56 protein-coding genes, 2 tRNA genes and 2 pseudogenes (1 of these 60 cut by a window edge) are annotated in these 55594 nt (G+C 70.7%); 27 read left to right on the forward strand and 33 right to left on the reverse strand.

Annotated features, from left to right (window positions below):
- From VGO10_RS12630 to VGO10_RS12640, 3 genes are all read left to right on the forward strand, one after another.
- On the forward strand, window positions 1-1175 hold a 1175-nt coding region (locus VGO10_RS12630), incomplete at its 5' end, for an MMPL family transporter (protein ID WP_327468812.1).
- Window positions 1176-1415: 240 nt separating this feature from the next.
- Window positions 1416-2564: a hypothetical protein gene (locus VGO10_RS12635; RefSeq protein WP_327468814.1), complete on the forward strand. Its 1149-nt coding sequence runs from the start codon at window positions 1416-1418 to the stop codon at window positions 2562-2564.
- On the forward strand, window positions 2561-3208 hold the full coding sequence (locus tag VGO10_RS12640; protein WP_327468816.1) for a response regulator transcription factor: 648 nt from the start codon (window positions 2561-2563) through the stop codon (window positions 3206-3208). Before VGO10_RS12635 ends, VGO10_RS12640 begins: the two co-directional genes overlap by 4 nt.
- 64 nt (window positions 3209-3272) lie before the next feature.
- Here the strand turns inward: VGO10_RS12640 and VGO10_RS12645 are convergent.
- The 3 genes and pseudogenes from VGO10_RS12645 to VGO10_RS12655 all read right to left on the reverse strand — a co-directional run.
- A pseudogene (locus VGO10_RS12645) lies at window positions 3273-3569 on the reverse strand (HU family DNA-binding protein); the annotation flags it as partial.
- Window positions 3570-3674: 105 nt separating this feature from the next.
- Entirely contained in the window at window positions 3675-3848 is a 174-nt protein-coding gene (locus VGO10_RS12650) for a CsbD family protein (protein ID WP_327468818.1), read from the reverse strand.
- An 18-nt stretch (window positions 3849-3866) separates the two neighbouring features.
- The gene (locus VGO10_RS12655) at window positions 3867-4469 is read right to left on the reverse strand and encodes a J domain-containing protein (RefSeq protein WP_327468821.1); all 603 of its coding nucleotides are present in this window, start codon (window positions 4467-4469) and stop codon (window positions 3867-3869) included.
- 83 nt (window positions 4470-4552) lie between these two features.
- On the opposite strand from VGO10_RS12655, the gene VGO10_RS12660 reads away from it, so the two are divergent.
- Window positions 4553-4852, forward strand: coding sequence for a hypothetical protein (locus tag VGO10_RS12660; RefSeq protein WP_327468952.1), 300 nt, complete (start codon window positions 4553-4555; stop codon window positions 4850-4852).
- 44 nt (window positions 4853-4896) lie between these two features.
- On the opposite strand, the gene VGO10_RS12665 is transcribed toward VGO10_RS12660, so the two are convergent.
- From VGO10_RS12665 to VGO10_RS12685, 5 genes are all read right to left on the reverse strand, one after another.
- Window positions 4897-4985 (reverse strand) — tRNA-Ser (locus tag VGO10_RS12665).
- 44 nt (window positions 4986-5029) lie between these two features.
- A complete protein-coding gene (locus VGO10_RS12670) occupies window positions 5030-6253 on the reverse strand; it encodes an aminopeptidase (RefSeq protein WP_327468823.1) in 1224 nt (407 codons plus the stop codon).
- Window positions 6254-6308: 55 nt separating this feature from the next.
- Window positions 6309-6638, reverse strand: a complete 330-nt coding sequence (locus VGO10_RS12675; protein WP_327468825.1) for an STAS domain-containing protein — start codon at window positions 6636-6638, stop codon at window positions 6309-6311.
- Window positions 6639-6677: 39 nt separating this feature from the next.
- Window positions 6678-7964 carry a hypothetical protein gene (locus tag VGO10_RS12680; RefSeq protein WP_327468827.1) on the reverse strand — a complete coding sequence of 429 codons (1287 nt, stop codon included), beginning with the start codon at window positions 7962-7964 and terminating at the stop codon, window positions 6678-6680.
- Window positions 7961-9109, reverse strand: a complete 1149-nt coding sequence (locus tag VGO10_RS12685) for an SDR family oxidoreductase (protein WP_327468829.1) — start codon at window positions 9107-9109, stop codon at window positions 7961-7963. Before VGO10_RS12685 ends, VGO10_RS12680 begins: the two co-directional genes overlap by 4 nt.
- Before the next feature lie 121 nt (window positions 9110-9230).
- On the opposite strand from VGO10_RS12685, the gene fgd reads away from it, so the two are divergent.
- Window positions 9231-10232, forward strand: coding sequence for a glucose-6-phosphate dehydrogenase (coenzyme-F420) (fgd, locus tag VGO10_RS12690; RefSeq protein WP_327468831.1), 1002 nt, complete (start codon window positions 9231-9233; stop codon window positions 10230-10232).
- Window positions 10233-10241: 9 nt separating this feature from the next.
- Here fgd and VGO10_RS12695 read toward each other — a convergent pair whose 3' ends face one another.
- From VGO10_RS12695 to VGO10_RS12705, 3 genes are all read right to left on the reverse strand, one after another.
- Window positions 10242-10784 (reverse strand): hypothetical protein, encoded by a 543-nt coding sequence (locus VGO10_RS12695; protein ID WP_327468832.1) that lies wholly within the window; start codon window positions 10782-10784, stop codon window positions 10242-10244.
- A gap of 134 nt (window positions 10785-10918) precedes the next feature.
- Window positions 10919-11725, reverse strand: coding sequence for an SDR family NAD(P)-dependent oxidoreductase (locus VGO10_RS12700; protein ID WP_327468834.1), 807 nt, complete (start codon window positions 11723-11725; stop codon window positions 10919-10921).
- 9 nt (window positions 11726-11734) lie between these two features.
- The gene (locus VGO10_RS12705; protein WP_327468836.1) at window positions 11735-12364 is read right to left on the reverse strand and encodes a TetR/AcrR family transcriptional regulator; all 630 of its coding nucleotides are present in this window, start codon (window positions 12362-12364) and stop codon (window positions 11735-11737) included.
- Between the two features lie 45 nt (window positions 12365-12409).
- Between VGO10_RS12705 and VGO10_RS12710 the strand changes: the two genes are divergently transcribed.
- The gene (locus tag VGO10_RS12710; RefSeq protein WP_327468838.1) at window positions 12410-12853 is read left to right on the forward strand and encodes a hypothetical protein; all 444 of its coding nucleotides are present in this window, start codon (window positions 12410-12412) and stop codon (window positions 12851-12853) included.
- Window positions 12854-12859: 6 nt separating this feature from the next.
- On the opposite strand, the gene VGO10_RS12715 is transcribed toward VGO10_RS12710, so the two are convergent.
- The gene (locus VGO10_RS12715) at window positions 12860-13498 is read right to left on the reverse strand and encodes a helix-turn-helix domain-containing protein (RefSeq protein WP_327468840.1); all 639 of its coding nucleotides are present in this window, start codon (window positions 13496-13498) and stop codon (window positions 12860-12862) included.
- Window positions 13499-13582: 84 nt separating this feature from the next.
- Between VGO10_RS12715 and VGO10_RS12720 the strand changes: the two genes are divergently transcribed.
- The 3 genes from VGO10_RS12720 (at window position 13583) to VGO10_RS12730 (ending at window position 17593) form a co-directional block, all read left to right on the forward strand.
- Window positions 13583-14800 (forward strand): acetyl-CoA C-acetyltransferase, encoded by a 1218-nt coding sequence (locus tag VGO10_RS12720; protein ID WP_327468842.1) that lies wholly within the window; start codon window positions 13583-13585, stop codon window positions 14798-14800.
- Between the two features lie 3 nt (window positions 14801-14803).
- Entirely contained in the window at window positions 14804-17008 is a 2205-nt protein-coding gene (locus VGO10_RS12725; RefSeq protein WP_327468844.1) for a 3-hydroxyacyl-CoA dehydrogenase NAD-binding domain-containing protein, read from the forward strand.
- 78 nt (window positions 17009-17086) lie between these two features.
- Entirely contained in the window at window positions 17087-17593 is a 507-nt protein-coding gene (locus tag VGO10_RS12730) for a carbonic anhydrase (RefSeq protein ID WP_327468846.1), read from the forward strand.
- 30 nt (window positions 17594-17623) lie between these two features.
- Here VGO10_RS12730 and VGO10_RS12735 read toward each other — a convergent pair whose 3' ends face one another.
- Together VGO10_RS12735 and VGO10_RS12740 are read right to left on the reverse strand one after the other, a co-directional pair.
- Window positions 17624-19219 carry a GMC family oxidoreductase gene (locus VGO10_RS12735; protein WP_327468848.1) on the reverse strand — a complete coding sequence of 532 codons (1596 nt, stop codon included), beginning with the start codon at window positions 19217-19219 and terminating at the stop codon, window positions 17624-17626.
- Window positions 19220-19341: 122 nt separating this feature from the next.
- A complete protein-coding gene (locus VGO10_RS12740; RefSeq protein WP_327468850.1) occupies window positions 19342-21444 on the reverse strand; it encodes a glycosyltransferase family 39 protein in 2103 nt (700 codons plus the stop codon).
- A 129-nt stretch (window positions 21445-21573) separates the two neighbouring features.
- Here VGO10_RS12740 and VGO10_RS12745 point away from each other — a divergent pair, with 129 nt between their 5' ends.
- Complete coding sequence (locus VGO10_RS12745) at window positions 21574-22773, forward strand: glycosyltransferase (RefSeq protein WP_327468852.1); 1200 nt, start codon at window positions 21574-21576, stop codon at window positions 22771-22773.
- Window positions 22737-24374: a hypothetical protein gene (locus VGO10_RS12750; RefSeq protein ID WP_327468854.1), complete on the forward strand. Its 1638-nt coding sequence runs from the start codon at window positions 22737-22739 to the stop codon at window positions 24372-24374. Before VGO10_RS12745 ends, VGO10_RS12750 begins: the two co-directional genes overlap by 37 nt.
- Here VGO10_RS12750 and VGO10_RS12755 read toward each other — a convergent pair.
- The 4 genes from VGO10_RS12755 to tadA all read right to left on the reverse strand — a co-directional run bounded on the left by VGO10_RS12755 (window position 24371) and on the right by tadA (window position 25703).
- Entirely contained in the window at window positions 24371-24814 is a 444-nt protein-coding gene (locus VGO10_RS12755; protein ID WP_327468856.1) for a PIN domain-containing protein, read from the reverse strand. The genes VGO10_RS12750 and VGO10_RS12755 overlap by 4 nt on opposite strands.
- A complete protein-coding gene (locus VGO10_RS12760) occupies window positions 24805-25062 on the reverse strand; it encodes a hypothetical protein (protein WP_327468857.1) in 258 nt (85 codons plus the stop codon). The genes VGO10_RS12755 and VGO10_RS12760 overlap by 10 nt, the downstream gene beginning before the upstream one ends.
- Window positions 25063-25137: 75 nt before the next feature.
- Window positions 25138-25225: transfer RNA gene (locus tag VGO10_RS12765), tRNA-Ser, on the reverse strand.
- Window positions 25226-25241: 16 nt separating this feature from the next.
- A complete protein-coding gene (gene tadA, locus VGO10_RS12770; RefSeq protein ID WP_327468858.1) occupies window positions 25242-25703 on the reverse strand; it encodes a tRNA adenosine(34) deaminase TadA in 462 nt (153 codons plus the stop codon).
- A 55-nt stretch (window positions 25704-25758) separates the two neighbouring features.
- On the opposite strand from tadA, the gene VGO10_RS12775 reads away from it, so the two are divergent.
- Both VGO10_RS12775 and VGO10_RS12780 read left to right on the forward strand, forming a co-directional pair.
- A complete protein-coding gene (locus VGO10_RS12775) occupies window positions 25759-27087 on the forward strand; it encodes a S8 family serine peptidase (RefSeq protein ID WP_327468860.1) in 1329 nt (442 codons plus the stop codon).
- A gap of 915 nt (window positions 27088-28002) precedes the next feature.
- A complete protein-coding gene (locus VGO10_RS12780) occupies window positions 28003-28446 on the forward strand; it encodes a hypothetical protein (RefSeq protein ID WP_327468862.1) in 444 nt (147 codons plus the stop codon).
- A 51-nt stretch (window positions 28447-28497) separates the two neighbouring features.
- Here the strand turns inward: VGO10_RS12780 and VGO10_RS12785 are convergent, their stop codons facing one another.
- The 5 genes from VGO10_RS12785 to VGO10_RS12805 form a co-directional block, all read right to left on the reverse strand.
- Entirely contained in the window at window positions 28498-28941 is a 444-nt protein-coding gene (locus VGO10_RS12785) for a universal stress protein (RefSeq protein WP_327468864.1), read from the reverse strand.
- A 120-nt stretch (window positions 28942-29061) separates the two neighbouring features.
- Complete coding sequence (locus VGO10_RS12790) at window positions 29062-30564, reverse strand: exopolysaccharide biosynthesis polyprenyl glycosylphosphotransferase (RefSeq protein WP_327468866.1); 1503 nt, start codon at window positions 30562-30564, stop codon at window positions 29062-29064.
- 31 nt (window positions 30565-30595) lie between these two features.
- Window positions 30596-31099, reverse strand: a complete 504-nt coding sequence (locus VGO10_RS12795) for a hypothetical protein (RefSeq protein WP_327468868.1) — start codon at window positions 31097-31099, stop codon at window positions 30596-30598.
- Window positions 31100-31226: 127 nt separating this feature from the next.
- Window positions 31227-33218 (reverse strand): O-antigen ligase family protein, encoded by a 1992-nt coding sequence (locus VGO10_RS12800; protein ID WP_327468870.1) that lies wholly within the window; start codon window positions 33216-33218, stop codon window positions 31227-31229.
- Between the two features lie 32 nt (window positions 33219-33250).
- Complete coding sequence (locus VGO10_RS12805; protein ID WP_327468872.1) at window positions 33251-33706, reverse strand: hypothetical protein; 456 nt, start codon at window positions 33704-33706, stop codon at window positions 33251-33253.
- A 134-nt stretch (window positions 33707-33840) separates the two neighbouring features.
- On the opposite strand from VGO10_RS12805, the gene hemW reads away from it, so the two are divergent.
- Window positions 33841-35052, forward strand: a complete 1212-nt coding sequence (hemW, locus tag VGO10_RS12810) for a radical SAM family heme chaperone HemW (RefSeq protein WP_327468874.1) — start codon at window positions 33841-33843, stop codon at window positions 35050-35052.
- Here hemW and VGO10_RS12815 read toward each other — a convergent pair.
- On the reverse strand, window positions 35049-35633 hold the full coding sequence (locus VGO10_RS12815) for an arsinothricin resistance N-acetyltransferase ArsN1 family A (RefSeq protein WP_327468876.1): 585 nt from the start codon (window positions 35631-35633) through the stop codon (window positions 35049-35051). The genes hemW and VGO10_RS12815 overlap by 4 nt on opposite strands.
- Before the next feature lie 67 nt (window positions 35634-35700).
- Here VGO10_RS12815 and VGO10_RS12820 point away from each other — a divergent pair, with 67 nt between their 5' ends.
- Complete coding sequence (locus tag VGO10_RS12820) at window positions 35701-35994, forward strand: hypothetical protein (protein ID WP_327468878.1); 294 nt, start codon at window positions 35701-35703, stop codon at window positions 35992-35994.
- On the opposite strand, the gene VGO10_RS12825 is transcribed toward VGO10_RS12820, so the two are convergent.
- The 4 genes from VGO10_RS12825 to VGO10_RS12840 are packed head-to-tail and all read right to left on the reverse strand — an operon-like array spanning window position 35995 to window position 38133.
- Entirely contained in the window at window positions 35995-36738 is a 744-nt protein-coding gene (locus VGO10_RS12825; RefSeq protein WP_327468880.1) for a hypothetical protein, read from the reverse strand. It lies immediately after the preceding gene.
- A gap of 52 nt (window positions 36739-36790) precedes the next feature.
- The gene (locus VGO10_RS12830) at window positions 36791-37237 is read right to left on the reverse strand and encodes a type II toxin-antitoxin system RatA family toxin (RefSeq protein ID WP_327468882.1); all 447 of its coding nucleotides are present in this window, start codon (window positions 37235-37237) and stop codon (window positions 36791-36793) included.
- Window positions 37238-37260: 23 nt separating this feature from the next.
- The gene (locus VGO10_RS12835; protein ID WP_327468884.1) at window positions 37261-37737 is read right to left on the reverse strand and encodes a low molecular weight protein-tyrosine-phosphatase; all 477 of its coding nucleotides are present in this window, start codon (window positions 37735-37737) and stop codon (window positions 37261-37263) included.
- Between the two features lie 3 nt (window positions 37738-37740).
- The gene (locus VGO10_RS12840) at window positions 37741-38133 is read right to left on the reverse strand and encodes a cupin domain-containing protein (protein ID WP_327468886.1); all 393 of its coding nucleotides are present in this window, start codon (window positions 38131-38133) and stop codon (window positions 37741-37743) included.
- Between the two features lie 16 nt (window positions 38134-38149).
- Here VGO10_RS12840 and mgrA point away from each other — a divergent pair, with 16 nt between their 5' ends.
- Window positions 38150-39178, forward strand: a complete 1029-nt coding sequence (gene mgrA / locus VGO10_RS12845; RefSeq protein ID WP_327468888.1) for an L-glyceraldehyde 3-phosphate reductase — start codon at window positions 38150-38152, stop codon at window positions 39176-39178.
- Window positions 39179-39255: 77 nt separating this feature from the next.
- Window positions 39256-39408: a hypothetical protein gene (locus VGO10_RS12850; RefSeq protein ID WP_327468890.1), complete on the forward strand. Its 153-nt coding sequence runs from the start codon at window positions 39256-39258 to the stop codon at window positions 39406-39408.
- On the opposite strand, the gene VGO10_RS12855 is transcribed toward VGO10_RS12850, so the two are convergent.
- The gene (locus VGO10_RS12855; RefSeq protein WP_327468892.1) at window positions 39409-39723 is read right to left on the reverse strand and encodes a hypothetical protein; all 315 of its coding nucleotides are present in this window, start codon (window positions 39721-39723) and stop codon (window positions 39409-39411) included.
- A gap of 78 nt (window positions 39724-39801) precedes the next feature.
- Here VGO10_RS12855 and VGO10_RS12860 point away from each other — a divergent pair, with 78 nt between their 5' ends.
- Together VGO10_RS12860 and VGO10_RS12865 are read left to right on the forward strand one after the other, a co-directional pair.
- On the forward strand, window positions 39802-41310 hold the full coding sequence (locus VGO10_RS12860) for a gluconokinase (protein ID WP_327468894.1): 1509 nt from the start codon (window positions 39802-39804) through the stop codon (window positions 41308-41310).
- Between the two features lie 90 nt (window positions 41311-41400).
- Complete coding sequence (locus VGO10_RS12865; RefSeq protein ID WP_327468897.1) at window positions 41401-42435, forward strand: transglycosylase family protein; 1035 nt, start codon at window positions 41401-41403, stop codon at window positions 42433-42435.
- 418 nt (window positions 42436-42853) lie between these two features.
- Here VGO10_RS12865 and VGO10_RS12870 read toward each other — a convergent pair whose 3' ends face one another.
- Together VGO10_RS12870 and VGO10_RS12875 are read right to left on the reverse strand one after the other, a co-directional pair.
- Window positions 42854-45877 (reverse strand): hypothetical protein, encoded by a 3024-nt coding sequence (locus tag VGO10_RS12870; RefSeq protein ID WP_327468899.1) that lies wholly within the window; start codon window positions 45875-45877, stop codon window positions 42854-42856.
- Window positions 45878-46008: 131 nt separating this feature from the next.
- A complete protein-coding gene (locus tag VGO10_RS12875; RefSeq protein ID WP_414642236.1) occupies window positions 46009-46842 on the reverse strand; it encodes an SDR family oxidoreductase in 834 nt (277 codons plus the stop codon).
- Window positions 46843-47037: 195 nt separating this feature from the next.
- On the opposite strand from VGO10_RS12875, the gene VGO10_RS12880 reads away from it, so the two are divergent.
- The 7 genes from VGO10_RS12880 (at window position 47038) to VGO10_RS12910 (ending at window position 52304) form a co-directional block, all read left to right on the forward strand.
- Complete coding sequence (locus tag VGO10_RS12880; RefSeq protein WP_327468903.1) at window positions 47038-47673, forward strand: winged helix-turn-helix domain-containing protein; 636 nt, start codon at window positions 47038-47040, stop codon at window positions 47671-47673.
- A gap of 118 nt (window positions 47674-47791) precedes the next feature.
- Window positions 47792-47995, forward strand: coding sequence for a hypothetical protein (locus tag VGO10_RS12885; RefSeq protein ID WP_327468905.1), 204 nt, complete (start codon window positions 47792-47794; stop codon window positions 47993-47995).
- Window positions 47996-48055: 60 nt separating this feature from the next.
- On the forward strand, window positions 48056-48922 hold the full coding sequence (locus tag VGO10_RS12890) for an alpha/beta hydrolase (protein WP_327468907.1): 867 nt from the start codon (window positions 48056-48058) through the stop codon (window positions 48920-48922).
- A 50-nt stretch (window positions 48923-48972) separates the two neighbouring features.
- The gene (locus VGO10_RS12895; RefSeq protein ID WP_327468910.1) at window positions 48973-49869 is read left to right on the forward strand and encodes an SDR family oxidoreductase; all 897 of its coding nucleotides are present in this window, start codon (window positions 48973-48975) and stop codon (window positions 49867-49869) included.
- A gap of 110 nt (window positions 49870-49979) precedes the next feature.
- Entirely contained in the window at window positions 49980-50915 is a 936-nt protein-coding gene (locus VGO10_RS12900; RefSeq protein WP_327468912.1) for an ABC transporter ATP-binding protein, read from the forward strand.
- Between the two features lie 5 nt (window positions 50916-50920).
- Window positions 50921-51649 (forward strand): ABC transporter permease, encoded by a 729-nt coding sequence (locus VGO10_RS12905; RefSeq protein WP_327468914.1) that lies wholly within the window; start codon window positions 50921-50923, stop codon window positions 51647-51649.
- 67 nt (window positions 51650-51716) lie between these two features.
- Window positions 51717-52304 (forward strand): TetR/AcrR family transcriptional regulator, encoded by a 588-nt coding sequence (locus tag VGO10_RS12910; RefSeq protein WP_327468916.1) that lies wholly within the window; start codon window positions 51717-51719, stop codon window positions 52302-52304.
- A gap of 61 nt (window positions 52305-52365) precedes the next feature.
- On the opposite strand, the pseudogene VGO10_RS12915 reads toward VGO10_RS12910, so the two are convergent.
- Together VGO10_RS12915 and VGO10_RS12920 are read right to left on the reverse strand one after the other, a co-directional pair.
- Window positions 52366-53145, reverse strand: a pseudogene (locus tag VGO10_RS12915) (glutathione S-transferase family protein); the annotation flags it as partial.
- Window positions 53063-54478 carry a cobyric acid synthase gene (locus tag VGO10_RS12920; RefSeq protein ID WP_327468918.1) on the reverse strand — a complete coding sequence of 472 codons (1416 nt, stop codon included), beginning with the start codon at window positions 54476-54478 and terminating at the stop codon, window positions 53063-53065. The gene VGO10_RS12920 and the pseudogene VGO10_RS12915, both read right to left, overlap by 83 nt.
- A 50-nt stretch (window positions 54479-54528) precedes the next feature.
- Between VGO10_RS12920 and VGO10_RS12925 the strand changes: the two genes are divergently transcribed.
- On the forward strand, window positions 54529-55594 hold the 5' portion of the coding sequence (locus VGO10_RS12925) for an ATP-binding protein (protein WP_327468920.1). Its footprint extends 428 nt past the window's final position; the window shows 1066 of its 1494 coding nt (coding positions 1-1066); its start codon is at window positions 54529-54531; its stop codon lies beyond the right edge, outside the window.

Below are 55594 nucleotides of genomic sequence, written 5' to 3' on the forward strand. Positions count from 1 at the left end.
TGACGACGACCGACGAATCGGCCCGGTGGGCGCGGTGGGCCGACATCCTGCAGAAGCGGCCGGTCGTCCTCGCCCTGTCGGCGACCGTCGTCATGCTGCTGCTCGCCGCGCCCGCGCTGTCGATGCGCCTGGGCTCGTCAGACGCCGGCAACGACCCGGCGGGCTCGACGACGTTCAAGGCCTATGACCTGCTCGCCCAGGGCTTCGGGGCCGGCTTCAACGGGCCGCTGCAGCTCGTCGCCGAGGTCAAGGGCGACGAGGGCAAGGCGGCGTTCACGCGGGTGGTCGACGCCGTGCGCAAGACCGACGGCGTCGTCGCCGCGAGCGCGCCGGTCATCGTCGGCAAGAACATCGCCTTGGCGCAGGTCTACCCCAAGCACTCGCCGCAGGACGCGGCGACCAGCGACCTCGTCAAGCATCTGCGCACCAGCGTGGTGCCGCCGGCCGAACAGGGACAGGTCAACGTGCTGGTCGGCGGCTCGACCGCGATCGGGATCGACTTCTCCAAGGTCCTGGGCGACAAACTGCCGTTGTTCATCGGCATCGTCGTCTTGTTGTCGTTCCTGTTGTTGATGGCCGTCTTCCGCAGCCTGGTGATCCCGGCGATGGCCGCGGTCATGAACCTGCTGTCGGTCGTCGCGGCCTTCGGCGTCGTGGTCGCGGTCTTCCAGCACGGCTGGGGCGCCGAGCTGATCGGCGTCGACCGCACCGGGCCGATCGAGGCGTTCTTGCCCGTGATGGTCTTCGCGATCCTCTTCGGGTTGTCGATGGACTACGAGGTCTTCCTCGTCAGCCGCATCTACGAGGAGTGGCACAAGCGCGGTGACAACCGCGAGGCCATCGCCCACGGCCTGGCCGCGACGGGCAGGACGATCACCGCGGCGGCCGCGATCATGGTGCTGGTCTTCGGCGCCTTCATCCTCGGTGGGGAGCGCGTGATCAAGCTGTTCGGCATCGGCCTGGCCGGCGCGGTCTTCCTCGACGCGCTGATCGTGCGGTCGGTCCTCGTCCCGGGCCTGATGCTCACCGTGGGCAAGGCGAACTGGTGGCTGCCGTCGTGGCTGGACCGGATCGTGCCGCGCCTCAACGTCGAAGGTCAGGCGTCGTCGACGTCAGAGCCCGCAGCACCGGGGGCGGCCGGGTCGGCCGGCCGGCCGGCGACCGAGAGCGCCTAGCCCAGGACGCGCCGAAAGGCCGACGAAGCCTGGCCACCAATTCGGGTGGTCAGGAGTGTGTTTGGACTGTACGTTGACGTTCCCATGGGGCATGCTGTCCGTCGACCAGTCGTCTCACTCCCTCGGGACAGGGGGCGAGCGACCGCTGACGCAGAGCTAGAGACCGAGCGTACGCGAGCTGGTCCTTCTCCCAGCGGGTCGGGCGCTTCCCCTGGCGCCCGACCCGTTGACCCTTCTCAGATGACCGACGACACGTCGCCCGGCAGCCGCACCACCGCCGCCGCGGCTGCGGGCTCGTCGACGCTTCCGGCGCTGCACCTGTTGGTCTCGATGCTCGGCGACCGGGAGATGATGACCCCGGGCTCGTCGTTCTACGACCGGCTGGCCGAGACCGTCTGCCGCCTGGGCTCGATGCGCCGCGCCGCGGTCTATATGTCGGACGACATGCGCCGGCGCGTGTGGGCCGCCGGCAGCCATGGCATCGACCTCGCGCTGCTGGCCGACGGGCCGGTCCAAGCGATCCCGTTCGCGATGCGCGCGCTGGAGCGCGACGAGGTCCTCGAGGTGACCGCTGACGTCGTCAGCGTGCTGCCGGCCAACGACGTGGCGCGGCTCGCGCTCTCTGACGTCACCTGCATCCCGATGTCGGCCGGCGGCCGCCACTACGGCGTCGTGCTGGCCGAGCGCGGCGACGGCGGGACGCTCAGCGCGGCCGAGCGCCAGGGGCTGTGGACGATCGGCAAGGTCTGCGCGTTGGCGGCGTCGGCGCGCGCAGCGACGCGCCAGCAGGAGCGCGCGCGCCATCTCGGGGATCGCCTCGATCTCGCGCGCGACGTGCACGAGCGCGTGATCCAGCGGCTCTTCGGCGTGACGCTCGCGCTCGGCGCGCCCGCCGACCTGACCGGTCCCCAGCGCGCCCGCTGCGCCGAGGAGCTGCAGGCCGCGACCGAGGAGCTGCGGCTGGCGATCCAACGCCCGCCGGCGCGGCCGGGACGCGACCATCCCGTCGAGACCACGCTGCGCGACGAGCTCTCGCAACTGGCGGCCGAGCACGCCGACGTCGACGTGCGCGTCTTCTGGGAGCCGGAGGTCGAGCTCCCGCTCGCGATGGAGCCGCTGGCCCAGAACGTCGTCGCCGAGGCGGTGCGCAACGCGCGCAAGCACGCGCAGCCGACCTGGATCGACGTCCGGGTCGAGCATGCCGAGGACACCGTCGCGATCGCGATCGTCAACGACGGGGTCGGCGCCGGCGCGCCTGCCGGGGCGGGCGTCGGCCTGCGCCTGGCCGCCTTCGAGGCGCTGGAGTTCGGCGCCGCCGTCGACTTCGGGCTCACGCCACCCGACCGCTGGCACGTCCGTCTCGTCCTCCCACTGCCGAGCCCTTCATGAGCACCTCCATCGCGTCGCGCCGCCTCAGCGTGCTGGTCGTCGACGACCACGACATCGTCCACTGGGGCATGCGGCTCGTGCTCGTCCAACAGGACTGGGTCGAGCGCTGCGTGCCGGCGACCACCGGCGACGAAGCCGAGGACCGCGCCCGCCGCTACCGGCCCAACGTGGCGCTCGTCGACCTCTTCGTCGGTGACGAGTCCGGGACCGACATCGCCCGGCGCGTGCGCGCCGCGCATCCGTCGACGCGCGTGCTGCTCGTCTCGGGCGCCGGACGGATCTCGGCGACTGCCGCGCGCGCCGCGGGCGCGGCAGGCTTCGTCACCAAGGACCGCAGCGCGGCGGAGATCGTCGAGGCGATCCGGCGCATCGGCGCCGGCGAGGATGTCTTCGACGCGCCGCCGAGCCCGGCCGACGGAGGCGCCGGGGCCGCCGGCCGCCCCGCCCATCAACGCCTCACGGGCCGTGAGCACGAGGTGCTCCAACTCGTCGCCGCGGGCCTGACCAATGCTGAGATCGCCGCCGAGCTGCGGCTCTCTCCCAACACGGTCAAGGAGCACGCGAGCTCGATGTTCCGCAAGCTGGGCGCGCGCAACCGCGCCGATGCCGTCGTGCGCGCGCAGCGCCTCGGCGTCCTGAACTGAAGGCAGACACGCCGAGGGCCCCGCTCGCGCGAGGCCCTCGGGTCAAGCCGGTTGCTGCGGGGTGCTACTTCTTCTTCGGGCCGTTGACGGCCGTCTTGAGGCCGGCCCCCGCCGTGAACTTCGGCGCCTTGCTCGCCTTGATCTTCACGCTCTCGCCCGTCTGCGGGTTGCGACCGGTACGAGCGCTGCGCTTGACGACGGAGAACTTGCCGAAGCCGGTCAGCGCGATCTCGTCGCCCTTCTTGAGGGACTTCTCAACGGTGGTGATGAACGCCTCGACGGCCTTGCGCGCGTCGGCGTTGGTGAGACCGCTGTCCTTGGCGATAGCCTCGACGAGCTCGGTCTTGTTCATGCGGTTGCTCCTGAATCGACGGCAAACAGAGGCCGCAGCCTAGACCAGCGGCCCCACGGCATGCCGGCCGGCCCAAGGCCTACGACCGTTCGGGCCCGACCCGATTCGCCCGGTTCAATCCTTGCGCAGGGTGTCCTTGACCTTGTCGGCGGCATCGCCGACCTTGTCCTTTACCGCGCCAGAGGCCCGGTCGACCTTGCCTTCGTTCTTGAGGCTGTCGTCGTCGGTGAGGTCGCCCGCAGCTTCTTTCGCGCGGCCCTTGAGGTCATCGGTGGTTCCATCGCTCATGGTTTCGACGTACCCGGATCAGCCAGCGGTACGCATGGCAATGCTCGCGGCCACGCGCGAGAGGACGTCCGGGCGCAGTTCGAAGAACCGCAGCGCGCGGCCGCCGGATGCGGGCTGGACGCGCAGCTGGCCGTGGCGGCGCAGACGGCCCGCAGGGCGCTCCTCGACGCCGGCGACGTCGCGGTGACGCAAGTAGCGCACGCGGCCCATGATCGCGTCGTCGCGCAGCCACAGCAGGCGCCGGTCGGTCACGGCGAGCTGGACGTCGTGGCTGTCGCCGGTGGCGGTGAGGACGACCTCGTCGACCTGCTCGCCGGGCTCGAGCGCGGCCAGCAGCTCACGCGCGAGCACGCGCCGGACGGCGGGCGGAAGCCAGTCGCCGGCGATCTCGACGGCCGGCGCTTCGGGCTCGGGCGCCGCGGTGGCGCCGTTGGCGTCGCCGTGGCCCTCCTCCAGGCGACCGAGCAGGAGGTCGTGAGCGGCGTTGATGGAAATCATCAGCTCGCCGGCCGCCTCACCCGCCTTGTCGGGGTGAAACCGCTTGGCCAGCGCGCGATAGGCGCGCTGGACCTCCTCCGGCGAGGCGCCGGGGTCCAGGCCGAGGACGGCATGCGGATCCACGCCTGCATTCTGGCGAACGGCGGTCAGACGTCCGGCCAGCAGCTCACCAAACGCGCCAGGATCGCCCATACTCCAACGTCGTGATGCAGACCCGGCAGGAGCGCGTGTACCTGGAGACCCCGCGACATCGGATCGCGGGGACCCTGACGCTGGCCCGCGACGGCTACCGCAGCCGCGTCTCCGACGTCCTCAACGCCTCCGAGCGCGACTTCATCCCGCTCACCGACGTGACCGTCGAGCTCGTCGGCCACGAAGGCCCCGGCACCCACCACGACTTCCTTGCGGTCTCTCGCCACCACGTCGTCATCGCCATACCCGAGCTGCCCGAAGACGGAGCACTCGACGCGGCGACAGCGGCGATGCCGCCCGCCGGCGCGGGCTAGCAGCCCTCTTGCGCTGGTCGCCTTCTTAATGGCCTTGACCGGCACGGAGAGAGAGGGATTCGAACCCTCGGTGGACCGTAAAGCCCACACACGATTTCCAGTCGTGCCCGTTCAGCCGCTCCGGCACCTCTCCCAGAAGGGGGCGAGGATAGCGATTCGGTCCCGCCCGCCCTCGGCTCAGACCTGCCAGGCGCCGTCGACGAGGACCGGTGTCTCGGTGCCGGCAGCGTCGAGGCCGAGAACGCGGACCTCGGAGGAGCCGATCATGAAGTCCACGTGGATCGTCGAGTCGTTGACCTTGCCGACCTCGGACTCGTCGACGCACATCTGGTAAGCGTGCCCGAGCGCGATGTGGCTCGCCGCGTTCTCGTCGAGCAGCGTGTCGAAGAAGACGGTGTCGAGCGCGCCGATGCGCCCGTCGCCGTCGACCAGCGCCGTCTCCCCCAGCCGGTTGGCGTTCTCGTCGCGCGCCGCGTAGGAGCGCAGGACCTCGGCGTTCTCCTGCGCGTCAATGCGCACGACGCGGCCCTCGCGGAACTCGACCTCCAGCCCGCGGATGATCGAGCCGCCGAGCACCAGCGGCTTGGTCGCGCGTACGACGCCGTCGGCGCGCGTCGGATCCGGCGAGGTGAAGATCTCCTCCGAGGGGAGGTTCGGCAGGTGCGTGATCCCGTCGACGGTCTCAAAGCGGGCGGCCAGGAACTTCGACGTCGGCAGCAGCCCGACGGTCAGGTCGGTTCCGGGGCCGACGAAGCGCAGCGCGTCGAAGCGGCGCTCGGTCACGCGACCGGCGGCGCTGACGAGCACCTCCGCGCGCTCACTCCACGCCGCGATCGGATCCTCGGTGTCCAGACGGCACACATGCAGGATCTGGTCACAGAGCTTCACCCACGCGTCCTCGGGATCCAGGTCCGGATGGACGAGCTCCGCCCACGGCCGCGTCGGGCAGGGCACCGCCGTCCAGTTGGTCGTGCGCTCGTTGACCACCTTGCCGGTCTCGCGGACCGCGGGCAGCTGGTCGCGCCCGACACGCGAAGGATCGAGATCGCTGAGCAGTCCGGGATGCGCAGGGCCACTCAGTCCGACGCGGGCCGCTCGGGCGCGCCCGAGCTCCAGGATCCGCTCGCCGTACCATGGCGGCACGTAGTCGAGCGTGTCGTCGGCCGCGTACTGCAGGCGGGCGCGCTTGACGTGCAGGTCGAAGTAGGCGACGTCGACGAACTTCGCACCGTGGCGGTAACCCGCCGCGGCGAGCGCGCGCGTGACGGTCTCCTTGCCGATCTCCGAGCCGATCGCCAGCAGTTGGCCGGGCTGGAGGTTCGCCGCGGTCTTGATGACGAGGTCGGCGAACCGCTCGACGATTTCGGGATCGTCAAAGGCCGCACGCTTGCCGGAGCTCATCACCCCACAATATCCGCCCACCCCCGCGGTCGGTGAGCGTGGGATCTGGACGAGATCAGACGTCGTCGACGAGATTCAGGACCGCGTCGAGCCCGGAGATCTCGAGCACCCGCGCGACCGGCCCGTCGGCCTCGGTGCGGACGAGCGCCAGGCTCCCGCCGTGCTCCTGGGCAGCGTGGTGGGCCGCCACAATCACCCGGACACCGGTGGAGTCCATGAACTCCAGGCCACGGAGGTCGAGCACCGCTGAGCCGCCGTCGCGCAGACCCGGCAGCAGCGCCGACTCCAGCTGGGGGGCCGTCGCGAGATCGAGCTCGCCGCGCACGGTCACAACGGCTTGTGCACCGTCCTGGGCGACCGCCACGGAGAAGGGTTCTGGCCTCATGCCACTCACGGCGCGAAGCCTAACCGTCTTGCGCGCCGGTCACCTACCTGACACGCAGCGTGCAAGCGGCCGAGGTGCGAGCCAGTCTCGCAGGAAGCCGTCTAACGCAGGGCTGTTGAGCAGGTCGAAGTGGTCGTGGCCGCCGACATGGCGACAGCGCTCCTCCTCGAACGCGACGACGCGGCGCCGGCCTTGGAGGCCGTGGGCGCTCGGCGTGAGCACCAGCAAATCGCCAATGACCCGCGCGAAGGGATGGTCAGGACTGGAGGCCAGCGTCGCGGCCACGACGTGATGGCGGGCGCCCTCCAGCAGCGGGACGTCGGCGCGCTCGAAGCCGCGCAGCGCGTCAGGATCGAGCCTCTCCCACTCATCGTCGACCAGCCGGCCGTGACGCAGGTCCTTGATGCCGGCGCTGCGCGCGCGCAGGACGGCGGCGATCGGCCGGCTCTCGGGGAGCGCGCCCAGCGCCCAGCTCGCCAGGTGCACGGCCTGCTCCAGCGGCGCGCCGAGGTGCGGCGTGCCGAGCGAGATGGTGGTGTCGACCAGCGCCGGCCAACGGTCCTCGCGCTCGGTCGCGGCGTGCCCGGCGCTGCGGATCACGAGCCCGCCCATCGAGTGACCGACGAGCGCAAGCTGCTCGATCGGGACCGGCCACGCGTCGACCAACACCTCCAACAACGCGGCCAGGCGACGGCCGTTCTCGGAGACGTGCAGGCCCGTGTTGTAGCGGATGGTCACGGCGGTGGCACCGAGCTCGGGAAGCACGCGCGTGAGGTAGGTGCCGTCGCGCTCGGCCGCGCGGACCGACCACGCGGCATCGCTTTCGCCGAGGCCGTGGACGAAGACGACCGGGCGCGCGGTCGCGGCCGGGAACGCCGCGGCGAGGGCATCGTGCTCGAGCGGGACATCGCGACCGCGGACGCGAACGGCCATCGGAACGGCGAGCGGACTGGCAGCAGCGTCCAGCCGATCACCCCAGAGGCCATTGAGGGCGCTCTGGGCAAGCCGGCCGCGCGGGTGGTCGGAGATGCTCGGGCCGCCGCCGGCCGCACGGACCGTCCGCGCCAGCCCGGTGCCGAGCAGCGTGCCGGCCCCGCGGACCACGGTGTAGACCGAGCCCGCGATCGTGTCGTGGACGGCGCGCGGCGCGCTGGAGGCCACCGATGCCCGCCCGGCGGCCGGGCCAAAGGACCGATCGGCGACCGCCTCGTGCAGCTCCTGGACGCGCGTCACCGCGCCGCCAAAGCCCTCGGCAGCCAACTCAACGAGGGCGCCGAGCTCACTGGGATCCTGCGGGCGCCGAACGGCGAGCGCGGTCTGCGTCATGCAGCCACCGTGACACCAGATGGTGTCACGGTCAAGGGCGAACGTCCGCCCCAGGCCGCGTGCTCGGCGTAGTCCATCAAGTTACTGAAGTACCCGTCCAGCGGCTCGGCGGCGATCCCGGCCGGCTCGAGGATGGAGCGGGCCCAACGGTCGTCGAAGCGCACGCCGAGCGCGAAGTAGGGGAAGAAGATCCGAGCGCGATCGAGGGCCGTGCGCTGGGCGGCGGCCATCGGCCGTCCGAGCGCCTCGTGGAGCACGCTCGGATCGACGACGGCCGGCGCCGGCACACCGAACCGTGCCGCCGCGAGCTCGATGACCTCCGCGACCGTGCTCGCGTGCTGGCCGGCCACCGCGTGGTAGGTCCCAGTCGGCGCGCCAGCAAGGCCCAGGATCGTGTCGGCGACGTAGTCGACCGGCACGACATCGACCGGCGAGTCGGCCAGCGCCGGGATGACTGGGAGGCGGCCGCGGGCGAACGTCTTCAACGGCCAGTACAGGACGTTGAATGATCGGGTCCATCCCGTGGTCCGGTCGCCGACGACGATGCTCGGGCGCACGATCTGCAGCGGCAGCCGCGGCGACCAGCCGCGCAGCAGCTGCTCGGCCTCGTGCTTGGTCTGCTCGTAGGTATTGCGGAACGGCAGGCCGATCGTCATCTCGTCCTCGCCGAAGGTGCCGGTGCGATGACCGGCGACATAGGCGGTGGAGACGTGCACGATCCGCCGCAGGCCGTCGCCGCGCACCGCTGCGCACGTGGCGAGCTCGGCGATCCTTGCTGCGCCGGCGGTGTTGACGGCCCGCGCCTCGTCGAGCGGCAGGTCGAAGCTCACCGAGGCGGCGCAGTGGATGATTTCGTCACACGCGCGCGCGAGCCGCTCACGATCGGCGTGGCCGAGACCGAGACCGTCGACCAGCAGATCGGCGGGCACGGCGCTGCAACGCGACATGTAGGCGTCGACACGGTCGGGCGGAGCGACCTCGGCCAGCGCGGTCCGCAGGCGCGCGGTGGCCTCCGCCGTGTTGGCCGCGCGCACGAGCGCGACGACCGGACGTGCTGACCGCTCCAAGATCCGGACCATGACGGCCGTTCCGACGAAACCGGTGACGCCGGTCAGCAGCACTGCATCGGTACGCGTGGGGAGCATCATCCGATGGTCCTGCCCGCAGGCGGGCACCACCACGGACCACTGGTCGGAACTCCGACACGATGACGTCGACCGTCGGCACGAGGCGGCGGCGTTCCGGGCCCCCGCTAGGGTGCGAGGCATGGGCGTACGCATCGGGTACAAGGCCTCGGCAGAGCAATTCGACCCGCCGACATTGCTGGAGTACGCGCGGCAGGCGGAGGCCGCCGGGCTGGAGATCGTGGCGACCTCCGACCACTTCCAGCCGTGGCGCCACCGCGGTGGCCACTCCCCCGCGGCGCTGCCCTGGCTCGGTGCGGCGTCGGTCGCGACCACGAAGGCGGTGCTCGGCACGAGCGTGCTGACGCCGACGCTGCGCTACGAGCCGGCGATCGTCGCCCAGTCGTTCGCGACGCTGGGCTGCCTGGCCCCCGGCCGGGTGTTCCTCGGCGTCGGGACCGGCGAGGCGATGAACGAGACGCCGGCGACCGGCGCGGAGTTCCCGGGCCGCAAGGAGCGACGGCTGCGGATGGCCGAGGCGATCGAGCTGATCCGGCGGCTGTGGCGCGAGGAGCGTGTCGACTTCGACGGCGAGTACTACAAGACGTCGCAGGCCACGATCTACGACCGTCCGGATGCGGAGGTGCCGATCTTCGTGGCGGCCTCGGGGCCGCTTGCGGCCAAGCTCGCCGGTCGCGTCGGCGACGGCTTCATCTGCACGAGCGGCAAGGACCCGCAGCTCTACCTCGACCTGCTCGAGAAGGTGCGCGAAGGCGCCGAGGCAGCAGAGCGTGACCACGCCCAGATCCGGCGGATGATCGAGATCAAGGTCTCCTATGACCGCGACAAGCAGAAGGCCTATGACAACTGTCACTTCTGGGCGCCGCTGGCGCTGACGCCGGAGCAGAAGGAGGGCATCGAGGATCCGATCGAGATGGAGCGCGTCGCCGACGAGCACCTCGACCAGGCCCACACCCGCTTCATCGTCTCCGACGACCCTGACGAGGTCATCGAGAAGATCGCCGTCTACCTCGATCTCGGCTTCGACGACCTCCTGCTCCACGCCCCCGGACCCGACCAGTCGCGGTTCATCGAGCAGTTCTCCGAGGACGTCCTCCCGAAGCTGCGCGCCCGCGCGGGCTGACCGCGGCGGCTAGCGCCAGCGCCAGTGGTCGTGGATGCGCCCGAGGATCGGAAGGCCCTGGTACTCGAGGGCGAGGTCGAGGTCGAACTCGACGATGTAGACCCGACTGCGGCGCACGGCGACCGTGGTGCTCTGCAGGATCGTGGCCCCGTTGAAGAAGAACTGCACGGCGCCCGATGCCGCGGGACGACCGTCCAGGGTCGAGGCGCGAATGGGGGCCGTGAGCTGCACGCCCTGCGCCTGCTGCGGCGTGGAGATCACCAGGCTCAGGAGCTCCTCGAGCGAGGACGGCAGGCTGCGACCCAGCTTCCGCTCCATGTCCACCACAGGAATCACGGTGATGCCCAGCTGCATCGAGTTCACCGCGACGTTGCGCTTGGTCCTCGCAGACGCGGCGCCGTAGACCCGCGTGCTGCCGTTCTTTCCCTTCCCGGTCTTCCAGTCGCTCGGGACGCTCGTGGAGAAGCCGACGCCGCGGATCTTGCGATTGGCCTCTGAGACGCCCGGCAGAGCCGCGCAGGCGAGCACCGCCAGCAGGATCGAACAGGCCAAGATCCTGCGTCTTTTCAGGCTGCTGCTCAGTGCCCACCGCATCATGGGGTGGAACATCGCAGCTTCGAATAGCGGCCGCTGGAGTAGCTAGTGCCAGTCCGGCAAGGCCGTCAGGACGTGCACCGCACCGAGCTTCAGGCGTCCGTCGCGGGGCCCGGCCGGTTGTCGACCGTCGTGGTCGCCAGCGCCGTCGCGCCGTCTCCGCCGAGAACCTTGCGGGTGAGACCGGGCAGCAGGATCCGCGCGATCGCGGCAAGCGCGTAGGGGCGTGGCACGTAGCGCTCGGCCTTGCCGCCGGGGCCGGTCTGCACGATCGCCGCCGCGACCTTCTCGGGCGTCGAGACCATCCAGCGGGTCGTCGCCTTGGCGACGAGCTCGGCCTGCGGGAAGCCCTCGGTCGCCACGAAGCCGGGGTTGACGATTCCGACGTGGACGCCGTGGGGGCCTTCCTCGAGGTGCAACGCGTCGCTCCAGCCGATCAATCCGAACTTCGAGGCGCTGTAGGCGCCCGCGCCGGCGCGGGCGACCCGCCCGGAGGTGCTCGCGACGTTGACGATCGCGCTCGGCGCGCTCTCGCGCAGCAACGGCAGCAGCGCCTCGGTCAGCGCGGCCTGGGCGAAGAGGTTGAGCTCCAGCGTCTGGCGCAGGTTGGTGGTCCCGCCGTCGGCGAACCTGCCACGCCAGCCCGCACCGGCGTTGTTGACCAGAAGGTCGAGGCGGCCGTGGCGTGCGCGCACGGCGTCGGCGATGCGCGCCCCGGCGCCCTCGTCGGTCAGGTCCTCGGCGAGCACGAGCACGTCGCCGCCGAGCTGCGCGGCAAGCGCCTGGAGGCGATCTTCGCGGCGCGCGACGAGGACCAGCTGCGCGCCCGGTTCCTGGGCCAGGCGCCGCGCGGTCGCTTCGCCGATGCCGCTGGACGCGCCGGTGATGAGGGCGATCATGGCGCCATCCTACGGCCGCGCTGTGAGGTAGCCCACCAGCAGCGCCACGGTCTCCGAGATGTAGGTGTCGGTGGACACCCCGTCGTCGGGCCGAATGACGAGGTCGTGGGTCACCGTCTCGATGACTTGCACGATCATGCGCGCGGCGAGATCCGGGGCGCGTGCCGGCGCCAGTTGATCACCGCAGGCACGCAGGTAGCCGGCGACGCCGGCCGTCGATGCCGCTTGCAGGGTCGTCAACCTCTGCCGCAGTGCGGACGGGCGCGGCGCCTCCTCGAACAGCACGCGGTGCAGTGCTGGGCGCTCTCGATGCAGCGCGACCATCCCTTCGACGAGCCGCCGAATGCCCTCAGCGAGCGGTGGCAGGTCGTCCTGCAGCTCCTCCAGCACCGGCCACAACGCCGCCACGCCCTCGTCGAGATGGCGGTCGACCAGCGCAACCAGCACCGCATCCTTGTTGGGGTAGTACTGGTACAGCGAGCCGATCGAGATGCCGGCGCGCTGCGCGATGCGGTTGGTCGTGCCCGCCGCATAGCCGTGACGTTCGAAGACGTGAGCAGCCGCGTCGAGGATCGCCTCGACGGTGAGGCGCGATCGCTCTTGGCGCGGGCGCTTGCGGGGCTGTGTCCGAGGAGTCACAAATGCGAGTTGCAGGAAGGCGAGCAATTGCTCACACTACCGGTGATGGTCACCGTCCGCCGCACCACCGCGCTGCCGATCTCCGCCGAGGTCGCCTTCGACCTCGCCCAGCGACCCGCGACCTTCGCCTACGTCGTCCGTGGGGTCCTGCGCGTGCCCGCCCTGGCCGCCGTGCCCGACGGCTTCGCCGCACCGGGCGTTGAGGCCTCTGGCCGGATGTGGTGGCTCGGCGTGCTGCCGTCCTGGACCCACCACCTGCGCGTCGTCGCACTCGCCCCCGGCGAGATCCTGACCGCCGAGCACGGCGGCCCGATCCGCACGTGGAACCATCGGCTGACGTTCGTCGCGACCTCGCCGACGACGTGCGACTACACCGACGAGATCGAGCTCGACGCCGGCCTCCTCACCCCTGCGGTGCGGCTCTTCACCACTGGGCTCTTCGCGCTGCGCCAGGCACGCTGGCGGCAACTCGCCGCCGTCCTGGCCTAGCCGCGCTCAGCTCGGGGCCGCGCCCGCATCCTCGAAGAGCGCGACGAGCTGACCGCGGCACGAGGCCCATTGCTTGGCCGCGCGTGTCCCGCCCGCGTGGAGCGTGTCCAGGACCACCAGCCCGCGGATGGTCGCGAGCGCCAGCTCAATGACGTGCTCGAAGTCCGAACGCGCTGCGGCATCGGGAAAGAGCCGGCGTGAGAGCTCCATCGTCTGGCGATCCAGCTGGCGCTCGATCGGGATCAGGTGCCGGCGCAGCTCCTCGTCGGTGCGCCCGTGGGTCCAGAGGTCGAGCGTCGCCTGGTAGAGCGGGTTGGCGTAGCTCTCCCACAACAGGTCGAGCCCGCGCGCGACCCGATCCGGACCGGCCGGCAGCGCGTCGGCGGCCTCCAGCAGCTTCTCGCCGCGGCGCAGCGTGAGGTGCTCGGCGGCCGCAGCCAGCAGCGCGTCGCGCGTCTGGAAGTGATGGAGGTGCGCTCCCCGTGAGACGCCGGCGCGCTCGGCCACGCGCGCGGTCGTCGTGTTGGCGTAGCCGTCCTGCACGAGGCACTCGAGCGTCGCGTCGAGCAGGGCCTGGCGGGTGGCGGCGGAGCGCTCGGCCTGGTTGCGCCGTGGCGCGCTCTGCGTCGACTTCGTGACGGCCATGTGACGACCATGCTACTTGCGTTCACGACTGAATGTTTCTGTGCTAGCTTCCCGACCCCGATTTCGACTTGAGGAGCAAGGGAAATGGCAGCGACCGAGGCGTTGGTGTTCGACGCCATCCGCACCCCCCGCGGCAAGGGCAAGAGCAATGGCTCTCTGCACGCGACCAAGCCGGTCGACCTGGTCGTCGGCCTGATGCACGAGATGCTCGTGCGCAACGAGCGGCTCGATCCCAACCGGGTCGACGACGTCGTCCTCGGGTGCGTCTCCCCCGTCGGCGACCAGGGCGCCGACATCGCCAAGACCGCGGCGATCAAGGCCGGCCTGCCGGACACGGTCGCCGGCGTCCAGCTCAACCGCTTCTGCGCCTCCGGCCTGGAGGCCGTGAACATCGCCGCGCAGAAGGTCGCCTCCGGCTGGGAGGACCTCGTCTTCGCCGGCGGCGTGGAGTCGATGTCCCGCGTCCCGATGGGCTCCGACGGCGGCGCCTGGGCGATGGACCCCGAGACCAACTACGACACGTCCTTCATCCCGCAGGGCGTCGGCGCCGACCTCATCGCCACGGTCGAGTCCTTCACCCGCGACGACGTCGACGCCTACGCCGCACGCTCGCAGGAGCGCGCCGCGGCCGCCCAGGCGGCGGGCAAGTTCGACAACTCGGTCATCGCGGTCAAGGACATCAACGAGAACCTCATCCTCGACAAGGACGAGTTCATCCGCGCGGGCACGACGGTCGAGACGCTGGGCAAGCTCAAGCCCTCGTTCGCCGCCATGGGCGAGATGGGCGGCTTTGACGCCGTCGCGCTGCAGAAGTACCACTGGATCGAGAAGATCGACCACGTCCACACCCCGGGCAACTCCAGCGGCATCGTGGACGGCGCCTCGCTGGTCGCGATCGGCAACGAGGAGACCGGCAACGCCCTGGGCCTCACGCCGCGCGCGCGCATCATGGCCACGGCCGTCTCGGGCGCCGACCCGACGATCATGCTGACCGGGCCCGCGCCCGCCTCCAAGAAGGCGCTGGCCAAGGCCGGCATCACCGCCGACCAGCTCGACCTCGTCGAGATCAACGAGGCCTTCGCGGCCGTCGTGCTCCGCTTCGTGCGGGACATGGGCCTGGACCTCGAGAAGGTCAACGTCAACGGCGGCGCCATCGCCATGGGCCATCCGCTCGGCGCCACCGGCGGCATGATCCTCGGCACGATCGTCGACGAGCTGCACCGCACCGGTGGCAAGTACGGGCTCTGCACGCTCTGCGTCGGCGGCGGCATGGGCATCGCGACCGTCGTGGAGGCCCTCTAAGCCATGGCCGAATCCACGACCATCAAGTACGACAAGGGCGACGACGGCATCGTCATCCTGACGTTGGACGACCCCAACCAGTCGGCCAACACGATGAACCGCGCCTACATCGCGTCGATGGGCGCGACCGTCGACCGGCTCGAGGCCGAGAAGGACGACATCAAGGGCGTCGTCCTGACGTCGGCCAAGAAGACGTTCTTCGCGGGCGGCGACCTCAACGACCTCAAGACGGTCACGCGCGAGCAGTCCGAGGAGTTCGCCGTCGGCATCCGCGAGGTCAAGAGCCAGCTGCGCCGCCTGGAGACGCTGGGCAAGCCCGTCGTCGCCGCGATCAACGGCGCCGCTCTGGGCGGTGGCCTAGAGATCGCGCTGGCCGCCCATCACCGCGTCATCGTCGACGACCCGAAGGCCAAGCTCGGCTTCCCCGAGGTCAAGTTGGGGCTGTTGCCCGGCGGCGGCGGCGTCGTGCGCACGGTGCGCATGTTCGGCATCGTCGACGCGATGATGCAGCTGTTGCTGCAGGGCCAGGAGAAGCGCCCGGCCCAGGCCAAGGAGATGGGCCTGGTCGACGAGGTCGTCGCCACGCGCGAGGACCTGCTGCCGGCCGCCAAGGCGTGGATTGCCGCCAACCCGGAGGCCGTTCAGCCGTGGGACGTCAAGGGCTACAAGATCCCGGGCGGCACGCCGTCCAATCCGAAGCTCGCGGCGAACCTGCCGGCCTTCCCCTCCAACCTGCGCAAGCAGCTCAAGGGGGCCAACTACCCGGCACCGCACCACATCATGGCCGCGGCCGTCGAGGGCGCGCAGGTCGACTTCGACACCGCGATCGAGATCGAGGGTCGCTACTTCACCGACCTGGCCACCGGCCAGGTGGCCAAGAACATGATCCAGGCGTTCTTCTTCGACCTCCAGCAGGTCAACGGCCCCCGTGGCCGCGCCGCTGACGCGGAGCGCTTCGCGCCGACCAAGATGGTGGTGTTGGGCGCCGGCATGATGGGCGCGGCCATCGCCTACGTCTGCGCGAAGGCCGGCATCGAGGTCGTGCTCAAGGACGTCGACCAGGCCAGCGCCGACCGTGGCAAGGGCTACAGCAAGGCGCTCGTCGACAAGGCCGTCGCGCGCGGCCGCTCCACGCAGGAGGCCGCCGACGAGCTCATGGGCCGGATCACGGCCAGCGCCGATGCGGCCGACGCCGCCGGTGCCGAGCTCGTCATCGAGGCGGTCTTCGAGGACCCGGCCGTCAAGGCGCAGGTCTTCGCCGAGATCGAGCCGCATCTCGCCGAGGGCGCGCTGCTGGGCTCCAACACGTCGACCCTGCCGATCACCCAGCTGGCCGAGGGCGTCTCGCGCCCGGCCGACTTCATCGGACTGCACTTCTTCAGCCCGGTGGACAAGATGCCGCTGCTGGAGATCATCAAGGGCGAGCAGACCAGCGACGAGACGCTCTACCGCGCGCTGGACCTGGCCAAGGCCATCAAGAAGACGCCGATCGTCGTCAACGACTCACGCGGGTTCTTTACCTCGCGCGTCATCGGCACGTTCATCAACGAGGGCATCGCGATGCTGACCGAGGGCGTGCCGGCGCCCACGATCGAGCAGGCCTCCTCGCAAGCCGGCTACCCGGCACCGGTCCTCCAGCTCACCGACGAGCTCAACATGGAGCTGGCGGTCAAGATCCGCAAGGCCACCAAGGAGGCGGTCGAGGCCGAGGGCGGCGAGTGGGTCGAGCGCCCGGCGTTCGCCGTCGTTGACCGGATGCTCGAAGAGGGCCGCGCGGGCAAGCTGCGCGGCGCCGGCTTCTACGACTACGAGGACGGCAAGCGCGCCGGCCTCTGGGCAGGCCTGAAGGACGCGTTCCCGCCGGTCGCCGACCCGTCGACGATCTCGCTGAAGGATCTCGAGGAGCGGATGCTCTTCGCCGAGGCGCTGGAGACGGTCCGCTGCCTGGACGAGGGCGTGATCGAGTCGGTCGCCGACGCGAACATCGGCTCGATCTTCGGCATCGGGTTCCCGGCCTGGTCCGGCGGCGTCCTGCAGTACATCAACGGCTATGTCGGGCCCACCCACACCGGTCCCACCGGCTTCGTCGCGCGTGCCCGCGAGCTGGCCGAGCAGTACGGCGCGCGCTTCGAGCCGCCGGCCTCGCTGGTCGAGAAGGCCGAGCGCGGCGAGACGTACTCCGACGCTGCGGCGCCGGTCGCGGCCTAGCCGCAGCACGCTCTGCGTGGGCCGTCCGGGTTTCCCCGGACGGCCCACCGCTCGCCTCAGCCCATACGATCCGGCGCGATGTCGAAGAACGCCGATGAGATGCTCGAGTTCGCCGCCGCCCGCTCAGCCGCGCTGGCCGCCCCGGGGCTCAGCCCCCGCCCGCAGCGCAAGGTCGCCGTGCTGTCGTGCATGGACACGCGCATCGACCTCTTCCCGATGCTCGGCCTCGAGCGCGGTGACGCCCACATCATCCGCAACGCGGGCGGTCTGGTTACCGACGACGCCATGCGCTCGCTGAGCGCATCGCAACGACTGCTCGGCACCGAGGACATCGTCGTGGTCATGCACGAGGGCTGCGGCCTTTGCAACGCCTCCGAGGACGACTTCCGCCAGCAGCTCGCCGACGACGGCGTCCTGCCCAACTGGCGCCTCGGCGCCTTCAGCAACCTCGAGTCGACCCTCCACCACTCGCTCGACCGACTCCGCACCGCCCGCGAGCTCCCTCATCGCGACCACATCCGCGGGTTCATCTTCGACCCCGAAGACGGGTCGCTGCGCGAGATCGACGCGCCCGGCACCGCCTGACCGGCCCTTCCTTGCGGACCGGCGTCGTGTTCAGGCGCGCGCTGCGGGCACCGCCACGCGCCCTTTGACGAGGTCGGCGGCCCGCTCAGCGACCATGATCGTCGGCGCGTTGGTGTTGCCGCCGGGGATGATCGGGAAGACGGAGGCGTCGACGACCCGCAGGCCGTCGATACCACGCACGCGCAGCTCGGGGTCGAGCACCGCGTCAGAGCCGCCCATGCGGCAGGTGCCGGACGGGTGGTAGAGCAACTCGAGGTTGCGGCGGACGAAGTCCTCCACGTCGCCGTCGTCGCGCACGTCGGCGCCCGGGTAGATCTCGCGCCCCGCGGCTGACCGCAGCGGCTCGGCGGCGATGATCTCGCGCGCCAGCTCGACGCCGGTGACCAGCGCCGCGAGATCCTCGGGCTCAGACAGCGAGTTGGTCAGGATCCTCGGCTTGGCGACCGGATCGGCGGCGGCGAGCCGGATCTGACCACGGCTCTTAGGGCTGATCAGGGCCGGGCCGAGCGTGAACGCGTGGCCGTCGAACTCCTCTGCGCCGTTGTCCACGAAGTAGGCGGGCGCGAAGTGGTACTGGAGATCGGCGGCCGGCAGCCCCGGGCGGCTGCGCACGAACGCGAGCGCCTCGGCGACCGACGAGGTCAGCGGCCCTGAGCGGCGCAGCAGCCACTCCAGCAGCGGCTTGGGCTTGTCGGCGCCGTAGAGCGACTCCCCTACTGTCGACTCCCACACGCACACCACATACGGGTGGTCCATCAGGTTGGCGCCGACGTTCGGGCTGTCAAGCACGACGTTGACACCGACCTCGCGCAGGTGATCGGCCGGACCGATGCCCGACAGCATCAGGAGCTGCGGCGAGCCGATCGCGCCCGCGCTGAGCAGCACCTCGCGCTCGGCGCGCACCGTCTCCTCGCGGCCGCGCCCGTCGCGCAGCACGACGCCGACGGCGCGGTCGCCGTCCAGCGCGATGCGGGCGACATGGGCGCCCGTGCGGATCTCGAGGTTCGGGCGATCCTGGGCGGGCCGCAGGTAAGCGTCGGCCGTCGACCAGCGGCGGCCGTTGCGCTGGGTGACCTGCGCCAGGGCCGCGCCGTCCTGCTCAGGTCCGTTGTAGTCAGAGATCTTGGGGATGCCGACGCGCTCGGCGGCATCGAGGAAGCGCTTGGTCAGCGGGCGCGGCGAGCGCTCGTCGGCGACGTTGAGCGGGCCGCCGACCGCGTGGTGCTCGGACGCGCCGCGCTCGTTGTGCTCGGCCTTGAGGAAGTAGGGGCGCACGTCCTCCCAGCCCCAGCCCGCGGCGCCTTCGCCCTCCCACAAGTCATAGTCCAACGGCCGGCCGCGAACGTAGAGCATGGCGTTCATCGAACTCGAGCCGCCCAACGTTTTGCCGCGTGGGATGTAGAGCGAGCGACCGTTGCAGTGCGGTTCGGGCTCGGTCGCGAAGTCCCAGTCCAACTTGGTGTGGAACTGTTTGGCGAAGCCCGCCGGGATCTTGATATTGGGGCTGCGGTCCTTGCCCCCTGCCTCGACGAGCAGGACGCGCACGCTCGGGTCCTCCGTGAGGCGGTTGGCGAGCACGCAGCCGGCTGAGCCGGCGCCGACGACGACGTAATCCACGGGGGCCATGGACCCGATCGTCGCCGACGGCGGCGGGAAGGGCAAGTCGAGCACGACCTCCACACGCTGGGGTGGGCCTGTTTCGCGACGCATACCGGCCGCAAACAGGCCCACCCCTGTCCAAGCGGTGGCTACGCCGCAGCAGCGATTGCGGCGGCCGTGCCGTGGAGGTCGTAGAGGCCGCTGACGGAGGTCTCCTTGCCGACCTTCTGGACGACGGCCATCAGGGCGCTGGAGCCGACGCGGCCGTCGTTGCCCATGGCGCTGGTGCCGTCGGCCAGGACGTAGCGGATGCGGCCGTCCTTGACGGCTTGGGCGAGCCAGGTGGCCGACACCTCGCTCTCGCGGCCCGAGAAGCCGCCGAGCGCGGCGACGTCACTGCCGGAGCGGATGATCGCGTCCGACGCGCCCTGCTGGGAGGAGACGCCGACGGTCCCGCCGCCGTGGCTCTTGGCGTAGGCAAGTGCTTGGGTGAGGTTGGCGTTGCCGCCGAACATGCCGCCGCCTACGCCCTGGGCGTTGTTGGTGGTGTTGCCTGCGCCGCCGCCGAGCGAGAAGCCCGCGGGCGGCGCAATCTGGCCCGAAGACGAGGTGCCGGTCCCGGTGCCTGTGCCGCCCGGCAGCCGCGGAGGCGCGCCGCCGTTGGCGCCACCGAATCCACCGCCGCCCGGACCACCCCGCATCCCAGCGCGGCCGCCCGGTCCGCCGCCCATGCCCTGCGACGCCGGCCCACCCGCCGGGAACGTGCCGCTCGTGGCGTGCCCGAGCGTCTGCGTCGCCCACGACGCCGGCGCGATCAGCAGCGCGCCGAGCGCGACCGCTAGCGCGATCCCGCGCATCTTCGCCGGGACCCGCGCCGCCAGCACGGCGGCACCGCCGATGCTCAGGGCAACCGCCATCGGGATCAGGTACTCCGTGTCGGTCGCCGCTCGGTGCATGACCATCACCTCGGTGACGAGCCCGCCGACGATCGCGATCGGCGCGACGACCCGGGCCGCGACGCCGCCCTTGAGGATCGTGCCCGCCGTCGCCCCGATCAGCACCGCGGTGAACGGCGCGAGCATCGAGACGTAGTAGGGGTGGAAGATGCCCTTGGCGTAGGAGAACGCGACCGCGGTGGTCAAGAACGCGCCGCCGGCGGCGACGATCCACCCGGTCCGCGCGTCGGTGCGCCGCAGGCGCGTGAGCACCGCGACCGCCAGGCCGCCGGCCAGCGCCATGCCGATCAGCCAGCCGGCCTGGCCGCCGAGCGAGGCGTCGACGAGCCGCGTGATGCCGGTGTCGCCGCCGAAGACGGAGCCCATGCCACCGCCTCCGCCTCCGCCGCCAGGGACACCGCCCCCACCCATCCCGCCGGCTGTGCCACCCGGCCCGCCGGCCTGTCCGTCCAGCCGCCCGACGCCGTTGTAGTTGAGGATCAACGACCAGATCGAGTTGTCCGACGTCCCGGAGATCCACGGACGCGAGGAGGCCGGCGTCAACCACATCAACATCGGCCACGCCAGCCCGACGACCGCCAGCGCCGCGCCGCCGGTCAGCAGCTGGCGCACGGCGACCAGCCGCCCGCGCGGCGCCACCCACAGGTAGGCGGCTGCGATCGCCGGTAGGACGAGCAGGGCCGCGCCCATCTTGGTCTCGAAGCCGAGGCCGACCATGACGCCTGCCCACACCAGCCAGCGCGTCCGGCCGTCGAGCAGCGCGCGCACGGTGAACCAGAGCGCGGCGGTCGAGCACAGCACGACGAGCGCATCGGGGTTGTTGTGGCGCGAGATCGCGACCGTGATCGGCGTCAGCGCGAGCACGAGGCCCGCGACGAAGCCTGCCGGTCGCCCGAAGACGCGCCGCGTCAGGTCATAGGCCAACGCGACCGTGCCGATGCCCATCAGCGCCTGAGGCACGAGCATGCTCCACGAGCTGAAGCCGAACACCCGGACCGACAGCGCCTGGACCCACAGCGCCAGCGGCGGCTTGTCCACCGTCATCACGCCGGCCGAGTCAAACGAGTTGTAGAAGAAGTTGTGCCAGCTGCCCGACATCGACCGCACGGCGGCCGAGTAATAGGTGTTGGCCCAGCCGTTGCGGTCCAGCGCCCACAGGTCGAGCACGGCGGCAACGACCAGGAGCGCCAGCAGCTCAGGCGCAGGAACGGAGATCCGAACGGCGCGCACGCGGTCGCGCAGCGAGGTCGTGGGGGTGCGCGCAGCGCGCACATCGGCGGAGGTGGCGGTCGACATGCCAGCAGCATCGGCGGCGGCCCTGAGCACCTCCCACAGGCTTGCTGGGAGCTCCCTGAGCCCACGCTCTCAGACGGCTCTCAGGCAGATCCCACCGGGCTCACGGCGGCGGCGTCGATCTTCTGACCCATGCCCCGCTACGACAGCCCCAGCGTCGATGTCGACATCGTCGTCCCGGTCTACAACGAGCAGGCCGCGCTGGAGCACAGCATCCGCCGTCTCCACAGCTTCTTGACCGAGAGCTTCCCCTTCACCTGGCGGATCGTCATCGCCGACAACGCGAGCACCGACGGCACGCCGTCCATCGCCGCCGCGCTGGCCGATGACCTGCCCGGCGTGACCTACCTGCGGCTAGACCGCAAGGGCCGCGGCCTGGCGCTGCGGGAGGCGTGGTCGCGCAGCGACGCGCGCGCCGTCTCCTACATGGACGTCGATCTGTCGACCGACCTGCGCGGGCTGCTGCCGCTCGTCGCGCCGCTGCTGTCGGGCCACAGCGACGTGGCGATCGGCTCACGGCTCGCGCGCGGCGCCGAGGTCGTGCGCGGCCCCAAGCGCGAGCTGATCTCGCGTGCGTACAACACCATCTTGCATGCGACGCTGCGCGTGCGCTTCACCGACGCGCAGTGCGGCTTCAAGGCGATCACGCGCGGCGCGGCGGCGCAGTTGCTCCCGCAGATCCGCGACGACGGCTGGTTCTTCGACACCGAGTTGCTCGTCCTCGCCGGCCGCGACGGCCTGCGGATCCACGAGGTGCCGGTCGACTGGGTGGACGATCCCGACTCGCGCGTAGACATCGTCGGCACCGCGATCGAGGATCTCAAAGGTGTGGCCCGGCTCGCGTTCGCCACGCCAATCGCGCGCTTCGCCGCCGTCGGACTGGTCTCGACCATCGCCTATGCCTTGCTCTTCCTCGGCTTCCGCGACGGGGGCCTGGGGGCAGGCCTCGCCAACGCGGTGGCGCTGGCGGTCACCGCTGTGGCCAACACGGCGGCCAACCGGCGCCTCACCTTCGGGATCATGAGCCGGCGCGGCCTGCTGAGCCAGCACGCGGCGGGTGCCGCGGTGTACGCGATCACGCTGGGACTGACGGCGGGCGCGCTCGGCGTGCTGCACGCGCTGGATCAGACCCCCTCACTGGCGCTGGAGCTCACCGTGCTCGTCACCGCGAGCCTTGTCGCGACCGTCACGCGCTACATGGCGCTGAAGACCTGGGTCTTCGGTACCCTCGGCTCGCACTTGCCGACCCGCCGGACCCCAGATCCGGCCGCCATCCAAGGACCTGTCTCCGTCCCATGCCGTCCCGTTCGTCGTCCTCGATCCGCGCCCTGACCGCGCTGGTCTCCCTGCTGGCGCTGGCCGCGCTGGGCGGCACCGCATCGGCCGCGACGCCGCTGCCCGGCGCCCACATCTCGGCGGTCCAGACGGTCCCCGAGGCCACGTATCCGGGCATGCAGCACATGACCTACCTCTACGGGCCGGTCAAGATCGCCCCGGGGCAGAACACGATCGAGGCGCAGCCCAACTCCGAGAAGCCGCAGGTCCCGGGCTACATCACGCGCTTCCAGCCCGACCTCGTCTACGCCAAGGTCAACAAGCAGGGCGGCCACGACACGCCGCGGGTCGACGTCATCCACCTGCACCACGGCGTCTGGCTCGTCGCACGCAACAACACCATCTACCCCACCTTCGCCGCCGGCGAGGAGAAGACGATCTTCTCCATGCCCCAGGGCTTCGGGTACCACTACAACCCGAGCGACGGCTGGATCATGAACTACATGATCCACAACCTCACGCCGAACGCCGACTCGGTGTACATCAAGTACACGCTCGACTTCGTCCCCGACAGTGAGCCGGCGGCAGCGGGCATCACCGAGGTCAAGCCGCTGTGGATGGACGTCGCGGGCATCAAGCCCTACCCCGTCTTCGACGCGCTCAAGGGCAAGGGGACCAAGGGGAAGTTCACCTTCCCGACGCAGGCGTCGGCCGCGCAGAAGAAGGACATCGGCGTCGCCCACCAGTGGACGGTGCCCAAGGACATGACCTTGATCTCCACCGCCGGCCACCTCCATCCGGGCGGGCTCTACAACGACCTGACCGCGACGAGATCCGGTACGACCAAGGAGCTCTTCCGCTCCCAGGCCAAGTACTACGAGCCGGCGGGCGCCGTGTCCTGGGATGTCTCGATGACCGGCACCAAGCCGGACTGGCGCGTCGCGCTGCATCCCGGTGACCAGATCAACACGACCGTCACCTACGACACCCGCCAGGCCTCCTGGTATGAGTCGATGGGCATCATGGTGGTGTTCTACGCCGACGGCATCGTCAACGGCGCGAAGGATCCGTTCACGCAGCCGATCGACACGCGCGGGCTGGTGACGCACGGCCACCTCAAGGAGAACGACAACCACGGCGGCGCGCCCGACTCCGGCCTCCCCGACGCTCGCGACATGATCGACGGCTCGATGCCGACCAACATCGACATCAAGGGCTACATCTACGGTCAGGGCGACCTCAGCCTGACCGGCGTCAACGGCCGCCCACCGACCGTCCAGGCCGGCCACTCGCTGACCTTCACCAACCTGGACGCTACGAAGCTGATGACGGCCCAGGCGTCGGCCTACCACACGATCACCGCCTGCAAGCAGCCCTGTGATCGCACGACGGGCATCGCTTACCCGATCGCCAACGGCAACGTGCAGTTCGACTCCGGCGAGCTGGGCTACGGCCCCGACCTCCCGGCCGTCGGCGGCAAGTTCACCCCCGCCGCCCAGCGCAATACCTGGAAGACGCCGAAGAACCTCGCAGCGGGCACCTACACCTACTTCTGCCGCATCCACCCGTTCATGCGCGGCGCCTTCCGGGTCGTCGGCGCACACGGCAAGGGCAGCGTGAAGAAGAAGTCGGCCAAGAAGGCCGCGGCGTCGGCTTAGCCGGCAGCGAGCAGGGTCACGTCGACCGACAGCTTCACGGCCGGCCACTGAGCGTCGGCCACGAGGATGCTGTCGATGCCCGCAGTGACCTCGGCTGTCGCGAGGATGAGGGCGTCGGGCATCCTGACCGTCGGGCGCCGGCCACCGCCTCTGATCTTCTGGGTGTGGGTGCAGCGGATCCGCGCGGCCTCGGCGGCGATCGCGTGGTCCACCGGCACGATGGCTACCGAGAAGTCGTCCAGAAATCCTTCGACGATCGCCCTGTCGTGATGCCCCAACCCGACACCGGTCAGGAGCTCTGCGTAGGAGACCGTGGCCATACAGAAGAACGCGTCGTCGGCCATCAGGCCGACGATCGCCTCGTGGCTCGCCCTATGGAAGGCATCGCCGGCGTCAAGGAGGCCGATGACGACGCCCGTGTCCAGCAGCGTCAGTCCCACTCGTCGCGCAGCTCGTCGACCTGCTTGCGCAATGCGCCGCCAGAGCTCAGTGCGCCGGAGTAGCGCGCGACCAGCTCGTCGGTGCGATCGAGCAGCACCTTCCCGACACCGACCGCTCGGACCTGCACGACGTCGCCGGTCTTCAGCCCGGCCCGGGCAAACGCCCTGCGCCCGATCGTGATCTGGTGCTTGCTGGAGATCCTCGTGGTCTCCGTCGGGGCGGCCGCCTTCTTTACGGTCTGCAACATCCGTAAAGAATAACTGGCGAGGACGACGGTGTCCAGAACGCCGAAGGCCGCCAATTGGCGGCCTTCGGACCGAGACGGAGGGGGAGGGATTCGAACCCTCGGTACGACGAAGCCGTACAACGGTTTTCGAGACCGCCCCGTTCAACCACTCCGGCACCCCTCCACTGCGAAGACCAAGCCTAGCGACGAGCGCGGAAGAAGGACCGCAGGAGCCCGGCCGCCTCGTCGGCGAGGACGCCGGCGACGACCTCGGGGCGGTGGTTGAGGCGGGTGTCGGCAAGGACGTCGAGAACGCTGCCGGCCGCACCGGCCTTCGGGTCGGCGGTCGCGTAGACCACGCGCGGGATCCTCGAGAGGACGATCGCGCCCGCGCACATCGTGCAGGGCTCCAACGTCACGTACAACGTGCTCTCCAGCACCCTCCAGGTGCCCAGCGCGGCGGCCGCCTCGCGCAGCGCCAGCACCTCGGCGTGCGCGGTCGGGTCCTCGCGGAGCTCGCGCTCGTTGCGCCCGCGGCCGATCACGCGCCCGTCATCGTGAACGACGACCGCCCCGATCGGGACGTCGTCGTGGACCATCGCGGCGCGCGCCTCCTGCAATGCGGCGCCCATCCACCGCTCGTGATGCTCCGATGTGGCCATCGACGCGTCATCATGGAGGAACTTCCCCTCCTCGCGAGGGTTCCTTCTCCAGCCCGTGCCCTCTCTGCCTGTCCGCACCTTCTCCCGCTGCCTTGCCGGGGCCGCGCTCGTCGTAGTCTGCGCATGCGCGTCGGCGCCCGCTTCCGCGCACGCCGGCACCGTGCCCGGCGAGGTCGTCGTCGCCTACCGCGCGCCGGCGCACGCGTCGTCGGCGGGTGCCGCGCGACTTGGCACGCCGCGGGTGCTCCATGTGCGCGACGTCCCGGCGGCGTTGCGCCGCCTGCGGGCACGCGAGGACGTCCGCTACGCGGTCCGCAACGTTGTCGCCCGCGCCGCCGGCGCCTATCTCCCCAACGACCCGGGCCGCGGCAGCACCGCCGGCCGCTGGGCGGCGGTGCAGTGGAACTTCGCCGGCCCGGCCGGCGTCAACGCGCCCGATGCCTGGGGCCACCTGATCGCGGCGGGCCGGCCTGGCGCCAAGGGCGTCAAGGTCGCCGTGCTCGACACCGGCATCGCCTATCGGCAGTTCGGCAAGACGCCGGCCGACCCCGACCTCGCGGGCACGCACTTCGTCGCCGGCTATGACTTCGTCGGCGACGACCCGTTCGCCAACGACCGCAACGGCCACGGCACCCACGTCGCCTCAACGATCGCCGAGACCACCAACAACGGCACCGGGCTCACCGGCCTGGCCTACGGCGCGAGCATCATGCCGGTCAAGGTTCTCGACGACAGCGGCGAGGGCGACGCGGCCGTCATCGCCCGCGGCGTGCGCTTCGCCGCCGACCACGGCGCCAAGGTCATCAACTTGAGCCTCGAGTTCTCCTCCGACGTCGGCTTCCGACAGATCCCGCAGCTGATCGACGCGATCGCCGAGGCGCGCCACAAGGGCGCGATCGTCGTCGCCGCCTCGGGCAACGAAGCCGACACCGCCATCGCCTACCCGGCGCGCAACGGCAAGGTCCTGTCGGTCGGCTCGACGACCGAGCACGGCTGCCTGTCGGACTTCTCCAACCAGGGCAGCGGTCTAGACCTGGTCGCGCCCGGCGGCGGCCCCGACGCGCCGCTGGACGACGTCGGCTGCACGCCCAACGGCAAGGCCGGGCGCAACATCTCGCAGATGACGCTGATCGGGATCCACCGCACGCACTTCGGCATCCCGCGGGGCTACCAGGGCACGTCGATGGCAGTCCCCCACGTCTCGGCGACCGCCGCACTGGTGATCGCCAGCGGCATCCTCGGCGCCGACCCGACACCCGAGGCCGTCGAGCGGCGGTTGGAGACGACGGCCCGCGACCTCGGTCCGGTGGGCTACGACACGCGCTACGGCTACGGCCTGATCAACGCCGCGGCGGCGACGGACCCGGCGGTGCCGGTGTCCTGAGGCGTCCTCGTCTCCTCTCGGAGGCGTGGCAGAGCTGCGTTGCGGTGGGTCGTTATTCGGTGGGTGGTTGGCTGGGCGGCGCTCCGGGACGATCGCCACCACGCTCGTGTGGTCTGGGGCGTTGGGTGAAAGTGTTGGGGCGTGGTTCGGCGTTCGGTTTGTGTGGGCACCGAACGGGGCGTCGCGCGGATGGCGACATCCCGGATCACCTCCTTGTTCAACGCCCTCGCGCCGCCGACGCGCCGCCGCGCGGTTTGTGTCGGAATTGCGCCAGGGCGCCCCGGACCGTTGCGACTTCGCCACGTTGTCGCGGGGTCTGACCCCGTACGAGTCGGCGTTCGCTCACGCTCGAGATCCGGGTCGCCTCGTGGTGAATAGTTCACCATCAGACGCCCCGGATCGATCCGGGGCGTCTGGCCCTCGCATATGAGGGGACAGACGACCCGGATCCCGGCGCAGGCGTCGTCCGGGTCGTTTCGGGTCGAGGGCCAAGGTGGGCCTGTCTGACGCGAGCACATCGCGCCACCCAGGCCCACCCTCCCGAGCCAAAGCGGACGACGAGCCAACGCCCAGAGCAGCCAACCCCGCTCACTCCCCTCGATGAGCACAAACCCCGCCTGCACCCCGACCAACGTCTGCGCGGAACACCAAGAGAGACGCGCCACCAAGGCGCTCGCAACACACCACGCCAGTCCCGCGACCAACGCCCCACGACGACAGTCTCAGGCGGTCCGCTACCCCACCCTGGAGTTGTTGGGGCTGTTGGTAGACGGCAAACCTCGCGACCTTGCAGGAACTCTCCGCGATCAACCGATTCCGTCCGACCCACCGGCTAGGCTCCGCTCCTCATCCAAATACATCACCCCCGCGCCGCTACCAACGGCCGGGGGCATGACCCAAGGAGCATCAACTCCCATGAGTACCCCGCAGCGTACCCACGCCCGCATGCTCGTCGTCGATCGCGAGACCGCCGACGTCCTTCGGCGTGAGACCAAGAAGATGATGGACCTCGGCCACGAGCTCTTCGAGGACTTCCTCCTCTACGGCCCCGACGCCCAATACGCGCTCGCGATGCGCTTCAGCGCCGCAACAGCACTCATCACCGCCATCGGTTGGGACCCCAACAAGGTCAACCCCGACACCGAGTCCTTCGAGGTCCCGCTCACCGACGACCTCATCGAACAGCTGCGCCACCGCCGCTACGACCTCGCCCTCTGCAACAACGACCGTCTCGACGGCCTACCTGTCGACAAGCCGATCGATCCCGACCTCCTCGCAGAGATCACCGTCGACCGCCTGGCGGCCCAAGCCCTGGACCACCTGTTCGTCAAGTACGAAGCCGCTCGCGCGGCGGCCTAGCCGAAACGACCGGCCAGCCGCGGGCCAACCCTGCGGCTGGCCGGCCGCTCCCTACGTCGTCCGGACGATCAGCACACTGCACGGCGCGTGATGGCTCACCTTGTTCGGCACCGAGCCCAACAAAAAGCGCTTAGCGCCCGTCATGCCCTTGTTACCGACGACGATCAGATCAGCGCCCTGCTCCTCGGCCACATCGAGGATCGCATCAGCCGGATCGCCCTGACGCGCGAAGAGCGCGACCTCGACGCCCTTCTCCTGCGCGACCTCGGCCGCGCCGCTCAGCGTCGCGTCGACGTCCTCGCGGGGGTTGACCATCCAGCGCACGTCCTCCGGCGCCTGAGACGACTCCTCGCGCAGCCGGGTCGGGCCGACGGGCGCGAAGGCCGACACGATCAGCAAGGTCGAGCCGACGTTGGCTGCCAGCTCGGCGGCCTGTCCCACGGCCTTGCTCGCCGTCTCAGAGCCGTCGGTGCCCACCACGATCGTCCGGAACATGGGGGCGGAGTCTAAGCGCTACACCAACTTGATCGTCGCGATGATCATGCTCGCGACGATGCAGACGAAGATGATGGCCTGCATCCAGATCCAGAACGGGGACACGCCCCCATCCTAGGGCTACTCGGCGGGGCGCAGCACGACGAGCATGGTCATGGCCAGGATCTTGAAATCGAGGCCGAGCGTCCAATGCTCGATGTAGTAGTTGTCCCACTCGACCCGGTCGCTCAGCGAGGTCTGGCCGCGCAGCCCGTGCACCTGCGCCCAGCCGGTCACGCCGGACTTCACGCGGTGGCGGTCGCCGTAGCGGCGGATGTCGGTCTCGAAGAGCTCGACGAACTCCGGGCGCTCGGGCCGCGGGCCGACGAGGCTCATGTCCCCGAGCAGGACGTTGAAGAACTGGGGCAGCTCGTCGAGCGACGTGCGGCGCAGGAAGCGCCCGATGAGCGTGCGGCGGTCGGCGCCCTCGACGCCGCCGGGGGCGCTGTCGAGGCCGGGCCGGAAGCCCTCGGTCGCCGGGTCGGGCATCCGCATCGAGCGGAACTTGAAGAGGTCGAAGACCGTGCCGTCACGGCCGACGCGGCGCTGACGGAAGACGACCGGGCCGGGCGAGCTGATGCGGACCGCCAGGGCGATCGCCGCCATCAGCGGCCCGAAGAGCAGGACCAGCAGCGCGGCGCCGAGGCGGTCAAACGCATGCTTGAGGGCGAACTGCCAGCCCTTGGGGTGCACGCTGCGCAGGCCCATGAGCGGCGTCCCACCCAGCGGCTCGTAGGTCGCACGGTGGTTGAGCGACTCGAACAGACGCGGCACGAGCGAGACCTCGAGGCCGAGCGCCTCACAGCGCCGGACGAGGTCGACGAGCCGCTCGTCGGGTTCTGAGGAGAAGGCGATGACGACGTGCTCGGCGCCAGTCAGTTGCGCGACCCAGTCGAGCTCGTCGGGTGAGCCGAGGACCGGGATGCCGGGAATCTCGTCGCCCTGCAACGGGTTGGCATCGAGGAAGCCGACCGGCAGGAGGCCGTACTCCGGGCTTGCCACCAGCCGGCGCGCGAGGCGCATGCCGACGTTGCCGGCGCCGACGATCAGCGTCGGGGCGCCGTCGAGGCCGCGGGTGCGGGCCAGGCGCTGCACGCCGAGCAGCCCGATGCGCGCGCCGCCGACGCCGAGCATCGCGGTCGCCCAGAGATGGGCCGCGACGGAGGAGACGGTCGCGGTCCCGCCGGCGTAGACCTGCAAGACGACGACGAACATCGCCGCGATCGACACCGAACCGGCGATCGGCACGACGCCGTCGAGGATCGTGGGCCGCAGGCGCCGCTCGTACATGCCGCGGATGAGCAGCAAGAGCATGACCAGCGGTGGGAAGAGCAGCAGCGGCCAGCCTTCGCGCAGCGGCACCGGCTCGTGCGGCCAGCGCAGGGCCAGGACGAGCGCGCCGACGAGGCCGACGGCATCGATGATCGGGCGTAGGAAGCGCCACTGGACGGTCCGCCGCAGGCCCGAGATCTCGTGGCGCGGCAGGAGGATCGGGACATCGGGAGCGCTCGCGGGCAGCCCAGAGACCGGCGCGTGCAGGGGCACGGCCTCGGCGGTCTGGCGGCTGAACTCGATGCGATTCACGTCTCTTCCCGACTATCCCCAGATGTCGGCGTCACGATGACGACACTTGAGGGCGCCGGGGGGCGTCTTCTGACCCCACCGACAGGCGTCGGAGGCCGACGGCCGCCAGGAAGAAGAGCGCGATTGCCGCAACGAGCGCGAGGATTCCCCCGGCCGAGATCGGCAGCCCGCCGACCGCGCCGGCGCGGGTCGGGTAGGCAACGGTCTGCGGCGCACCGGTGAGGCTGTTGGTGGTAGTCGACCCGCTGGACATCGTCTTGGGATGAGACGCAGGAGAGGACGAGCTCTTGCGCCTTTGGGGCGTGTCCGTGAGCGTGCCCGACGTATTTGGCGCAGCCGCGCTAGCCGCATCCCGCCCACCCGTTGCACGCAGGCTCTCGTCGCCCGTCGCCGCCGCGCCATCACCAGATGTCCCACCGCCACCGCCGACCATGCCGCCGCCGAGCACGACCTGCTCGCCGCCACCGGGCCCGGCGTAGCCGCTGAGCAGCGGGTCCGACGCGCGGCCCGCAGCCGGGAACAGCAGCAGGATCACGAGAGCGAGGAGCGAGGAGCGGGGAGTCATAACGCGTGGGGAGAACCGGGCTGTGAACGTACCACCGCAACCTGGTGTTCCGATAAGCATCCGCCGTCCGTCGAAGGACCGCCGTGGGTGAGAAATCTCACCCTTGCGTGAGGCGTTGCCCGGCGCTCAGGATGCGCCGATTGAGGGCCGCGATGTCGATCGTCCCGCCGTCGCGGACAACCGCAAGCGCCTCCTGGGCGGTGCCGTCGCGGGGTGCGAGCGCGACCGCCCGTCCCAGCAGCGTCCGTGCCCGGGCGCGGTCACCCTGCACCGACGCGATCGCCCCGAGCTCGAGCGTGGCGTATTGCCCACGCCGGTTGCGATCAAGCGCGTTCTCGAACGCCGCGCGGGCACGCGGCAGGTCGCCGTAGCGCAGCGCGATCGAGCCCTTGATCAGCGCCGGGCGGTCGCTCAAGGGATCGAGGTCGGCCGCGCGGTCCAGGCGCGAGTAGGCCTCGAAGGGCCGCTGGACGAAGACCGCACCGGCCCGCTCGACGTCCCGCTCGGCCTGCCACGGGCCGGCAATGGCCAGCGCGCCGAGGACGAGCGCGGCGGCGGCCAGAACAAGGACGGCCGGCCGTCGCCGCGCCGGCACCGGAGCACCAGCGCCCTCGGTCTCCCCCACCCGCCGTGGCGCCAGCGCGCAGGCCAGGCCCAGCAGGGCGAACGCGGGCGCGCCGAGGCCCGCCCACTCCCAGAACCAGTCGGTCATGCCGTGCACGACCCAGTACAGGAAGGCGAGCACGGCGCCGCCGGCAACCGTGGCCGCCAACGGGTCGGCGCCGCGCATCGCCCGCCACGCGGCAGCCAGCGCCGCCGCGAAGGCGGTCAGCAGCAGCAGCGTCCCGACGATCCCGGTCTGCGCCAGCGTCCGCAGCGCCAGGTTGTGCGGGTTGCGCGGCGTCTCGTTGCTGTGGCCGCGCTGCAGGTAATCCTGGAAGAAGTTGTCAGCCCCGACGCCCGTGATCGGGTGGTCGGCGAAGAGGTCGAGCGCGACCCGGTAGAAGTCATAGCGGTTGGATCCGAGCCCGGCCGTCAGCCGGCTGCCGCCGCTCGCGTTGTCGTCGTAGCCGCCCTTGAACGAGTGCCAGGCGTGGTCGAGGCGGTGGACGGGGTTGCCGACCGCCACGAGCCCGCCGGCCGCGCCGAAAATCGCCCCCGCGACGACGACCGCCGTCCACGTCTTGCGGATCCGCGCGCTCGTCGCAGCCGCCGGCGGGCGCAGCGTCTCCCACGCGGCGACCAGCGCCACCACCACGCCCGCGGCCATCGCCAGCAGCAGGACGGTCGCGGTGACCGAGCTCGCTGCGTCCTGCACGGCGCCGGCGTCGGTCCCGTCCAGCGCGTCGCCCACGTCGAGCACCTTGGGCAGCGCGGCGGCGGCCGCCCCGAGCACCGGCACGAGGACCGCGATCGTGCGCAGCCGTCCGGGCACGATCGCCACCAGGAGCGCCGCGCAGACCGGCAGCGCTAGGATCGACCCACGGCTCTGGCTCAACAGCGCGACGTCGAGCAGGACGACCGCCAGCGCGGCCGCGACCCCGCGCACCGGCCACGGCATGCGGCCGCTGGCCGCCAACGTCACCGCCGGCCAGAACGCCATCAGCCACATCGCCGCCTCGGCGTTGGCGTAGCCGACCGGCTCGGTCAAGCGGTCGCCGTCAAAGAGCGTCGCCGGGTCAGCGACCGCGCCGACGCGCACGAGCGTGATCACCGCGATCGCGCCGATGCCGAACGTCCACAGTCCGAGCACCCACGCCGCCGTGGCCGGCCGCTGCGGCCACAGCGCGAAGAGCAGGAAGGCCACCAAGTAGAGCAGCGTGCGGTCGGCGCCCTCGAGCGCGACGCCGCCGTCGTCGGCCCAGGCGATCGACAAGAAGGACCAGACGGTGAAGGCGCCCAGCGCGAGCGCGGCGACGCGCACGGTGTCCGGCAGCTCGACCCAGCGCAGCGGTGGCAGGGCGATGAGCGCAAGCCCGAGCAAGGCGAGCAGGAAGATCGCGCCCGGCCCCCAGCGCGTGATCGGCTGGCCGCCGTCGAGCGGCGTCCACGCCAGGAACACGCCCACGGCGAGCAGGGTCGGCACCATGATGGGCGCCGCGCGCAACCGGCTCAGCACCGTTACCCCTGGAGCTTCTGGTTGATCGCCTGGATGGTGGCGTCGAGCTGGCGCCCTGTGGCGGTCACCGCACTGCGCAGCCGGCCCTGTGCCGCCAGGATCGCCCGCGGGTCCTCGCCCGTGAGCTCTGCGCGCGCCTTGTGCAGCGCGCTGCCGTATGCCGCGACCTCGTCGATGAAGCGGCGGTGCAGCGCCGCCAGTCCATCCGGCGGATCGACCGCTCGAAGGTCGGTGACCGTTGTCCCCACCGCGGCCTCATAAGCGCGCAGCGTCTTGCTGTCCTGCGCGGCGCTGCTGGTCGGCGTGACCTGCGACTGCAGCTTGGCGAACCGGTGCGCCAGCCCCGTCTGGGCCTTGTTAAGGGCCTTGACGTAGGTGTCGTGGTCCTTGTTGGCGCCACAACCGGCGGCGGCGATAGCCAATATGAGGGCGAGCAGGACTCCCGCGCGAGCGCGCATACGGCAGCGACCTTAGCTGGCGATGCGGCTGCAAGAGCCTCCCGCCGCTCCGCGAACCTGGGTCGCTGAGCGCTGCCCCTGGCAGCTCTGAGCGACCCGGATCCGCGCCGAGTCCTAATAAGCTCGACGCCGCTATGGCCCGGCTCCCCGACGGCGAACGCCCGCCCGCTGACGGCGCTCTGCCGGCGGCGGCCCTGCGCAGCCTCGGCGCGCCCGAGCGGCCCTTCGGCGTCTATGTCCACGTGCCCTACTGCGCCTCGGTCTGCGGCTACTGCGACTACAACACCTACATCCCGGGCGAGGCCGCGCCGGCCGGGTTCGCGCCGGCCGTCGAGGCCGAGCTCGACCTCGCGCGCGCCGTGCTCGGCGACGCGGCGCCGCCCGCCCAGACCGTCTTCCTCGGCGGCGGCACGCCGACGCTGCTGGCCCCCGCCGAGCTCGCGCAGATCCTGGAGGCGATCCGCGCGCGCTTCGGCCTGGCGCCCGGCGCCGAGGTGACGACCGAGGCCAACCCCGAGTCCGTCGATCCCGTCGCGCTTGCCGCGCTGCGCGAGGCCGGCTTCACGCGGATCTCGCTCGGCATGCAGAGCGCGGCGCCGCATGTCCTGGAGACGCTCGATCGCCACCACACGCCGGGCCGCGCGGTCGCCGCGGCACGCGAGGCGCGCGCGGCGGGCTTCGAGCACGTCAGCCTCGACCTGATCTACGGCACGCCGGGCGAGAGCGCGGCCGACTGGCGGCTGTCGCTGGAGACCGCGTTGCAGGCCGAGCCCGACCACGTCTCGGCCTACTCGCTGATCGTCGAGCCCGGCACGCGCCTGGCCGCGCGTGTGCGCCGCGGGGAGCTGCCGGCACCGGACGACGACGTGCTCGCCGATCGCTACGAGACGACCGAGGCCGTCCTCGCCGCCGCCGGCCTGCATTGGTACGAGGTCGCCAACTGGACCCGGACCGACGCCGACCGTTGCCACCACAACATGGGCTACTGGGCGGGCGGCGACTGGTGGGGCGTCGGGCCGGGCGCGCACTCCCACGTCGGCGGGGTGCGCTGGTGGAACGTCCTGCATCCGACCCGCTGGACGGCGATGCTGGAGGAAGGGCGCTCGCCGGCCGCGGGTCGCGAGCAGCCCGATGACGACGGCGCCCGGCTGGAGCACGTGATGCTCGCGGTACGCCTTAAGGAGGGGTTGGTGCTCGACGACCTCGACCACGACGCCCGCGCCACCGCGGCCCAGTTCGCGCAGGACGGCCTCGTCGAGCCCGAGCCGCTGAGCCACGGACGCGTCGTCCTGACGGTGCGCGGCCGCCTGCTGGCCGACCGCGTGACGCTCGCGCTCGCGGGTTAGGACGCGTCGGCGTCCGCCGCCTCGCCGAGCAGCCGCTCAACGAGCACGCAGTCGCGCCAGACGCTTTCGAGCTGACCGTGGTGACGTTGGACGCCGACGATCGTGAAGCTCGCCGCCTCGTGCAGGGCGATCGACGCCGTGTTGGTCGCGAAGATCCGCGAGGTCAGCTTGTAGAGCCCCGCCTCCAGCGCGGCCACCGCCAAGGCCTCCAACAACGCCTTCCCGACGCCGAGGCGCCGCGCGTCGCCCGCGACGTAGACGCCGTGCTCGCCGATCCCGGCATAGACGTCACGCTCGGAATAGGGGCCGATCTTCGCGAAGCCGACGATCCGGCCGTCGGCCTCGGCGACGATCACCGGCAGCGAGCGAACCGTCCACCCTGCCACCTCGGCGGTCCCGCGCGGGCGTGTCTCGAACGTCGCCTGGCGTTCGGCGATGCCCTCGTTGTAGATCGTCGCGATGCGCTCGGCGTCGCCGGGGTCGGCACGGCGGATCGTGATGGCGCTGGACGGCAGGCGCCGGATTCTACGACGCGTACAACTCGAGGTACGGCTACCCGCACCCGACGGTACGGGCACCATGCCAAGTGGCTGCGGTGAGACCAGGGTGATACTGGAAACGAGAGCGCTCATGCCTAGGTTTCGGCCAATGCCGACGGCCACCGCCACCTACGACCACGCGACGGCGGTTGCCGACATCGTGGCTGGGTACTACCGCACGGAAATGGCTCTCCGCCGTGACGACACCAGAAGCCTGGAGCTCAAGCACCTCCAGGAGGGCCGCGTCCGCGAAGAGGACCGCTTCGCGCGCCAGGCCGACCAGCCCGCCGAGGAGCGCGCGCACCGGCGCCGCGCCGACAAGGCGGCCTACCTGCGCGACAAGCTCGCCGAGGCCGAGAAGGCCGACCGCGCCGTCATCGTGGACCCCAAGCGCCCGAGCTGATCAGGGCGCGGTCGTCGATGGCGGCGTGGCCGCCGACGGCCCGGTGGCCGGCGCTGCGGTGCTGGGTGTCGCTGAGGACGGCGCCGGAGCAGGCGTCGTGACCGTCTGCGTCTGGGTGACGGTCTTGGTCTCGTCGGTCGTGGTCGGCGTCGTCTCGGTGCTCGTCGACGTCGTCGGGGTGGTCTGCGTCGTTGTGGACTTCTTGGTGTGGTGGCGGTGCCCGCCCCAGAGCGTGGTCGCATTGCCGCCGCGCCCGATCGACTTGCCCGAGATCAACTCGGGCACCGTGTAGAGCACGACGCAAATGGCGAAGCCGAGCAGGCCGGTGATCACCGCCAGGCGCCAGCGCAGACGCCGTGTGCGCGTGGAGTAGACGCGGACCGGGCCGGTCTCGGCGGCGACGACCGCCGGCAGGACGACGTGTGGGGCGTCGGGGTCGACATGAGGCTCAGGCTCAGGTGTCCCATCGACGACAAGCCCGGGCTCGCTGGCGCCCGACCGCGACCAGCGCGTCGATGCCGGGACGACCTTCGGCGCGACGCTGGCCACGGCCTCGGTCGGCTTGCGCAGCCCCTCCTTGACCAGCGCGACGATCACCGGCGACATCGCGGCGCTGAAGAGCGTGCCCGCCGCCCAGATCTTGGACGTGATGTACGCCGCGGACGCCGACGCGACCGCGCTGAGAAACAGCGTTGTGAGATCGATCCCGCGGTCAGCGGGCGGTGCGGGTGGCGGTGAGGCCATCGACCAGCGACGCTAGCGAACGCCGGCGCGCCGACCGCGGCGCGCCGCGCGCTCAGCTCTCGGCCGTGCGCTTCAGGCCGTCGGCGGCATTCCCGAGCAGGAAGTCGCGCACCTGACCCTCGACCGGCCCGCGGATCAGCATGCCGAGCATGCGCCCCGGGTCGACCTCCAGCGCATAGGTCGCGCGGGTGCGGTCGCCGCCAAGATCCTCGAGCTTCCACCAGCCGACCAAGGACTTCACGTCGCCCTTCTCCTGGCGCCAGCGAATCGCTGTCGGCGAGTCATAGGTGAAGCTCAGCTTGTTCTTCACCGTCTTGACCTTCGCGTCGTTGACGGTGTCGACGAGCGCCGCGCGCCCGTCGGCGTCGCGCTCGAGCACCTCGACGTCCTTGAGTGATCCCTGCCACGCAGGGGCGTTCTCGATGTCGGATGCGATGTCGAAGACGCGCTGGATCGGCGCGTCGATCTCGACCGACCGCTCTCCCGTGATGTTGCCCATGGCGTGACCGTACCCGAGTGCGGTCAGACGAAGCGCTCGGCGCGCAGCGTGGCCAGCAGGCCGCGGCATGCCGCGTCGACGAGGTCGATGACGTGCTCGAAGCCGTCGGGCCCGCCGTAGTAGGGGTCCGGGACCGCGAGATCGCCGTCGACCGCCGGGTCGTACTCGCGCAGCAGGTGGATCTTCGCCGCCGCGCCGTCGTCAGGAGCGATCGCCCGGAGCGCGGCGACGTTGTCTGCGTCGGCCGCCAAGAGCAAGTCATAGTCCTCGAAGTCGGCAACCGTCACCTGCCGCGCCGCGCCCTCCATCACGATCCCGCGCGCCTTGGCTGCGGCCGTCGAGCGCCGGTCGGGCGGATGGCCGACGTGCCACGAGCCGGTCCCCGCGCTGTCGATCTCGATCTGGTCCTCCAGGCCCTCCTGCGCCACGAGCGCGCGCATCACCGCCTCGGCGGTCGGGGAGCGGCAGATGTTCCCCATGCAGACGAAGAGCAGGCGCACGCCCTACGCGGTGCCATCGGCGGCAAACGACGCCTGGACGCCGTCGCGGCCCACGTAGCCGTCGGCGCCGCCGACGCAGACGTAGACCGACTCGCCGTCGTCGAGGTTCTTGAGCGCGCGCGGGGTCGCGGCGGCGACGCGGGCAAAGCCACCGGGCTCGAGGACGTGGCTGGTGCCGTCGCCGAAGCGGATCTCGATCCGCCCGGTGTGCACGAAGTACAACTCCTCCTGGCGCTCGTGGGCGTGCACGCCGGTCTCGTAGCCGCCGGGCAGCACGATCGCGTTGACCCCGAACGCCGTGACGCCAAGCGGAACACGGATCTTGCGCATCCCCGGGCCATCGCCGAGGTCAGAGAGATGTGCGACGGAGTAGTCGTCGCTGGTGGTAATGGGCATACGGCATCGTATGCGCATGGACTACCTGCCTGCTGAGGACCGTTACGCATCGATGCCCTATCGCCGCAGCGGTCGCTCCGGGCTCAAGCTGCCGGCGATCTCGCTCGGCCTCTGGCACAACTTCGGCCACGACCGGCCCGCTGACACCCAGCGGGCCATCGTGCGCCGCGCCTTTGACCGCGGCGTCACGCACTTCGACCTGGCCAACAACTACGGGCCGCCGGCCGGCAGCGCCGAGGAGAACTTCGGCCGCCTGCTGGCCACCGACCTCAAGCCCTACCGCGACGAGCTGGTCATCTCGACCAAGGCCGGCTACGACATGTGGCCCGGCCCCTACGGCGAGTGGAGCTCGCGCAAGTACCTCTTGTCGTCATTGGACCAGTCGCTGCAGCGGATGGGCCTCGACTACGTCGACATCTTCTACAGCCATCGCTTCGATCCCGACACGCCGTTGCAGGAGACGATGGGGGCGCTGGACTCCGCGGTGCGCCAGGGCAAGGCCCTGTACGTCGGCATCTCCTCTTACTCGGGCCACCGCACCGAGGAGGCCGCGCAGATCCTTCGCGACCTCGGCACGCCGGTCCTGATCCACCAGCCCTCCTACTCGCTGCTCAACCGCTGGGTCGAAGAAGACCTCCTCGACGTGCTCGAGCGCGAGGGCATCGGCGCCATCGCCTTCTCTCCGCTGGCCCAGGGCATGCTCACCGACAAGTACCTCGGCGGCAACGTCCCGGCCGACTCCCGCGCCGCCCAGGATCACTTCCTCAAGCGCGACATGTTGACCGCCGAGACGCTGGCGCACATCGAGACGCTCAACGCGATGGCCGCCGAGCGCGGGCAGTCGCTGGCGCAGATGGCGATCGCCTGGACGCTGCGCGATCCGCGCATCACCTCCTCGCTGATCGGCGCCTCCAGCGTGAAGCAGCTCGACGAGAACCTCGCGGCGCTCGACAACCTCGAGTTCACCGACGACGAGCTCGCGACGATCGACCAGCACGCCGTGGACGCGGGCATCAACCTCTGGTCCTCATCTAGCGCGCACTGAAATGGTGGGGTGGGCCGTACCTGCGTTCGGGGGCCACCTCCGTCGTCGCGCGCCTAGGCGCGCACGAGGATCCGCCCATGCAGTCGCACGCGGAACACATCCAGGCCATCCTGGCCCGCGAGCTGGACACGCACCGCCGCCAGGTCGCGCTCGTCCAGGCCAGCTTGCTGACCGTGCCGCCACGCAGCTCGGGGATTGCTGCCGGCGCGCGGGCGCAAGCGTCTCGCTAGTCAGGCGTTGATGGCACGCCGCGCCGGTGCGGCGTCGGCGACTGCATAGCTGCCGCCAGCGACGACGGCGCAGACCACGGCCACGGACGGCCAGGCGCCGATGGCATGCGCCAGCACATGGGAGCCGACGAAGGCCGCGGCGTAGAGCCCGACGAGGCCGGCCGTGCGACCGGTCCCGACCCGGTCCTTCCAACGCAGCGCACACCAGCCGGCGCCGGCGAGGAGCGCGACGCCGCCTAGCGGCCGAACCCCGGTCGCCTGCGCAACCGCGAAGCCGAGGGCCAGCGAGCCGGCGGCGACGGGCCAGGTGGGCATGCGGTCCATGTCTTCCACGGTACCGCCGCCTGGCTCTCCGGAGTCGGGTGATCGTCGTCATGATCTGCCTGTGATCGTGTGAGCACCAAGGCCACCATCATCGGGATCGACATCGGGACGACGAGCGCCAAGGCCGCCGCGTTCGATGCCGACGGTGAGGAGTCCGGTGCGACCGAGGTGCCGTACCCGTTGCTGGAGCCCGAGCCGGGCTGGGCGGTGCAAGCGCCGCAGGTCGTGGTCGACGCGGTGCTGGAGGCGACGCGTGGCGCGCTCGCCGGCGCGCGGGACGCGGGCGTCGAGGTGGCCGGGCTGTCGTTCAGCACCGCGATGCACTCGCTCGTCGGGCTCGAGGACGACGGCACGCCGATCACCGACCTGCTGACCTGGGCCGACCAGCGCGCCGCACCGCAGGCCGAGCGGCTGCGCGCCGAGCGCCCGCACCTGCACGCCCACACCGGCACGCCGCTGCACCCGATGTCGCCGCTGACCAAGTTGGTGTGGTTTGCCGAGAACGAACCGGAGCTGTTCGCGCGCGTTGCGCGCTGGGTCGGCGTCAAGGAGCTGGTCGTGGCGCGGCTGACCGGCGAGTGGATCACCGACCACTCGGTTGCGTCGGGAACGGGTCTGATGGACCTCGCCGCGCTGGACTACGACGAGGAGGCGCTCGCGGTCGCGGGCGTGGTGCGCGCACAGCTGCCGGCGCTGGCACCGACCAAGCACACCATGTCGCTCACGGCGGTCGGCGCGGAGGCGCTCGGCTGCCGCGCCGACCTCCCGCTCGTCCTCGGCGCGGGCGACGGCCCGCTGGCCAACCTCGGTGTCGGCGCGGTGCGCCCCGGCGTCGCCGCCTGCTCGATCGGCACCTCGGGCGCGCTGCGGCTGATGGTCGAGCGCCCGGTGATCGACCAGGCCGGGCGGGTGTTCTGCTACGCCTTGACCGAGGATCGCTGGCTCGTCGGCGGTGCCATCAACAACGGTGGCGTCGTCCTGCAATGGGCGGGTGACGCGCTCGCGCCAGAGCTGGGCGAGCACGACGAAGCGATGTTGATGGAGATCGCCGCCCAGGCGCCGCCCGGCAGCGACGCGCTGGTGATGCTGCCCTACCTCCTCAGCGAGCGCGCGCCGCATTGGTCGACGCTGCCGCGCGGCGCTTACGTCGGGCTGACGCGCGCGCACCGCCGTGAGCACCTCGTGCGCTCGGCGCTGGAAGGCGTCTGCCAGCAGCTCGCGCTCGTGCTCGCTTCGCTGCGCGACGCCGGCAACGAGGTGCGTGAGATCCGCGCGACCGGCGGCTTTGCCCGCAGCGAGCTGTGGCGCCAGATGCTCTGCGACGCGCTCGGTCAGCCAATCGGCTTCCTCGAAGGTCATCAGGGCTCGGGCTTCGGTGCGGCCCTGCTCGGCATGGAGGCGCTGGGGTTGGTGGAGTCGATCGACCGTGCCGCCGAGCTGATCGTCATCGACGAGGTCCGCGAGCCAGAACCGGCGGCCGCCGCGACCTACGCCGCGATGCTGCCGATCTTCGCGGCGCTCTACGACGCGCTCGGGCCCGCGTTTGCGCAGCTGCGCGACGTGGACCGCCGCCCGTAGCGTCTGCAAGTTTCCCTGCAATTTGCAGGGGATCGCGCCGCTAGCGTGACGCGGCCCCGGCGCTCCCCGCGCCGCCGCTGTGCCTCCCGCATGCCCCGCCGCCTTCTTGGAATCCGTGCGTTCGCCGCGCTCGCCGCTCTGCTTGCGGTCGGGCTCGCTGCGGCGTGCACGCTGATCCCCCGCGACGCCCGCGGCGCATCGGAAGGGTCGCTGCGCTCAAAGATCCACAGCGGGAACGTCCGCGAGCAAGCGCTGGGCGACGCGGCCGCGCACCTCGGCCGGCTGGAGCGCGCGAGCGCGCGCGAAGTCGCGATCATTGAGAGACGGCTCGCCGATGCGCAGGCCGACCTGAACGCCGCGCAGGCGCGGCTGACCAGCACCCAGACCCAACTCGCGGCCGAACGGCGGCGGCTCTCGCGGCTGCGCAAACGCCTGACCCAATCGCGCGCGTTGCTCACCGAGCTGCTGCGTCAGCGCTACATGTCGACCCGCCCCGACATCGTCTCGGTCGTGCTCGACGCGCACGGCTTCGCGGATCTCCTCGAGCGCATGGACTTCCTCAAGCGCGTCGAGGACTCCGACACGGCGATCGTCGACGTCGTCCGCGCCGCCCGCCACGACGCCAGCCACGAGACCGTCGTGCTCACCAAGCTGGAGGCCAAGCGCCAGGCCGAGACAATCGCCGTGCAGCGCGAGCGCGACGCCCTGGCCGGCATGGAGGCCGCCGCACAGGCGCGCCGCAACGCGCTGGCCCAGGCCCGCGCTGCGCGCCTCGCTGCACTGCGCGCCACGCGCGCCGGCCGCCGGTCGGCCGAACGTACCCTGCGCAAGCTGCTCGCCGACCGCGCCCGCGCGGCCGTCGACAAGGCCGGCCCCGGCGGCCCGTGGGCAATCCCGTGGGCGATCGTCCAGTGCGAGTCCGGCGGCCAGAACCTGCCGCCCAACAGCGCCGGCGCCTCGGGCTATTACCAGATGATGCCCGCGACCTGGGCGGGTCTCGGCGGCTCGACGTCGGATGCGTACAAGGCGTCGAAGGCCGAGCAGGATCGGCTCGCGGGCACGTTGTGGAACAACGGCGCGGGGGCTTCGAACTGGGTGTGCGCCGCGCTGGTCGGCGTGATCTAAGGGTCACCCGCCCGGCGCGCTGACGCGTGTGGCGCACAGCGCGGACGCTGGTCGGCGTGCGCCGCGTGGTCTATCTGCATCGAGGGAGTGAGAGCGGGCGGGCGCCACGAGGCGCCACGCGTCATCCGCCGGCGTGGCGGGCGATCGATCGCAGCTAGACGTTGAAATGCAACGTCAGGGTGCGATCCATCTTCGTTCGCACCCGAATCACCCGCCCTTCGGCGTGAGTGGGCCTGTTGACGGACGTATGCCGGCCGCAAAGAGGCCCACCGCTCGCGAAGTGCCGGCCCCACTGACGTCGCGGACGACGAGCCAACGCCTGCGCCACCGGTCCCGCTCGCTCTCCTCGGTGCCGACGGACCACGCCGCGCACCCCAACCAGCGTCCGCACTGGGCGCCACGAGCGCCGCGCACGACCCTACGGCCGCCCATCCACCTCAATCGTCGTCCGCGCCCGCTTCCCCTTCAGCTCCGTCGTAGAGACCGACAGCTTCAACACCACCGGCCGCGCCCCGCTCAAATCCGACATCCGCGTGCGGGCTCGGGCGCGGAGACCGTCGGTCCCGACGATCGAGCCGCGCGTGAACGCCACCGTGATGCGCTGCGCACCACCCTTGCCCGGCACGCGCACCACAAGCTTGCCGGCGCCCGACAGCGACCAGTGGTCTCGCGACAGCCGCCGGCCATCGACGCGGACGACCACACCCGAGCCCGCCCGCGACGGCCGCGCCGCCAACCCCTCCGGCACCACGACCGTGGCCCGACGCAACGCATGCGCGCTGCTCGGCTCCCGACCGATGTCGACGCTCATCCGTGGCCGCGAGCTCGCCAACCCTGACGCCGCGCCCGCTACCAGAGCACCCTGCCGGCAGGCTGCCGCGTCGAGCACCGGCTGCTGCACCGAGCGCCCGCCAGCCTGGCTGACCAGCGCCGCATCCGACGGCGCGAACTCCGCGGCGCAGAGATCGACGACGTTGGTGAACGGTCCCGCATGGCCGGGCCGCCCACCGTAGAACCCCAACTTGAAGTCGCTCAGCGGGACGTCGGGCAGGTTGGTGAAGTGCGCCTCCAGGCGGCCTGCCTCCGGACTCAGCCGCAGCTGGCCGTCGAGGCGCAGCGAGATGCCGGGCGCCTTGAGCACGACGCTGACGTAGGGCAGTTCGACGCCGGGCTCGTCGGGCGCCGGCGTCCCGACATCTGACAGGTAGACCGGCCCGGTGAGACGATCTCGCAGCAGCGGGCTGACCGCGCTGGCGGTGCCGACGCGCGTGGCCGGCGGACAGGCGTCGGCGACGAGCTGCGCCGGCTGGCAGATGCCATCGCTGAGCGTCGCGGGGTTGGCCTGCATCGCCGCCGAGACGAGCAGCGTCACATCAGCCAGCGCCGCGTCGGTCGCCGGCTTGGTGATCTCGGTCTGAAAGGGCGGCTGCCCGTTGGCCGCCTTGCTGTCGGGATCCTCGATCGAGGTGTGCACCTGCGGCCGGAAGCGCAGCTTGTCGCAGCCACTGGCGGCAAACGGCCCGCTGCCCGCGCCCCGCGTGCCGTCGACCGCGACCACCCCAACATCAAAGCTCCGCGCATCGCAACCCGACGGGTTGAGCAGGAAGTCCATGCGGTCGATCGTCATCTGCAAGCGCCGCAGCCCGAGCGGGAAGCCCTTGAAGGCATCAGGCAGCGTGGCGGTGACATGGACGCGCCCGTCGGTCTTGCCCAGCGTCAGCGGGTTGGCCAGCGCGAACGTCCCGAGATCGATCGGACCGACCTTGACGGGGATGTCGAGCCAGATCCGCGCGATCGACGTCGCGGTCCCGGTACCGAGGTAGACCGTGCCACGCAGCGTGACCGGCAGCGGGCCGGAGCCGACGACCGTCGTGACCGACCCGATCCTCGACGTCGACGGGCAGGCGCCGACCTGTGCCTTGGCCGTCGGACACATCGGGACGCTGAAGACCTTGCCGACCAGGCCCGGGGGCAGCGCGACGTCGAGCCTCTTCGGTCGGCGCGAGGCGACGTCGCGCTGGAGGTCGAGATCGAGCGTGCCGCCGCCGAGCGCCTGGGTCGAGGACATCCTGCCGGCGATCGTCGGCGTCTCCTTCGGGAAGCACCCACCGTGGCCGTCATCGGAGATGACGAAGCTCGCGGTCGGCGTCTGCGCGGGGCCGCCGCTGTAGGGCGTCGCGGTGATTGATCCGCCGTAGGTGCCGCACGCCGGCGGCGTCACCACGACGCCACGCGGGCCGCCGTTGAAGGTGAGGTTGAACTTCGTGAACGGGACCTGGGGCAGGTTGTCGAAGATGGTGGTGATCTGGCCCGTGTCGTCGTCGGGACGCACGCTGGCCTTGATCTTCACGGTCACGCCGGACTTGCGGCCGATGATCAGCAGGCGGTATGGGTCATTGGGCGACCGCCCGAAGTAGACGTCGCCGGGAACCGTGCCGAGCAGCGGATTGTCAAAGGCCACGTGGCCGACGAGCGACGCCGCCGGGCACTTGACGGTTGGGTTGCCCTGCGGGCCGAACTGCGCATCGGAGCAGAGCGCCAGCGTCGGTGCCAGCGACGGGTTGAGCGTCGTGCCGACCGGGAGCCGCACGACGGCCTTCTTGACGTGGGCGACCGCGCGACCGCCAATGTCGGCCGGCTGGCTCAGCCCGATCGCGTGCGGCGTGATCGTGTCGGGCGTCGGCTGATCGATCCCGATCTCCATCCCAGGCGCGAACGGCTCGCTGTCGCAGGCCGTCGGCGTAAACGACGCGGTCGTCGTGACCGGCTTGCTCGACGCATAGGAGTCGGCGGTGATCTTCGTCGTGGCGGGCGCGCAGGTCGTTGGGTTGACCATGAACGTGTTCCCGTTGGGCAGCGCGCCGTTGAGCGTGAGCTTCAGGGCGCGGATCTGGATCGAGAGACCGGCCTGCGAGCGCGGCAGGTTGTTGATGATCGTCTCCAAGCCGTAGTCGGCATCATCACGGACCTTGACCTTGGCGATGATGTACACGTTGCCGAGCACGACGTTGCCTGGCGGGCGCAAAACGATGCCCAGGCGCGCCGGCTCGTTGGCCGGCGGCGCGACGTTGTAGACGGTCCCGGAGATGTCGAGCCCCACCGGGATGCCGAGCACCGGGATCGTGACCGACGTCGTGGTCGTGCCGACGGCCGCCTCGGCGGGACAGGCGTCGCGGTTGAGGTCAGCCTCGGCGCAGCGCGTCGTGGCCATCGGGTTGCCGAGCAGCCCCGTCGGCAGATCGACGGTGAGATCGCGCAGGTTGTCGGCCGGGTTGGTGACCGAGAACGCGAGGTTGAAGTCGCTGTGGGCGCCTGCTCGCGAATCAGCGGGCGTGGCGCTCGCGCCGGTCAGCCCGAGGGCATATGCGTGCGTCGGCGCGACCGCACCGAACGTCGACACCATTGCCAGCGTCCCGACCATCGTTAGGGCGGCCGCCAACAAACGCCCGCCCAGCCTCGAACCCCTTCCCCCTGGCCAACGCACCACTTTGGCGTACCCGAGCCCTCAGGGGTGAAACGCCCGCGTTCACAGAACGCGGGCGCCCGGTCATGCAGTGGGGCTGGCGGCTGTGCTCAGTCGACGAAGAGGTCGGCCTGCAGCTCGGCGTCATCGCCGCCATACGAGTACTGGCTGAGGTCGGTCACGCCCTCCTCGGCGAGCACATCCTCCACCAGCGCGAGGTTGGCGGTGTACGCACGGCTGTCGCGCGTGAGGATCACGTAGGCCGCATCCGCCACGATCTCGGGCTTGCGTGACTTCGCCATCGCCGCATCACCGCCCAGCAGATTCTGGACCGCGGCGGTCGCAACCAGCGTCTTGGGCCAGAGGGCGTTGAACGCGATGCCGTCGCTCTTGAACTCCTCGGCCATGCCGAGGGTGCAGAGGCTCATCCCATATTTGGCGATCGTGTAGCCGATGTGGCCACCAAGCCAACGTGGTTGCAGGCTGATCGGTGGCGACAATGTCAACACGTGTGCGTTTTCAGACGCTTTAAGGTGCGGGATGCACGCTTTGCTCACGATATATGTGCCGCGCGTGTTTATTGACTGCATCAGGTCATAGCGCTTCATGTCCATGGCCTCGGTGCCGGACAGGTTGATCGCGCTGGCGTTGTTGATGCAGACATCGATGCCGCCGAATTTCTCGACGGTGGCGGCGACAGCGTCGGCGACCTGCTGGTCGTCGCGGATGTCGCCCACGATCGGCAGCGCCTGGCCGCCGGCCTTCTCGATCTCCTCGGCGGCCGTGTAGACGGTCCCCTCGAGCTTTGGATGGGGCTCAGCGGTCTTGGCGATGAGCGCGACGTTGGCGCCGTCGCGCGCGGCGCGTACGGCGATGGCCAGTCCGATGCCCCGCGAGGCGCCGGAGATGAACAGGGTCTTTCCTACGAGCGTTCGGGACACCAGCGCATCCTATTCCGGGACGGCAATTGCAGCATCTGGAACGATTCAGGTTCCACATGTACCAGTTGCTTCTGAAGAACTTGCAAATTGCTGCGTAAGTGGCTGCCGAGTGGCAGTTGCGTGACAAGAAGCGTCGCACGGTTCACGATTCTGAGCGATGATGCACGGAGCAACACTCCCTGACATCCGAGGAACACGATGCCCACCATCACAAACGTCGACGACCAGCGATACGTCAAGGCGCTGTCGCATCCACTCCGGGTCCGGATCCTGGGGATCCTGGAAGAGCAGCCTGCCAGCCCGGTCGAACTCAGCCAGGTACTCGACGCCACGCTCGGCACGATCTCTTACCACGTCCGCCAGCTCAACGAGCTCGGGCTTCTGGAGCTCGTGCGCGAGACGCCACGCCGCGGCGCCATCGAACATCACTACCGCGCCAAGCCCCGCCCCAAGAGCGGGGGCGCCTCCTGGGACAGCGTCTCGGTGATCGCCAAGCAGGCCGTCATCGGCGCTGAGCTGGCCCAGACCACCGAGGTCGCGAGCCGCGCAGCCGGCGTCGGCGGCTTCGATAGCGACCACGCGCGCCTGGAGCGTCTGCGCCTCGCGCTCGACGCCAAGGGCATCGAGCAGCTGTCCAAGGCGGTGGCCAAGCTCGTGGCAGAAGCGCACAAGATCGAGGAAGCCGCCGCCAAGCGCTTGGGCACCGGCAACGGCTCGGCGTCGGAGACCGCGCTCGTCGCGATGCTCTTCGACGCGATCGGCGCACCCGATCCCAGCGCCGGCCGTCCGGAGCCGACCCAGAAGCCGCGCAAGCCGCGCCGACGGACCGCATAAGAAACTGCAGTTTTTCTGAAGCTCGTTCAAACGGGACGTCTGGCCCTCGACGCGTACGGGTTGCGTCGAGGGCTGAAACGTCTCGTCACAGCTTCACCTGAGGCGCGTCATATAGGTCATGGCCCACCGAAGCGAAGATCGCTGTGGCGCGCGGCTCCGGCGCAGCAAGACCGACCCGGAGCCCCATGTGCCGGAAACCAAGGAGTTGGGACTTACCGGCCTTGGCGCCGCCTTCATCGACCTGCTCCGCGACGACGAGCGGTTCCGCGACGTCATCGACGATCCGTTCGGCGAGCATCCCGATCCGGCGGCGAAATCCTGAGCCAGGCGCGCTGCCGAACCGGCGGCACAGCCTTGTCTGAACGCGTACGATCCGTGGACGATGCCCGAGCCGACGATCTCCCCTGCCCTGTATCGCGCCGGCGAGGGCGAGCCGCTGGTCCTCATCCACGGCTTCACCGCGACGTGGCGCTGCTGGCTCCCCGTGCTCGGCGAGCTGGTCCCGCGCTTTGAGGTGATCGCGCCGACGTTGCACGGCCACGACGGCGGCACGCCGGTTCCCCGCGGCGGTCAGCCCTTCGGCATCGCCCGCGCGGCCGACCACCTCGAGGAGCACCTCGATGCGCTTGGTGTCGGCACCGCACACCTCGTTGGCAACTCGATGGGCGGCGCGCTCGCGTTCGAGCTCGCCAAGCGCGGCCGCGCGCGCAGCGTGCTGGGCATCTCGCCCGCCGGCGGCATGCGCCCCGGCGACCAGGCCGCGGCCCAGCAGGTCATCAAGGTCTTCACGCGGATGCAGAAGACCACGAGCAAGTCGCTGGGCCTGCTCCCGAAGGTGATGGCGCGGCCTGGCCTGCGCCGGCTCGCCCTGCGCGACGTGATGACGCGCGGCCATCAGGTGCCGGCCGCCGAGGCCGTCGGGCTCGCGCGCTCCTCCGTCCGCTGCGATGTCGTCGAGGACGTCTACGCCGTCCTGCGGTCCGGCGAGGCCTCGGTGCTGGAGTTGGACAAGATCGACGTCCCCGTCCTGATCACATGGGCGCCCAAGGACCGGATCCTGCCGATCGCCGCACACTCCCCGCGCCTGCGCGAGGAGATCCGCGGCGTCGAGTTCCGGGTCACGCCGGGCGTTGGCCACACGCCGATGTGGGACGACCCCGGCCTGTTTGCGACGACGATCGCCGACTTCGTGACGCAGGTGGCGACGGGGACCCGGACTGCGAGTGGGGTTGGTCTCTCGGTGGCATAGCGCGCCGGCCGTGACGCGGGCCAGGCCCGTCGCTGGGTACCGTGGCGTTTATGAGCAAGCTCAAGGGCAAGGTGGTGCTGATCACCGGCGGCGCGCGCGGCATCGGCGCCGAGACGGCGCGCCGGCTGGTCGGCAGGGGCGCAAAGGTCGTCCTCGTCGATCTCGACCGCGAACCGCTGGCGGAGTTGGAGGCGCAGCTCGGCGCCAGCGCCACGTCGATCGTCGGCGACGTCTGCAGCCTTGAGCAGATGCAAGCCGCGGTCGCGCATGGCGTTCAGACGTTCGGCGGGCTGGACGTCGTGGTCGCCAACGCTGGCATCGCCAGCTACGGCTCGGTCCTCGCCGTCGACCCGGCGACCTTCCGCCGCGTCATCGACGTCAACATCAACGGCGTCTTTCACACCGTCCGTGCGGCGCTGCCCGCGCTGATCGAACGCAAGGGCTATGTGTTGGTCGTCTCGTCGCTGGCGGCCTACGCCGCAGCGCCCGGCCTGGTGGCCTACAACGCCTCCAAGGCCGGGGCCGAGCACTTCGCCAACGCCCTGCGGCCCGAGGTCGGCTACCTCGGCGTCAAGGTGGGCAGCGCGCACATGGGCTGGATCGACACGCCGCTGGTCCAAGACGCCAAGAAGGACCTCAAGGCCTTCGGCAAGATGTTGGAGGCCATGCCCGGGCCGCTCGGCAAGACGGTCTCGGTGCAGACCTGCGCCGAGGCCTTCGTCGAGGGCATCGCCAAGCGCAAGACGCGCGTCAGCGTCCCCGGCTGGGTCAACGCCGTCCGCTGGCTCAAGCCCGCGCTGACGACGGTCATCGGTGAGCGCGAGACCGCGCGGCGCGCACCGGAGGTCGTGCCGCTCATGGACCAGGAGGTCCTCGCGCTCGGCCGCTCGATGAGCGCGCGTACGGCAGAGCTCGAACAGCAGCCCGAGGCCGCGCCCACGGCCTGAGCGTGACACCGCTCCCCGGTGCGTCGTGACAGACGTCACGCGCGCGCCGGGAGGTGGCCGCATGGCCGCCCGCCGCAGCATTCGGCATCTTCTGGGCCATGGCATCAACCATGGCGGTCCAGACCGGGATCGACCTGCAAGGGCTGGTCAAGACCTTCCGCACGCCCAACGGGCCCGTCCGCGCGGTGAGGGGCGTCGACATCGCAATCGCTCCGGGTGAGACCGTCGCGCTGCTCGGACCCAACGGCGCAGGGAAGTCCACGACCATCGACATGCTGCTCGGCCTCGCCGAGCCCGACGCGGGGACGGTCTCGCTCTTCGGCGGCACGCCGGCCGACGCGATTGCCTCCGGCCGGGTCGGCGCGATGCTGCAGACCGGCGGCCTGCTGCGCGAGCTGACCGTCCGCGAACTGGTGGCGATGATGGCCGCGCTCTATCCGCGGCCACTGGGCGTCGACGAGGTGCTGGAGCTCACCGGCCTGCAGGCCACGGCGGCGCAGCGCACCGAGAAGCTCTCCGGCGGCCAGGCCCAGCGCGTGCGCTTCGCCTGTGCGCTGGTCAGCAACCCTGACCTGCTGGTCCTCGACGAGCCGACGGTGGCGATGGACGTCGAAGGGCGCCACACCTTCTGGACGACGATGCGCGAGTTTGCCTCGCGCGGGACGACGATCGTCTTCGCCACGCACTACCTCGAAGAGGCCGACGACTTCGCCGACCGTGCCGTGCTGATGGCCCACGGGCGCGTCGTGGCCGACGGTCCGACGACCGAGATCAAGGCGCGCGTCGGGTCGCGGACGATCCGAGCGACGTTGGCGGGCGTTGAGGACGGCGCGCTGCGCACGCTGCCCGGCGTCGCGTCGGTCGAGCGCCGCGGTGCGGCGATCACGCTGCGCTGCACCGACTCCGACGTGGCGATCCGCGCGCTGCTGACCGCCTACCCGGCGGCAAGCGACGTGGAGATCAGCGGCGCAGGGCTGGAAGAGGCGTTCCTCGAGCTGACCGGCGGCGAGGACGAAGACAACGACGATCGGACTGTGGCGGCGTGAGCGCCATGGCCTACACCCGCTACGAGCTGCTGCGGGCGCTTCGCAACAAGCGGTTCTTCGTGTTCTCGCTCGGCTTCCCGCTGGCGCTGTACTTCCTCACCGCCGGGCCGAACCAGAACGACAGCAACCTGCAGGGCACGGGACTGAGCGCACCGCTGTACTTCATGGTGTCGATGGCCTCCTGGGGCACGATGACCGCGATGCTCGGCACGGGTGCGCGGATCGCGGGCGAGCGACAGGTCGGGTGGAATCGCCAGCTGCGCATCAGCCCGTTGTCGGCGGTCGCCTACCTGCGCGCAAAGGTTGCCATCTCTTACTTGATGGCAGTGTTGTCACTTATCTTGCTCTACGCCTCGGGCACGATCCTTGGTGTGCGACTGCCCGCGAGTGAATGGCTGCAGATGACGGGCCTGATCCTGGTTGGCCTGATCCCGTTCGCCGCGCTGGGGATCTTCCTCGGCCATAAGCTGACCGTTGACTCCGTCGGCCCGTTCATCGGCGGCGGAACCGCGCTGCTGGCGCTGCTGAGCGGCACGTGGTTCCCGCTGGCCAAGACGGGATTTCTGCACGACGTGGCGCAGTACCTGCCGTCCTACTGGCTCGTCCAAGCCAACCGCGTGGCGCTCGGCGGGACCAGTTGGGGCAGCCGCGGCTGGCTCGTCGTCGGGGTGTGGAGCGTCGTGCTGATCGTGCTCGCTGCGCGCGCTTATCGCGCAGACACGGGACGCGCGTAGCCCACTTATTGACAGTGTGAGCAAAATACGTGCGCGGAAGGTGACACACTGAGATGATCACCTGGCCATGTCCGCCGCCGCTCCCACATCCCGCCGCGTGCAGATCGTCGACGCCGCTCGCCGCATCCTCGAAGAGCAGGGCCCCGACGCGCTGTCGATGCGCAACGTCGCGGCCGAAATCGGCATTCGAGCGCCGTCGCTTTATGAGCACATCGCTGACAAGCGCGCGCTCGAGAGCGCGATCATCGCAGCGGGTCTGAGCGAGCAGGGTTTCGCACTGGCTGAGGGGCTGGGCTCCTCGGCTGATCCACTCATCGCGATGACCGACGGCTGGCGGCGCTGGGCGCTGGCACATCCGCACGTCTACCGCCTCATATATGTGCGCGACCTCGATCGTGACAACCCAGCGGTTGCAGCCGCTGAGCGCTCAGCGGCCGAACCGATGTGGGCGCTTTGTGGCGGCGACGTCGTGTCGGCGCGCGTCATCTGGGCCTTCATGCACGGAATGGCCCAGCTGGAGCTCAGCGACCGCTTCCCGCCGGGCGCCGATGTCGAGGGGCTGTGGGAGCGCGGGCTGGGGGCACTGCGGGGACTTCTGCCCGCCGATGACGCTCATACATCTCGTGGATCCAGCGACCACCCGGACGAGCCGTAAGCTCCTCGCGCAGCGGTTGCAAGGCGACCGGGAACGTGGCCGGCATGTACGGTCGATATGGCGGAGCTATCAGCGGCGTGAACAGCGCGGCCGCGGTTAAGTCGGCGACCGAGAAACCATCGCCGACGAGGTAGCCCGACGGCTGCAGCTCGGCCTCGATCCGATCCATCGCGGCGAGGACCGCGTCGTGCGCGTGTTCCGCAGACTCGGCCGAGACGCCGTAGTCGCGACGAACGAACGGACGCACTACCGGCGCGGTGACACGCAGGAAGCGCGCGCGGCCCGGCGCCCGGTCGGCGAAGAGCGAGTCCACGATCGCGTCCGTGTCCTGCAGCACGTGATGCCAGACCAGCCGCCGCATCTGCGGTGCGAGCTGCTCGTCGAAGAAGTCCTCGAGCTCCAGCGCCCGCGCCTTCTGCGCCGGGTCGGCCGGATAGAGCGCCGGCTCGGGCTGGTATGCCTCCAACGCCGCGATGATCGCCGTCGAGTCGCCGATCCTGCGTCCGTCCAGCTCGACCACCGGCAACCGTCCGTGCCTGCCGCGCGTCAGCATCCGCGCCCGTGCGCCGTGGAACCCGGGCATCGGCACCCGCAGCTCATGGACGATCGACTTGTAGTCCAACGCCCAACGCGCCTTCTCGTTGTAGTGCGAGACCTCGATATGCCAGAGAACGACGGTCACGACTGGCGAGCCTAGATCAGCCGTGGCTGTTTGGCGAGCGGCCGATGTCGCGACCGTGCGGTGGCCGGCCCGGGTTTCAGCGCAGCCCGACCATCGTCTCGATGGCGGCCAGGTCCAGGCCCGCCGTGACGGCGTCGGTGAGGTCGTCCAAGGCGTCATCGAGCGTCCGGGCGGGACGCGCTCCCAGGAGCCGGCGCAGGACCTCGGGCTCCTCGAGCGCGCCGTGCACGCTGATGCCGAGCACCGCTCCCCGGGCCCAGCCGTGACCGCCCGCGAGCACGTCGTCGACCGCTGCCGTCGCCTCCGTGTGCCCCTGACGGATCTCGTACCCCTGCAGAGCAACGCCGCTCAGCGGCGCCCACGGGTCAGCAAGCTCGGCGAAACGCGCCTCGGTCCGCACGGTGAGCTTCTCGGCGCCGAACGTCGTGCGCAGCGGCAGCAGGCCGAGGCCATCGGCGTCGGCCTCGCCCCCACCGGCGTCACGCAGCTCCTCGCCGAGCATCTGCAGGCCGCCGCAGATCCCCAAGACGCGCAGGCCTGACCGGGCACGCGCGATGATCGCGACATCGAGGCCGGTCTCGCGCAGCCACGCGAGGTCGACGGTCACGTGCTTGCTCCCGGGAAGCACGACCAGCTCGGCGCCGACCAGGTCGCCCGGCCGCCGGATCCAGCGGACGCGCGCGATCTGTTCGAGCATCTTGAACTCGTCCAGGTTCGAAGCGGCCGGGTAGTGGACGATGCCGACGACCGGGCGCCCGTCGTCCCGCTCGGGCTCGGCGGCCACCGCGACCCCGTCCTCATCGGGCAGCTCGTGCCGCAGCCACGGCACGACGCCGACGGTCGGAACCCCGGTGCGCTCCGCCAGCATCTCGGGAGCCGGCGACAGCAGGGCCGGGTCGCCGCGGAACTTGTTGAGGACGAACCCCTCGACGCGGGCGCGGTCAGCAGGCGCCATCAACGCCCACGTGCCGAAGAGATGGGCGAACGCGCCGCCGCGATCGATATCGCTCACCATCAGCACCGCGGCGTCAGCCGCGCGCGCCGCACCCAGGTTTGCCGCATCCGCGTCGCTCAGGTTGATCTCCGCCGGGCTTCCCGCTCCCTCCAACACGATCAGCTCGTACTCCGCCTGCAGCGAGGCGAGCGCCCGCGAGATCGCCGGCCACAGCAGCGGTGCACGTTCACGCCAGCCGGTCGCGCCGAGCCGCTGATCGACGATGCCGTCGACCACCACCTGGCTGCGGGTGTCGGCCTCGGGCTTGATCAACACCGGGTTCATCCGCACGTCGGGCACCACGCGTGCCGCACGCGCCTGGAGATACTGCGCGACGCCGATCTCGCCACCGTCGACGACCCGCGCGTTGTTGGACATGTTCTGCGCCTTGAACGGCGCCACGCGAACGCCCTGACGAGCGAAGTGGCGGCACAGCGCCGTCGTCAGCAGGCTCTTGCCCGCCCAGCTCGACGTCCCCTGCACCATGAGCGCGCGCACGCGGCGATCGTAGTGGCTGAACGCAGAAACCCCCGGTGGACGGGGGTTTCGTGCAGCACATCCCGGTCCTTCGATCATGCTCGGCAGATCCGCAGAGCGCACCCCGGCAGATCCGCAGAGAAACGGGACCGGCCCTCCGGGACCGTACTGCGCGGGTATCGGGAGCCGATCCGAGCGGCACCCGCCTCGGCGGTGGTTCCGCGCCTCTTACGCGGTGGATTTGCGGAATCCTTGTGGTGGATCCGCGGGGCTCTCGTGGTGGATTTGTCGGGATCGATCAGTACGCTAGACGGATGTCACCATCGGGCCTAGTCGCCAGGCATGCGCAAGGTGCGGTCGAAGCGGCATTGGCCGATACGCGAGTCGTCGTCGTACTCGGCGCGCGCCAAGTCGGCAAGAGCACGCTGCTGGAACAGGTCGCTTCGTCCGAGAGCGCAGGCCGCGAGATCCTGACGCTCGACAACCAGGCGATCCGTACCGCTGCGACCACCGACCCGGCCGGATTCGTGGCCACCCTCAAGACCCCGGTGGCAATCGACGAGATCCAGCGCGTCCCCGAGTTGATCACCGAGATCAAGCTGCGCGTGGACCGCGACAAGACACCGGGGCAGTTCGCCCTTACCGGATCGGCCAACCTCCTGGAGATGACGCGGGTCAAAGACAGCCTGGCCGGCCGCGCCGAGTACCTACGCCTCCACCCATTCAGCCAGGGGGAGTTGCTCGGGCACCGCGAGGCGTTCGTGCCCGGCCTCGCCAGCGGTCGCTTCCCGAACGTCGCCGACGCGCCTGTAGGCCGCAAGGCATACGCCGAGATCCTCGCCAGAGGCGGATATCCCGAGATCCAAGGACGCGCACCCAACCGACGACCACAGTTCTTCGAGAGCTACATCGAAGGGATTCTCGAGCACGACCTGGCAAGTCTGGGGGACGTCGCCGATCGCGCGGTCGTCGCCCGACTGCTGCGGGCCATCGGCGCCACCTCAGCGGCCGAGCTCAACATCGAGCGACTCAGCAGCTCGCTCGGCACGCCGGCAACGACGATCCGTCGCCACATCGAGCTGCTGGAGATGCTCTTTCTCATCAGGCGTCTCCCCGCCTGGAGTAACAACCTGCTCG

This window comes from Baekduia sp., from assembly GCF_035996765.1.
Classification (GTDB): domain Bacteria; phylum Actinomycetota; class Thermoleophilia; order Solirubrobacterales; family Solirubrobacteraceae; genus Baekduia.

Coding starts and splice junctions, on each gene's coding strand:
- VGO10_RS12635 (WP_327468814.1), top strand. CDS start 1,416: ATGACCGACGACACGTCGCCCGGCAGCCGCACCACCGCCGCCGCGGCT.
- VGO10_RS12640 (WP_327468816.1), top strand. CDS start 2,561: ATGAGCACCTCCATCGCGTCGCGCCGCCTCAGCGTGCTGGTCGTCGAC.
- VGO10_RS12650 (WP_327468818.1), bottom strand. CDS start 3,848: ATGAGCGATGGAACCACCGATGACCTCAAGGGCCGCGCGAAAGAAGCT.
- VGO10_RS12660 (WP_327468952.1), top strand. CDS start 4,553: ATGCAGACCCGGCAGGAGCGCGTGTACCTGGAGACCCCGCGACATCGG.
- VGO10_RS12670 (WP_327468823.1), bottom strand. CDS start 6,253: ATGAGCTCCGGCAAGCGTGCGGCCTTTGACGATCCCGAAATCGTCGAG.
- VGO10_RS12675 (WP_327468825.1), bottom strand. CDS start 6,638: ATGAGGCCAGAACCCTTCTCCGTGGCGGTCGCCCAGGACGGTGCACAA.
- VGO10_RS12680 (WP_327468827.1), bottom strand. CDS start 7,964: ATGACGCAGACCGCGCTCGCCGTTCGGCGCCCGCAGGATCCCAGTGAG.
- VGO10_RS12685 (WP_327468829.1), bottom strand. CDS start 9,109: ATGCTCCCCACGCGTACCGATGCAGTGCTGCTGACCGGCGTCACCGGT.
- fgd (WP_327468831.1), top strand. CDS start 9,231: ATGGGCGTACGCATCGGGTACAAGGCCTCGGCAGAGCAATTCGACCCG.
- VGO10_RS12700 (WP_327468834.1), bottom strand. CDS start 11,725: ATGATCGCCCTCATCACCGGCGCGTCCAGCGGCATCGGCGAAGCGACC.
- VGO10_RS12710 (WP_327468838.1), top strand. CDS start 12,410: ATGGTCACCGTCCGCCGCACCACCGCGCTGCCGATCTCCGCCGAGGTC.
- VGO10_RS12715 (WP_327468840.1), bottom strand. CDS start 13,498: ATGGCCGTCACGAAGTCGACGCAGAGCGCGCCACGGCGCAACCAGGCC.
- VGO10_RS12720 (WP_327468842.1), top strand. CDS start 13,583: ATGGCAGCGACCGAGGCGTTGGTGTTCGACGCCATCCGCACCCCCCGC.
- VGO10_RS12725 (WP_327468844.1), top strand. CDS start 14,804: ATGGCCGAATCCACGACCATCAAGTACGACAAGGGCGACGACGGCATC.
- VGO10_RS12730 (WP_327468846.1), top strand. CDS start 17,087: ATGTCGAAGAACGCCGATGAGATGCTCGAGTTCGCCGCCGCCCGCTCA.
- VGO10_RS12735 (WP_327468848.1), bottom strand. CDS start 19,219: ATGGCCCCCGTGGATTACGTCGTCGTCGGCGCCGGCTCAGCCGGCTGC.
- VGO10_RS12740 (WP_327468850.1), bottom strand. CDS start 21,444: ATGTCGACCGCCACCTCCGCCGATGTGCGCGCTGCGCGCACCCCCACG.
- VGO10_RS12745 (WP_327468852.1), top strand. CDS start 21,574: ATGCCCCGCTACGACAGCCCCAGCGTCGATGTCGACATCGTCGTCCCG.
- VGO10_RS12750 (WP_327468854.1), top strand. CDS start 22,737: ATGCCGTCCCGTTCGTCGTCCTCGATCCGCGCCCTGACCGCGCTGGTC.
- VGO10_RS12760 (WP_327468857.1), bottom strand. CDS start 25,062: ATGTTGCAGACCGTAAAGAAGGCGGCCGCCCCGACGGAGACCACGAGG.
- tadA (WP_327468858.1), bottom strand. CDS start 25,703: ATGGCCACATCGGAGCATCACGAGCGGTGGATGGGCGCCGCATTGCAG.
- VGO10_RS12780 (WP_327468862.1), top strand. CDS start 28,003: ATGAGTACCCCGCAGCGTACCCACGCCCGCATGCTCGTCGTCGATCGC.
- VGO10_RS12785 (WP_327468864.1), bottom strand. CDS start 28,941: ATGTTCCGGACGATCGTGGTGGGCACCGACGGCTCTGAGACGGCGAGC.
- VGO10_RS12800 (WP_327468870.1), bottom strand. CDS start 33,218: ATGGTGCCGACCCTGCTCGCCGTGGGCGTGTTCCTGGCGTGGACGCCG.
- VGO10_RS12805 (WP_327468872.1), bottom strand. CDS start 33,706: ATGCGCGCTCGCGCGGGAGTCCTGCTCGCCCTCATATTGGCTATCGCC.
- hemW (WP_327468874.1), top strand. CDS start 33,841: ATGGCCCGGCTCCCCGACGGCGAACGCCCGCCCGCTGACGGCGCTCTG.
- VGO10_RS12815 (WP_327468876.1), bottom strand. CDS start 35,633: ATGGTGCCCGTACCGTCGGGTGCGGGTAGCCGTACCTCGAGTTGTACG.
- VGO10_RS12820 (WP_327468878.1), top strand. CDS start 35,701: ATGCCGACGGCCACCGCCACCTACGACCACGCGACGGCGGTTGCCGAC.
- VGO10_RS12825 (WP_327468880.1), bottom strand. CDS start 36,738: ATGGCCTCACCGCCACCCGCACCGCCCGCTGACCGCGGGATCGATCTC.
- VGO10_RS12830 (WP_327468882.1), bottom strand. CDS start 37,237: ATGGGCAACATCACGGGAGAGCGGTCGGTCGAGATCGACGCGCCGATC.
- VGO10_RS12840 (WP_327468886.1), bottom strand. CDS start 38,133: ATGCCCATTACCACCAGCGACGACTACTCCGTCGCACATCTCTCTGAC.
- mgrA (WP_327468888.1), top strand. CDS start 38,150: ATGGACTACCTGCCTGCTGAGGACCGTTACGCATCGATGCCCTATCGC.
- VGO10_RS12850 (WP_327468890.1), top strand. CDS start 39,256: ATGCAGTCGCACGCGGAACACATCCAGGCCATCCTGGCCCGCGAGCTG.
- VGO10_RS12855 (WP_327468892.1), bottom strand. CDS start 39,723: ATGCCCACCTGGCCCGTCGCCGCCGGCTCGCTGGCCCTCGGCTTCGCG.
- VGO10_RS12865 (WP_327468897.1), top strand. CDS start 41,401: ATGCCCCGCCGCCTTCTTGGAATCCGTGCGTTCGCCGCGCTCGCCGCT.
- VGO10_RS12880 (WP_327468903.1), top strand. CDS start 47,038: ATGCCCACCATCACAAACGTCGACGACCAGCGATACGTCAAGGCGCTG.
- VGO10_RS12885 (WP_327468905.1), top strand. CDS start 47,792: ATGGCCCACCGAAGCGAAGATCGCTGTGGCGCGCGGCTCCGGCGCAGC.
- VGO10_RS12890 (WP_327468907.1), top strand. CDS start 48,056: ATGCCCGAGCCGACGATCTCCCCTGCCCTGTATCGCGCCGGCGAGGGC.
- VGO10_RS12895 (WP_327468910.1), top strand. CDS start 48,973: ATGAGCAAGCTCAAGGGCAAGGTGGTGCTGATCACCGGCGGCGCGCGC.
- VGO10_RS12900 (WP_327468912.1), top strand. CDS start 49,980: ATGGCGGTCCAGACCGGGATCGACCTGCAAGGGCTGGTCAAGACCTTC.
- VGO10_RS12905 (WP_327468914.1), top strand. CDS start 50,921: ATGGCCTACACCCGCTACGAGCTGCTGCGGGCGCTTCGCAACAAGCGG.
- VGO10_RS12910 (WP_327468916.1), top strand. CDS start 51,717: ATGTCCGCCGCCGCTCCCACATCCCGCCGCGTGCAGATCGTCGACGCC.